The 56717-nt window shown below is 52.3% G+C and carries 65 protein-coding genes, 2 pseudogenes and 1 riboswitch (2 of these 68 cut by a window edge); of the genes and pseudogenes, 53 read left to right on the top strand and 14 right to left on the bottom strand.

Annotated features, from left to right (window positions below):
• Both OCY70_RS33095 and OCY70_RS33100 read left to right on the top strand, forming a co-directional pair.
• Positions 1–351 carry the 3' portion of an ATPase gene (locus tag OCY70_RS33095; RefSeq protein WP_213428891.1) on the top strand. The gene continues 348 nt to the left of window position 1, outside the view, so only the last 351 of its 699 coding nucleotides appear in the window; the start codon falls outside the window, past its left edge; it ends in the stop codon at positions 349–351.
• 49 nt (positions 352–400) lie between these two features.
• The gene (locus OCY70_RS33100) at positions 401–586 is read left to right on the top strand and encodes a diaminopimelate decarboxylase (protein ID WP_249725224.1); all 186 of its coding nucleotides are present in this window, start codon (positions 401–403) and stop codon (positions 584–586) included.
• Positions 587–1136: 550 nt separating this feature from the next.
• Here the strand turns inward: OCY70_RS33100 and OCY70_RS33105 are convergent.
• Both OCY70_RS33105 and OCY70_RS33110 read right to left on the bottom strand, forming a co-directional pair.
• On the bottom strand, positions 1137–1595 hold the full coding sequence (locus tag OCY70_RS33105; protein ID WP_213428887.1) for a bactofilin family protein: 459 nt from the start codon (positions 1593–1595) through the stop codon (positions 1137–1139).
• A gap of 45 nt (positions 1596–1640) precedes the next feature.
• Positions 1641–2900, bottom strand: coding sequence for a M23 family metallopeptidase (locus OCY70_RS33110; RefSeq protein WP_249725222.1), 1260 nt, complete (start codon positions 2898–2900; stop codon positions 1641–1643).
• Between the two features lie 436 nt (positions 2901–3336).
• Between OCY70_RS33110 and cls the strand changes: the two genes are divergently transcribed.
• Complete coding sequence (cls, locus tag OCY70_RS33115) at positions 3337–4764, top strand: cardiolipin synthase (protein WP_213428899.1); 1428 nt, start codon at positions 3337–3339, stop codon at positions 4762–4764.
• Between the two features lie 34 nt (positions 4765–4798).
• Here cls and ligD read toward each other — a convergent pair whose 3' ends face one another.
• The 3 genes from ligD to ku form a co-directional block, all read right to left on the bottom strand.
• Positions 4799–5719, bottom strand: a complete 921-nt coding sequence (gene ligD, locus OCY70_RS33120) for a non-homologous end-joining DNA ligase (RefSeq protein ID WP_213428885.1) — start codon at positions 5717–5719, stop codon at positions 4799–4801.
• 87 nt (positions 5720–5806) lie between these two features.
• The gene (locus OCY70_RS33125) at positions 5807–6802 is read right to left on the bottom strand and encodes an ATP-dependent DNA ligase (protein ID WP_213428883.1); all 996 of its coding nucleotides are present in this window, start codon (positions 6800–6802) and stop codon (positions 5807–5809) included.
• Positions 6802–7818 carry a non-homologous end joining protein Ku gene (gene ku, locus OCY70_RS33130; RefSeq protein ID WP_213428881.1) on the bottom strand — a complete coding sequence of 339 codons (1017 nt, stop codon included), beginning with the start codon at positions 7816–7818 and terminating at the stop codon, positions 6802–6804. Before ku ends, OCY70_RS33125 begins: the two co-directional genes overlap by 1 nt.
• A 227-nt stretch (positions 7819–8045) precedes the next feature.
• Between ku and OCY70_RS33135 the strand changes: the two genes are divergently transcribed.
• On the top strand, positions 8046–8234 hold the full coding sequence (locus tag OCY70_RS33135) for an H-type small acid-soluble spore protein (RefSeq protein WP_168182836.1): 189 nt from the start codon (positions 8046–8048) through the stop codon (positions 8232–8234).
• An 88-nt stretch (positions 8235–8322) separates the two neighbouring features.
• Here OCY70_RS33135 and OCY70_RS33140 read toward each other — a convergent pair whose 3' ends face one another.
• Complete coding sequence (locus OCY70_RS33140) at positions 8323–8880, bottom strand: HXXEE domain-containing protein (protein ID WP_213428880.1); 558 nt, start codon at positions 8878–8880, stop codon at positions 8323–8325.
• A 3-nt stretch (positions 8881–8883) separates the two neighbouring features.
• Positions 8884–9474 (bottom strand): TetR/AcrR family transcriptional regulator, encoded by a 591-nt coding sequence (locus OCY70_RS33145; RefSeq protein ID WP_213428878.1) that lies wholly within the window; start codon positions 9472–9474, stop codon positions 8884–8886.
• A gap of 299 nt (positions 9475–9773) precedes the next feature.
• On the opposite strand from OCY70_RS33145, the gene tsaE reads away from it, so the two are divergent.
• The 6 genes from tsaE to OCY70_RS33175 all read left to right on the top strand — a co-directional run bounded on the left by tsaE (position 9774) and on the right by OCY70_RS33175 (position 14797).
• On the top strand, positions 9774–10253 hold the full coding sequence (gene tsaE, locus OCY70_RS33150; RefSeq protein WP_213428875.1) for a tRNA (adenosine(37)-N6)-threonylcarbamoyltransferase complex ATPase subunit type 1 TsaE: 480 nt from the start codon (positions 9774–9776) through the stop codon (positions 10251–10253).
• Positions 10254–10257: 4 nt separating this feature from the next.
• On the top strand, positions 10258–11100 hold the full coding sequence (gene tsaB, locus OCY70_RS33155; RefSeq protein WP_249725220.1) for a tRNA (adenosine(37)-N6)-threonylcarbamoyltransferase complex dimerization subunit type 1 TsaB: 843 nt from the start codon (positions 10258–10260) through the stop codon (positions 11098–11100).
• 18 nt (positions 11101–11118) lie between these two features.
• A complete protein-coding gene (gene rimI, locus OCY70_RS33160; RefSeq protein WP_213428872.1) occupies positions 11119–11643 on the top strand; it encodes a ribosomal protein S18-alanine N-acetyltransferase in 525 nt (174 codons plus the stop codon).
• 14 nt (positions 11644–11657) lie between these two features.
• Positions 11658–12710: a tRNA (adenosine(37)-N6)-threonylcarbamoyltransferase complex transferase subunit TsaD gene (gene tsaD / locus OCY70_RS33165; protein ID WP_213428870.1), complete on the top strand. Its 1053-nt coding sequence runs from the start codon at positions 11658–11660 to the stop codon at positions 12708–12710.
• Between the two features lie 189 nt (positions 12711–12899).
• Positions 12900–13046, top strand: coding sequence for a hypothetical protein (locus OCY70_RS33170; protein ID WP_213428868.1), 147 nt, complete (start codon positions 12900–12902; stop codon positions 13044–13046).
• A gap of 461 nt (positions 13047–13507) precedes the next feature.
• Complete coding sequence (locus OCY70_RS33175) at positions 13508–14797, top strand: homocitrate synthase/isopropylmalate synthase family protein (RefSeq protein ID WP_213428866.1); 1290 nt, start codon at positions 13508–13510, stop codon at positions 14795–14797.
• Between the two features lie 690 nt (positions 14798–15487).
• Here the strand turns inward: OCY70_RS33175 and abc-f are convergent.
• Complete coding sequence (abc-f, locus tag OCY70_RS33180; protein ID WP_213428864.1) at positions 15488–17461, bottom strand: ribosomal protection-like ABC-F family protein; 1974 nt, start codon at positions 17459–17461, stop codon at positions 15488–15490.
• Between the two features lie 407 nt (positions 17462–17868).
• The gene (gene mgtE / locus OCY70_RS33185) at positions 17869–19215 is read right to left on the bottom strand and encodes a magnesium transporter (protein WP_213428862.1); all 1347 of its coding nucleotides are present in this window, start codon (positions 19213–19215) and stop codon (positions 17869–17871) included.
• Between the two features lie 368 nt (positions 19216–19583).
• A riboswitch (M-box (ykoK) riboswitch) is annotated at positions 19584–19758 on the bottom strand.
• Between the two features lie 188 nt (positions 19759–19946).
• On the opposite strand from mgtE, the gene ftsW reads away from it, so the two are divergent.
• From ftsW to groL, 8 genes are all read left to right on the top strand, one after another.
• Positions 19947–21056, top strand: a complete 1110-nt coding sequence (gene ftsW, locus OCY70_RS33190) for a putative lipid II flippase FtsW (RefSeq protein ID WP_213428860.1) — start codon at positions 19947–19949, stop codon at positions 21054–21056.
• 43 nt (positions 21057–21099) lie between these two features.
• Complete coding sequence (locus tag OCY70_RS33195) at positions 21100–22248, top strand: FtsW/RodA/SpoVE family cell cycle protein (RefSeq protein WP_261945332.1); 1149 nt, start codon at positions 21100–21102, stop codon at positions 22246–22248.
• 296 nt (positions 22249–22544) lie between these two features.
• Positions 22545–23231: a 5-formyltetrahydrofolate cyclo-ligase gene (locus tag OCY70_RS33200; RefSeq protein WP_249725218.1), complete on the top strand. Its 687-nt coding sequence runs from the start codon at positions 22545–22547 to the stop codon at positions 23229–23231.
• Between the two features lie 109 nt (positions 23232–23340).
• A complete protein-coding gene (locus OCY70_RS33205; RefSeq protein WP_213428856.1) occupies positions 23341–23832 on the top strand; it encodes a MogA/MoaB family molybdenum cofactor biosynthesis protein in 492 nt (163 codons plus the stop codon).
• Positions 23833–23945: 113 nt separating this feature from the next.
• Complete coding sequence (gene tatA / locus OCY70_RS33210) at positions 23946–24218, top strand: twin-arginine translocase TatA/TatE family subunit (protein ID WP_213428855.1); 273 nt, start codon at positions 23946–23948, stop codon at positions 24216–24218.
• Positions 24219–24287: 69 nt separating this feature from the next.
• Positions 24288–25070 (top strand): twin-arginine translocase subunit TatC, encoded by a 783-nt coding sequence (tatC, locus tag OCY70_RS33215; RefSeq protein WP_213428853.1) that lies wholly within the window; start codon positions 24288–24290, stop codon positions 25068–25070.
• A gap of 387 nt (positions 25071–25457) precedes the next feature.
• Complete coding sequence (groES, locus tag OCY70_RS33220) at positions 25458–25739, top strand: co-chaperone GroES (RefSeq protein WP_006676838.1); 282 nt, start codon at positions 25458–25460, stop codon at positions 25737–25739.
• A 119-nt stretch (positions 25740–25858) separates the two neighbouring features.
• Positions 25859–27487 (top strand): chaperonin GroEL, encoded by a 1629-nt coding sequence (gene groL, locus OCY70_RS33225; protein ID WP_213428851.1) that lies wholly within the window; start codon positions 25859–25861, stop codon positions 27485–27487.
• A gap of 55 nt (positions 27488–27542) precedes the next feature.
• Here groL and OCY70_RS33230 read toward each other — a convergent pair whose 3' ends face one another.
• The 3 genes from OCY70_RS33230 to OCY70_RS33240 are packed head-to-tail and all read right to left on the bottom strand — an operon-like array spanning position 27543 to position 29719.
• The gene (locus OCY70_RS33230) at positions 27543–28292 is read right to left on the bottom strand and encodes a site-specific integrase (protein WP_315973951.1); all 750 of its coding nucleotides are present in this window, start codon (positions 28290–28292) and stop codon (positions 27543–27545) included.
• The gene (locus OCY70_RS33235; protein WP_249725216.1) at positions 28225–28773 is read right to left on the bottom strand and encodes an Arm DNA-binding domain-containing protein; all 549 of its coding nucleotides are present in this window, start codon (positions 28771–28773) and stop codon (positions 28225–28227) included. Before OCY70_RS33235 ends, OCY70_RS33230 begins: the two co-directional genes overlap by 68 nt.
• 13 nt (positions 28774–28786) lie before the next feature.
• The gene (locus OCY70_RS33240) at positions 28787–29719 is read right to left on the bottom strand and encodes a S24 family peptidase (protein WP_213428849.1); all 933 of its coding nucleotides are present in this window, start codon (positions 29717–29719) and stop codon (positions 28787–28789) included.
• Positions 29720–29901: 182 nt separating this feature from the next.
• Between OCY70_RS33240 and OCY70_RS33245 the strand changes: the two genes are divergently transcribed.
• From OCY70_RS33245 to OCY70_RS33340, 20 genes and pseudogenes are all read left to right on the top strand, one after another.
• Positions 29902–30177, top strand: a complete 276-nt coding sequence (locus OCY70_RS33245) for a hypothetical protein (protein WP_213428847.1) — start codon at positions 29902–29904, stop codon at positions 30175–30177.
• A gap of 14 nt (positions 30178–30191) precedes the next feature.
• A complete protein-coding gene (locus OCY70_RS33250; RefSeq protein ID WP_213428844.1) occupies positions 30192–30440 on the top strand; it encodes a DNA-binding protein in 249 nt (82 codons plus the stop codon).
• Positions 30437–31225, top strand: coding sequence for a Rha family transcriptional regulator (locus OCY70_RS33255; protein ID WP_261945322.1), 789 nt, complete (start codon positions 30437–30439; stop codon positions 31223–31225). Before OCY70_RS33250 ends, OCY70_RS33255 begins: the two co-directional genes overlap by 4 nt.
• A gap of 17 nt (positions 31226–31242) precedes the next feature.
• Positions 31243–31434, top strand: a complete 192-nt coding sequence (locus OCY70_RS33260) for a hypothetical protein (RefSeq protein WP_213428841.1) — start codon at positions 31243–31245, stop codon at positions 31432–31434.
• Between the two features lie 324 nt (positions 31435–31758).
• Positions 31759–31905 carry a hypothetical protein gene (locus tag OCY70_RS33265; RefSeq protein ID WP_213428839.1) on the top strand — a complete coding sequence of 49 codons (147 nt, stop codon included), beginning with the start codon at positions 31759–31761 and terminating at the stop codon, positions 31903–31905.
• Positions 31902–32066: a hypothetical protein gene (locus OCY70_RS33270; protein ID WP_213428838.1), complete on the top strand. Its 165-nt coding sequence runs from the start codon at positions 31902–31904 to the stop codon at positions 32064–32066. Before OCY70_RS33265 ends, OCY70_RS33270 begins: the two co-directional genes overlap by 4 nt.
• Positions 32067–32562: 496 nt before the next feature.
• Positions 32563–33891, top strand: a complete 1329-nt coding sequence (locus tag OCY70_RS33275) for an ISNCY family transposase (RefSeq protein WP_261944557.1) — start codon at positions 32563–32565, stop codon at positions 33889–33891.
• 73 nt (positions 33892–33964) lie between these two features.
• Complete coding sequence (locus tag OCY70_RS33280) at positions 33965–34873, top strand: hypothetical protein (RefSeq protein ID WP_373871546.1); 909 nt, start codon at positions 33965–33967, stop codon at positions 34871–34873.
• Positions 34851–35654, top strand: a complete 804-nt coding sequence (locus OCY70_RS33285; RefSeq protein WP_315973949.1) for a PD-(D/E)XK nuclease-like domain-containing protein — start codon at positions 34851–34853, stop codon at positions 35652–35654. Before OCY70_RS33280 ends, OCY70_RS33285 begins: the two co-directional genes overlap by 23 nt.
• Positions 35651–35974: a hypothetical protein gene (locus OCY70_RS33290; protein ID WP_261944913.1), complete on the top strand. Its 324-nt coding sequence runs from the start codon at positions 35651–35653 to the stop codon at positions 35972–35974. Before OCY70_RS33285 ends, OCY70_RS33290 begins: the two co-directional genes overlap by 4 nt.
• A 5-nt stretch (positions 35975–35979) precedes the next feature.
• Positions 35980–36189: pseudogene (locus tag OCY70_RS33295) on the top strand (LexA family protein); the annotation flags it as partial.
• 19 nt (positions 36190–36208) lie between these two features.
• Positions 36209–37147: a hypothetical protein gene (locus OCY70_RS33300; RefSeq protein WP_261944914.1), complete on the top strand. Its 939-nt coding sequence runs from the start codon at positions 36209–36211 to the stop codon at positions 37145–37147.
• Between the two features lie 5 nt (positions 37148–37152).
• Positions 37153–38094, top strand: a complete 942-nt coding sequence (gene dnaI, locus OCY70_RS33305; protein ID WP_306433993.1) for a primosomal protein DnaI — start codon at positions 37153–37155, stop codon at positions 38092–38094.
• Positions 38095–38191: 97 nt separating this feature from the next.
• The gene (locus OCY70_RS33310) at positions 38192–38395 is read left to right on the top strand and encodes a hypothetical protein (protein WP_213431442.1); all 204 of its coding nucleotides are present in this window, start codon (positions 38192–38194) and stop codon (positions 38393–38395) included.
• Between the two features lie 216 nt (positions 38396–38611).
• Complete coding sequence (locus tag OCY70_RS33315; protein WP_213431441.1) at positions 38612–39187, top strand: Holliday junction resolvase RecU; 576 nt, start codon at positions 38612–38614, stop codon at positions 39185–39187.
• A gap of 99 nt (positions 39188–39286) precedes the next feature.
• Positions 39287–39910: a hypothetical protein gene (locus tag OCY70_RS33320; protein ID WP_213431289.1), complete on the top strand. Its 624-nt coding sequence runs from the start codon at positions 39287–39289 to the stop codon at positions 39908–39910.
• A 117-nt stretch (positions 39911–40027) separates the two neighbouring features.
• The gene (locus OCY70_RS33325) at positions 40028–40531 is read left to right on the top strand and encodes a hypothetical protein (RefSeq protein WP_213431290.1); all 504 of its coding nucleotides are present in this window, start codon (positions 40028–40030) and stop codon (positions 40529–40531) included.
• Between the two features lies 1 nt (position 40532).
• Positions 40533–40853 (top strand): hypothetical protein, encoded by a 321-nt coding sequence (locus tag OCY70_RS33330; protein WP_213431291.1) that lies wholly within the window; start codon positions 40533–40535, stop codon positions 40851–40853.
• Positions 40850–41170 carry a hypothetical protein gene (locus OCY70_RS33335; protein WP_261948924.1) on the top strand — a complete coding sequence of 107 codons (321 nt, stop codon included), beginning with the start codon at positions 40850–40852 and terminating at the stop codon, positions 41168–41170. Before OCY70_RS33330 ends, OCY70_RS33335 begins: the two co-directional genes overlap by 4 nt.
• Positions 41171–41272: 102 nt before the next feature.
• Positions 41273–41977, top strand: coding sequence for an ArpU family phage packaging/lysis transcriptional regulator (locus OCY70_RS33340; RefSeq protein WP_249725665.1), 705 nt, complete (start codon positions 41273–41275; stop codon positions 41975–41977).
• Between the two features lie 978 nt (positions 41978–42955).
• Here the strand turns inward: OCY70_RS33340 and OCY70_RS33345 are convergent.
• Both OCY70_RS33345 and OCY70_RS33350 read right to left on the bottom strand, forming a co-directional pair.
• Positions 42956–43370: pseudogene (locus OCY70_RS33345) on the bottom strand (type II toxin-antitoxin system HicB family antitoxin).
• A gap of 36 nt (positions 43371–43406) precedes the next feature.
• Positions 43407–43598 (bottom strand): type II toxin-antitoxin system HicA family toxin, encoded by a 192-nt coding sequence (locus tag OCY70_RS33350; RefSeq protein ID WP_390955205.1) that lies wholly within the window; start codon positions 43596–43598, stop codon positions 43407–43409.
• A gap of 647 nt (positions 43599–44245) precedes the next feature.
• Here OCY70_RS33350 and OCY70_RS33355 point away from each other — a divergent pair.
• The 15 genes from OCY70_RS33355 to OCY70_RS33425 form a co-directional block, all read left to right on the top strand.
• Positions 44246–44641 carry an HNH endonuclease signature motif containing protein gene (locus OCY70_RS33355; RefSeq protein ID WP_315973950.1) on the top strand — a complete coding sequence of 132 codons (396 nt, stop codon included), beginning with the start codon at positions 44246–44248 and terminating at the stop codon, positions 44639–44641.
• A 722-nt stretch (positions 44642–45363) separates the two neighbouring features.
• Complete coding sequence (locus OCY70_RS33360; RefSeq protein WP_261945333.1) at positions 45364–45738, top strand: phage terminase small subunit P27 family; 375 nt, start codon at positions 45364–45366, stop codon at positions 45736–45738.
• Positions 45735–47444: a terminase large subunit gene (locus OCY70_RS33365; RefSeq protein ID WP_213430759.1), complete on the top strand. Its 1710-nt coding sequence runs from the start codon at positions 45735–45737 to the stop codon at positions 47442–47444. The genes OCY70_RS33360 and OCY70_RS33365 overlap by 4 nt, the downstream gene beginning before the upstream one ends.
• An 87-nt stretch (positions 47445–47531) precedes the next feature.
• Positions 47532–48755 carry a phage portal protein gene (locus tag OCY70_RS33370; RefSeq protein ID WP_249725570.1) on the top strand — a complete coding sequence of 408 codons (1224 nt, stop codon included), beginning with the start codon at positions 47532–47534 and terminating at the stop codon, positions 48753–48755.
• A 14-nt stretch (positions 48756–48769) separates the two neighbouring features.
• Entirely contained in the window at positions 48770–49363 is a 594-nt protein-coding gene (locus OCY70_RS33375) for an HK97 family phage prohead protease (RefSeq protein WP_213430760.1), read from the top strand.
• A 45-nt stretch (positions 49364–49408) separates the two neighbouring features.
• Entirely contained in the window at positions 49409–50614 is a 1206-nt protein-coding gene (locus OCY70_RS33380) for a phage major capsid protein (protein ID WP_213430761.1), read from the top strand.
• Between the two features lie 40 nt (positions 50615–50654).
• Positions 50655–50831, top strand: coding sequence for a hypothetical protein (locus OCY70_RS33385; protein WP_213430762.1), 177 nt, complete (start codon positions 50655–50657; stop codon positions 50829–50831).
• Positions 50832–50834: 3 nt separating this feature from the next.
• The gene (locus tag OCY70_RS33390; protein ID WP_213430763.1) at positions 50835–51395 is read left to right on the top strand and encodes a phage gp6-like head-tail connector protein; all 561 of its coding nucleotides are present in this window, start codon (positions 50835–50837) and stop codon (positions 51393–51395) included.
• Positions 51395–51910: a hypothetical protein gene (locus tag OCY70_RS33395; protein ID WP_213430764.1), complete on the top strand. Its 516-nt coding sequence runs from the start codon at positions 51395–51397 to the stop codon at positions 51908–51910. The genes OCY70_RS33390 and OCY70_RS33395 overlap by 1 nt, the downstream gene beginning before the upstream one ends.
• The gene (locus OCY70_RS33400; protein WP_213430765.1) at positions 51907–52272 is read left to right on the top strand and encodes a hypothetical protein; all 366 of its coding nucleotides are present in this window, start codon (positions 51907–51909) and stop codon (positions 52270–52272) included. The genes OCY70_RS33395 and OCY70_RS33400 overlap by 4 nt, the downstream gene beginning before the upstream one ends.
• Complete coding sequence (locus OCY70_RS33405; protein WP_213430766.1) at positions 52250–52723, top strand: phage neck terminator protein; 474 nt, start codon at positions 52250–52252, stop codon at positions 52721–52723. Before OCY70_RS33400 ends, OCY70_RS33405 begins: the two co-directional genes overlap by 23 nt.
• A 5-nt stretch (positions 52724–52728) precedes the next feature.
• Positions 52729–53742, top strand: a complete 1014-nt coding sequence (locus OCY70_RS33410; protein ID WP_213430767.1) for a DUF3383 family protein — start codon at positions 52729–52731, stop codon at positions 53740–53742.
• 17 nt (positions 53743–53759) lie between these two features.
• Positions 53760–54164 (top strand): phage structural protein, encoded by a 405-nt coding sequence (locus OCY70_RS33415; RefSeq protein WP_111156569.1) that lies wholly within the window; start codon positions 53760–53762, stop codon positions 54162–54164.
• 55 nt (positions 54165–54219) lie between these two features.
• Positions 54220–54483 (top strand): hypothetical protein, encoded by a 264-nt coding sequence (locus OCY70_RS33420; RefSeq protein ID WP_213430768.1) that lies wholly within the window; start codon positions 54220–54222, stop codon positions 54481–54483.
• A 184-nt stretch (positions 54484–54667) separates the two neighbouring features.
• Positions 54668–56717 carry the 5' portion of a phage tail tape measure protein gene (locus OCY70_RS33425; protein WP_261945330.1) on the top strand. The gene runs 959 nt beyond the window's last position, so the window shows 2050 of its 3009 coding nt (coding positions 1–2050); its start codon is at positions 54668–54670; its stop codon lies off the right edge, out of view.

Raw genomic sequence — 56717 nt, forward strand, 5'->3', positions numbered from 1 at the left:
CTGCAGGCGACCGGCACCGTCCTCCTCGGCACGGCGGACGGCCAGCCGCTGGCGGCGCTCGCGGAGCTGTTCGCGCCGATGAAGCGGCCGGTACGCTATGTGCCGTACCGGGTGGCGGAGTACGCGCAGCGCTGGGCCGTGCGCGGCGGCGTTCCACTCTGGCGGGAGCGTCCCGCCGAACCGGCGGACGAACAGGCCCGCCGGATGTGGCGAAGCTGCTGCCGCCCGGAGCTGGACAGGGTGGAGCGGCTGCGCTATCCGCCCTGGCCCAAGTCGATGCCGGATGTGACCGGGCCTGCGCGGAGGAATGACCCCGGCGAGAACGCGGCATCGCGGGGGATGCCGAAATGATTCAATTCCGGACGAGGGGAGCAAGTACATGAGAGCGAAGCAGTTGCACATGACAGTGAAATGCCTGGGCTGCCAGCGCTTGCTGGCCAGTGAGGAAGCGATGCTGGTATTTCGGACGGGCTTCTGCGGCGACGATCCGGTCGGGGGGTGCGAAGAGTGCGTGGCAAAACATTCGCCGCTGAACCGGCTATGGCGTGTTCGGCTGACGGACTTGCCCTATGACTCGCTGCGGTAGCGGAGTCGAGCGGCTGCCATGTGGGGAGCGTGTGGACAGCTTGGGGAGAGCGGGTGTAAGGTTGCGATATGGGAGGGGAGTGCGAATTGTCTCTGGATGGCGGAAAATTGGGGAATATGTCTTCCAAATAGTGGACACATTTTTGAAAAAGAGATATCGTTCCCGCCATCTCTGTCCCTACTATATACAGTGTGTTCATCCGGAGATATATCTATATGTTGATATTTTTACTTGATAGGATCATAACCCCCTTATGTCCACTTTTGTATGGACATTTTCACCGGTTTGTCCGTACTGAGAGCACATAACATGTTATGTTCCCCCACCGTATGCCAACAAGCATCCGCTCTTCCACTGCGAGAGTGAAGCCGATCGTTCTTCCACCGTAAGAGTTGAATAAAAGTAATAACTGACATCATTACTATTTCGCGAACTTAAAGCAAGAGCTAAGCTAATGGCATAAGCGGATGGAAGGCGAAAATTACATAGCGGGGCCACATCATCTCTTGCTCGGGAAGAGAACGGCCCAGAAAAAAAGCAAGCGGCTTGGTTAGCCCGCTTGCTTTGCTGCGACAGCGTCCTTGTCGTCCTGCTTCGCTTCACGTTCCCGTTCGGGAGGCTCGTGGGCGGCGGCAGCGACGTTCGTTGCGGTTCCTTCCTTCGCTTCCCGATCGACCATGCTCGTGCCGTTCAGGATGCCGCCTTCCTCGACGACAAGCAGCCCCGATTCGCAATGGCCCAGCACCTGTCCGGACGAGGTGATGAGCAGCTTGCCCGTCGTCCTGATATCGCCGACGACGGTGCCCGCGACGACGACATGGCGGGCGATCAAGGTAGAGTGCGCCTCTCCGCGCTCGCCGACGGTGATTGTGCCGCTGCTGCTCAGCTCGCCCGTAAATTTGCCGTCGATGCGCACATTCGATTGCGAGTGAATGGTGCCGTTCATATCGGTGCCGTGGCCGATGAACGTATCCGTCGGCTTGATGCGTTGGGATGATCGTTGAAACATCGTAATCCCTCCTGCTTTGACAGATTTGGCTTAGATGCGTCCAGGTTATGTTCCGTAGGCTGGCGCATTTTCCGTTATCCACATCGGAAGCGGAGACAGCCTGGTGACAGATCCCGGGGAGGACGGGGAATACCCGGGACCGGTACTTCCGGGACCGAATGTCCGGGAAGTTCCAAGATTCCCCGAACTGCCGGAAACGTCAGAACCCTTCTTGACTCCGGAAATCCAGGTTCCCCCAGAACTCTCAGAACTCCCGGCAGCGCCGGAGGCGGCGGAGCTCTTCACGGGCCGTCCCTCCGCCGGGGTGTCCGCGGACGCCTTGGTCAGGAACGGAAGCGGATCAATCGGCTCGCCCCGCTGGACAATCTGGAAGTGGAGATGCGGCCCGGTGCTGCGGCCGGTCGTGCCCAGCGCGCCGATCTTCTCCCCTTTGCCGACCTTGTCGCCCACGGAGACGTGAATCCGCTGCAGATGCATATACCAGGTGTCCAATTGGTTGACATGCCGGATAATAATATAATTGCCCCGCGAAGCGTTGAATCCGGCTTCAATCACTTCTCCCTCGGCCGCTGCGAGGACGGAGTCGCCCGTCTCGCCGCCAATGTCGATGCCGGCATGGAATGCGGCATATCCGGTCAACGGATCCTTCCGGTACCCGAAGCTGGAGGTCAGGCGACGTGACTTTGTCGGCCAGACGGACGGCGTTCCCGCGATGAGTTCCTGCTTCTTCTGGGCTTGATTCAATACGTCCGGCGCATTGCGCTGTATGTAGGACAGCATGCTTTTCATCTGGACGAGATCCAGCCGCGAGCGCTCGGCCAACTCCAGCATCTGCTCCATACCGACGCCAATCTCCTCGCCGCCGACCTGCCGCTGCTCGTTCCAGACCGTGCTGCGAACAAAGCGGGCTTGCTTCTCGCCGCTTTCCTTCGATACGCCGGCATTTTCTTCTACAAAGTCTTCCAATTGCTTCTCCAGACTGCTCATGTGATTGATCCGCTGCTTGACGGTCTCGGTCTCCGATGAGAGGCGGACGATCTCATTTTGCAGCCGTTGAATCGCTTCGTCCTTGTTTTTGACCGTAACTTCAAGCGCCTCGGACTGGTTAGACAGCAAGCCCTCCAGCTCGCGGATCTCCGCCGCGGCCTTCCACTGCATGCTCAGCACCAGACCCGATATCGACAAGACGGCGGCAATCGGGACGGAGACAACGAGCATTTTCGGCACATTCATCTGCTTGACCGCTTGCTCCGCGTCGCGGATGACGAGCAGTGTCATACGGCCATTCCACCAACGCCCTTTCATCACATCACCTCAGATTCCGCATAATCCTGCAAAGTCTACCTATTGCACTCTATTCCAATGTCCCGCTATACAGAACGGATATCTGTCCGAATGAGCCGATTTTGCACGTATGATTGCGCCGAAAAATACACAATACTGGAAGGATAGGGGTGACCGGAGGGGAGCGGAAGGATGGGAGACCAGAACAGGAAGGGGACAGCCGGAGGGGCTGGAAGGATGGGAGACCAGAACAGGGCGGGGAAAGCCGGGAGGGGCTGGAAGAATGGGGCAGCCAGAGCAGGATAGGGACAGTTGAAGGGAGCGGAAGAATGGGGAAGCAGAACAGGAACGGGATGCCGAACGGGCAGAGTTGACAGGAGGTCCGCTCTGATGTAATACATGAAATAAGCCCTGCAAAGGCAACGAGGTCACGGACAGGCGGAGGTTAGAAAAATTGATGTTATGGCTGGTAGTCGCCTTGCTCATATACATATTTCAGATCTTTACCATCGTGCTGCTTGAATACAAGCAGCCTTCCAAGGCGGTCGCCTGGCTGCTGATTCTGTTCTGCTTCCCGCTGATCGGCTTCGTTATGTACTATTTTCTAGCCCAGGAATATACGGCCCGGCGGCGGGTCCGGAAAAGGGGAGGCTGGGGGCATCCCGAGAACCGGACCCGTGACATCGGCATCCAGACGGTGAACCGTCCGGACGACCTGAACAACCCGCAAATGCATAGCCAGCAACGGTTGTTCTCACTCATTTCTTCTTTGTCGGAAAGCCCGATTACGAGCTGCAACGAGACGCGGGTGTTGACGAACGGTCAAGCGACGTTCGAAGCGATGCTGACCGCCATCCGGGAAGCGAAGCATCATATCCATATGGAATTCTATATATTGCGGGACGACGGCATCGGCACCGTCTTCCAGCAGGCGCTTATCGCCAAGGCGAAGGAAGGGGTCCGCGTCCGCATCGTGGTCGACGGCGTCGGCAGCATCGAGCTGCGCCGCAAATATTTGCGGACGTTCAAGGAAGCGGGCGTGGAATTCCATTGGTTCCTGCCGGTGTGGGTTTCGTTTTTCCGCCGCCGCCTCAATTACCGCAATCATCGGAAGCTGCTTATCGTAGACGGGCGGATCGGCTTTGTCGGCGGAATGAATATCGGTGACGATTATTTGGGGTTGGACCGCAAGCTTGGCTTTTGGCGGGACACGCACTTGCAGGTCGAAGGAGATGCGGTATATGCGCTGCAGGCGATTTTCCTGCACGACTGGACGTTCGTGACCGAGCAGTCACTATCGCTTCGGGAGCTGTTCCCGCCCCATCAATGCAAGGGGAAGGAGCAGGTGAAGATGATCTCGAGCGGGCCGGACGCAAGCTGGGATGCGATTCAGGAGCTGTTCTTCGGCGTGCTCAGTTCTGCGCGGGAGCGGGTCTGGATCATTACGCCTTACTTCGTTCCCGATGCCAGCGTGCGGCTCGCGCTCAAGACGGCCGCCGTCAGCGGGATCGATGTCCGCATCATTATTCCGGGCAAGTCGGATTCCCGCCTCGTCGATTGGGCATCCCTCTCTTACGTGGAGGAGCTGCTGCAGGTGGGCGTCCGCTTCTATCAGTATCAGAAAGGCTTCGCGCACGCCAAAACCTTCCTCATGGACCGCACCCTGGGATGCGTGGGAACGGCGAATCTGGATATGCGAAGCTTTTTCAGCAACTTCGAAGTCAACGCGGTGCTGTTCGAAGCTTCGGCGGTCGATCGGCTGGAGGAAGATTTTTTGCGCGATTTCGAGGACAGCGTAGAGCTCGATTACAACCAATTCGTGACCCGTTCCCGCGGACAGCGCGCCGCCGAAGCGGTCATGCGGCTGCTGTCGCCTCTGCTCTAACTCCTTTCGCTAGCTTGCTAGGTACGTACGGAGGTTAGCCTTTTCGTGACCGGATGGCTTGAATCTGGCTGGAGAAGGCCTCCAGAATCGGCTCGATTGCGAGCGGCTCGGCTTCGCGGATCAGATCGCCGACCTTGGCAAGCCGATCGGCCGCATTGAGCAGATGGTAATCGCGGGGCTTCGGATTGCGCTTCACCTCATCCCAGGTGAGCGGCATCGAGACCGAAGCGTACGGTGTCGCCCGCGGCGTGTAGGGCGCTGCGATTGTCCGGGAGGCATCATGCTGCATGTAATCGATATAAATGCGGGTGCCCCGGTTCTTCTTCAGCCGCTCAATCGTGAACAGCTGCGGGTGAAGCTCGCACAGGTAAATAGCGAGCATCTCGCCCAGCTCGCGGAGCTGCATGAAGGTCGGGCCGCGCTTGATCGGCACGATAAGCTGCACGCCGGTGGCGCCGGATGTTTTCGGGATCGTCCGGATCCCGATCCGCTCCATCGCCTCTCCCACGATCCAGGCGGCCTCCATAATGCGCTCTTCCTCCCGAACGGACGGATCCAGGTCGATAATCCACTCGGCCGGGAGCGGGTCGCCGATCCGGTGCAGCGAGGGATGGAACTCGATGCAGGCCAGATTGGCCAGCCACAGCAGCGTAGGCACATTTTGGAGGACGATATAGCGGATATCCCCGGACATCGCGGTCTCGACGAAGGAGGGGGCTCCAGGCGGCACGTTTTTCTGGTAAAAAAATTCCCCGGGAACGCCATGCGGATACCGGATCGTCGTCAGGAAGCGGTCGCGGCACGCCGCCAGCAAATAAGGGCTCAGCCGTATCATTTCCCGGATATAGTCCGTCTTCGTTATGCCCGCCTCCGGCCACAACAGCTTGTTCGGATTCGTGATTTGGATTTCATGCCCTTCTACCATTAAGGACGCGGGCGGTTCTTTGCTGGCCATAGTCCCACCTTCCTGTTGCTTCATTCCGATTCTCGTAAGCTCGTCTTCTGACGTTTTCCTTCTAACGCGAACCTGGCGCTTCTCCCGTTATTTCAGCAGCGGCAGCGTATCAATGCGCGGATGGCGGAGCTGCCCGGTCGGCGTATATTCCAGGGCCAAGGCCCGGCACGGAATCGGCACACTCATCCAGACGATCGGCTCCCGGCGGAGCGCCGGAATCGGTCCTCCGGGCGGGCTTGCAGCCGGATAACGCCCCGCCCAGCCTTCCAGCAGCTGCCGGCGGGTCTCATCGAGTCCGATGGACGCCTTGCCGATATAGCGTCCTTCCAAGTCAGTAAGGACGACGCTGGCCGGACGGCCCTTATTGATCATATAGCCCACCGTCAAGGCTTCGACGAGAAGATCCTTTTTATGCTTGAACCAGTCCTGATGACGCTTGCCCTCCTGGTAAGGGGAGCTTCGCCTTTTGCTGACGACGCCTTCCCAGCCGTGCTGCTCCACCCATTCCCATAATTGAGCGCCATCCTCGAAAATATCCGCCACGAAGCAGGCGGGATGCTTTTCGGGGAACAACTCCAGCAGCAAGCGGTGCCGCTCCTCATAGGGCAGCCGCCTCACATTCCGCTCTCCGATGCCGAGCACGTCGAAGAGAACGTAGACGGCGGGAAGGGCGCCGTCGGGCCGCTGGCGCATCCGCTCCCGTTGGAGCGCCAACGGGAAAGAAGGCCGTCCCAGCTTCGGATCGAAGACGACGACCTCCCCGTCGAGCAGCATCGTCCGGCCGCGAAGTTCCGGCCGCGCTTCCATCATGGCCGTCACGTCCGCATAGATGGACGTCTTCTCCAGCATCCGCTTGGAGAACAGCCGCACCCGGCCCTGAACGCATACGGCGAGCATTCTGACGCCGTCCCATTTCAGTTGATGCAGCCATTCCTCGCCTGCGGGGATGCGGTCGCTTCGAAGCGGAGACATCGGCGCCGCAGGAAGCGCCAGAGAAGAAGGGAGCGCCTCGGAGAAGACCGCGGCGTTCCGTTCCTCCCGCTCCGGCCGCTGTCCCGAGTCTTCCATAGGCGGCCGCGGCATTATGACTCCGTCCGCGCCCGCTTGCGCCGCGTGCCGCCCGTGGCGGCCGGCTCCTCGCCGTCATTGGCCGCCTTCTGCGCGCCGGCTTCCGCCTTGCGGGACGTCTTCTTGCGCCGCGGTGCGGCTTCCTCGGCAGCCGTATCGGCCGCTGCCGCAGGAGCGGCCTTTTTGCGCCGCTTCGGTTCCGCCGCTGCTGCCGGAGCCGCTGCCGCCGCCGGACCCGGATCGGCGCCGATTGGCCGCGGCCCCTTCATCGCCTCGATGCTGGCCTGCAGCGCCGCCATCAGGTCTACGACATTGGCGGCCGGCTGGGCGGCCGGAGCGGTGCGGACTTCTTCGCCCGCGATCTTTTGCCCGATCCGCTCCAGCAAGCGCTGGCGGTATTCATCCGTGTACTGCTCCGGCTCGAAGGCGGTCGACAGCTGGCCGATAAGCAGCTTCGCCATCTCCAGCTCCTTCGGATTGACCTCCACATGCTCCGGAATATTCGGTACCTGCGCGACCGCCCGAATCTCATCCGGATAGAACATCGTCTCCATGACGAGGCAATTTTCGATGACGCGGATGGCCGCGAGACTGCTCTTGGCCCGGATGGTCACCTTGGCGATGCCGATCTTGCCTGTCTGCACCAAGGCCTCGCGCAACAGCTGATAGGCGTTGTTCCCGGCCTGATCGGGAGATAAATAATACGTCTTCTGATAATAAATCGGATCAATTTCGGCCAGGTCGACGAAATCAAGAATCGAGATCGCCCGGCTTGCATCATCCTGCAGCTGCTCCAGCTCGTCTTTGCCGAACAGGACAAATTTCCCTTTTTCATACTCATAGCCCTTCACGATCTCGTCCCAGCCGACTTCTTCCTTGCAGACCGGGCAGGAGCGGACATAGGAGAGCGGGCTGCCGCATTCCTTGTGTATCATTCGCATCGAGATGTCTTTGTCTTCGGTTGCGGTATGCATTTTGACGGGGACATGGACCAAGCCGAAGCTGATTGCCCCTTTCCAGACCGTATGCATCAATTCTCCTCCTTGCGCCTGTTCACTCATTCGCCCGCACATCGCCGTGCGGCATCTGTATCACCATATTCATGGAGTTCCTGCCTGTATGTCATTGTTCAAAATACGACTTTTTGGACAACCTCTATAGGTAAGTATGCGATAGTTCGCTATCTTCTACGCATGCATGAAAAAGCCGCCTTTGCGTCACGTTAAGGCTTAGATGCAGCGGAAGGGAGGTTTTGAACATGGATGCACATCGCGCGAAGCATATTTTGGAAATGAAGGACACCGTCCCTGTCCAGCTCGACGGCGAGCAGCCGGTCTGGATTGAGAGCGTGGATGTCGCCAATGGAATGGCGACGGTGCAAGTGGGGAACAACCCGCTCAATACAGAGACGGTATCGGTTGACCGATTGAAGGAGCCGAACCAATAGGCGAACGGCAGGAGTTGGGCCTTCCTCCTCAAGCACGGGAGCGGGAGCCAGGGGAAGGCGCGTTGTCAGCATCGGCCTTCCCGTTTTGTCATTTGCCCGCAGTTCTGAATTGGCTGCGCCAGCGGGACATAAGGAGGAAGACGGCAGGGAGCAGCACGATGGCGGCGAGACCGTCCCACAGCAGCCGTTCCGGCGCGATCACGCGATCCGCGAACAGGCGGAAGAACGCATAACCGGAGTAGGGCAGGACGAGCAGGACGGCGGTGATGACGCCGGGCGTTACGCTGCGGGTATAGACGGACAGTCCGATATGGGTGAATACATGCAGGAAGAAGATAAGGAGCAGTATCAGATACAGGTCGTACAAGGAAAACATCACGGCCGCCAGCGTTGCCGCGACGACGACGAGAAAGACCCAGAATACATCGCCCGCGAAATCCCGCGTCGTCATTTGCAGGCTGCTCGCGGCAAAGCGGCGGACAACAGGGGACATCTGCGCCAGAATGCGGTCGCCGTGACGGCGAAGCCAGGACTCCACATAGAGGATTTCCTCGAAATCATGGAACATGAACACGATAGGAAACAGCCACATGACCGTGACCGCGTCAAGATGAGCGGCTATCCAGCCGCTGATTGCATCGTTCATCGGTTACCCCTCCTTCCCCGGATGAAGCAGCATGCCTTGAAGGAACAAGCCTGCGGTATGAGCGCCCAGCTCCTCCGGCGTTCTCTCTCCCGTCTCTGCATAGCGGTAGACGAGTCTCTCTATCGCGGCGACGATCGATTCGGCCGCGAGCTCCGGATCGATGTCCGGCTTGACGATGCCAAGCGATTGATTATGAAGCATATTGGCGACGATCTGGCGAACGATGCGTTCCCGTACCTGCTCGCTGTCGTCGGAGATTTGCAGCGCGATCTTCGTCAGCTGCGGCTGTTCCCCGAACAGACGGAACAAGTCGGTTAGCGCCGAGACGATATACTTCTCCACCTCCGAAGCGGGGAGATGCTTCACCTCGGAACCGGCGTTGCCCAGGCGCAGGAGCTGCTCATTGAACTGCTGCAGAAGCTGGGCGGCAAGATCGTCCTTGCTTTTGAAATACAGATAAAATGCGGCTTGAGTTAACCCCGCCCCGGCGACAATGTCGCTGACCTTCGTGCCGCGCACCCCCTTGGCGGCAAATAGTTTCTCGGCCGATTCCATCAGCTTGCGCTTGCTCTCCTGCGCGGTGTTCCGTGCCATAAGCCAACCTCCTCGTTACTAACTAATTAGTTAGTAATATCGTATCATTCGAGTCCTGCAGTGTAAAGGGGGACGACGATAGAAAATCCAAGGCTCAGCTTCAGTTTATCGCGGCCGGAAATACGGTTGTTGATATAAAGCATACGGGGCGGAAAGAAGGGATATAGGCTTCCGGGGCACGGGCCTTCGCCAGCAGCGGGAGGCTCGCTGCTGGCCGCCCTGCGCTTGTGAGGAGTGCCGGCATTTTTGTGTTATAATGAGGTGTCAGTAACTAACAGTTGAATGTCGTGGAGGGAATTATGAACCAATCAGCGGAATTCGCCTTTTACTCCGCGAGCGAAGCGGATACGGAACGGCTGGCCGCGAAGCTGGCCGAACGCTGTCAGCCCGGCACGGTCATCGCGCTCGATGGGGATCTCGGGGCGGGCAAGACCCGCTTCTCGCAGGCGGTCGCGCGCGCGCTCGGCATCGAGGGGATCGTCAACAGTCCGACGTTTACGATAATTAAGGAATATGACAGCGGCCGGCTGCCGCTCTATCATATGGATGTGTACCGCATCTCGATGGCGGAAGCGGATGAGTTGGGGCTGGATGAGTACTTGTATGGCGACGGCGTGTCGCTGGTCGAGTGGTCAAGCCTGATCACGCCGCTCCTGCCGCCGCGTTATTTGCATCTTTTTATGCAGACAGAAGGCGAGACGGAGCGGATCATTCGCTTGACCGCCTATGGGGAGCCTTATGTAAGCTGGATTAATGAACTTAAACGGATGGGAGTCTGACATCGTGGATCAACAGGATCATAACAGAACGCGGGTGCTGGCCCTGGATACGTCGACGTCCGCTCTGACCGCCGCCCTGCTCGAAGGGGGCGCGCTCGTGGACGAGCGCCATTCCCAGGCCGAGCGCAATCATTCGATCAAGCTGCTGCCGACGCTGCAGTCGCTGATGGCGGATAACGGGTGGAGCGGGAAGTCGACGGATCTCGTCGCCGTCGGTGTCGGCCCCGGATCGTATACGGGCGTGCGCATCGCGGTCACGGCCGGGAAGACGATGGCCTGGGCATGGGACAAGCCGGTCATCGGCGTATCCAGTCTGGAGGCCTTGGCGCTCTCCGGCCTGCAGCAGGCCGAGCAGGACGGCGCGGCAGCGGGCCGCGTTGGGCGCATCCTCGTCTACCCGCTGATGGATGCGAGAAGGGGCCAGGTCTATACGGCTCCCTTCGCCTGCAACGGAAGCGGGGCCGAGGCCCTGACGGACGGCGTGGAGCGGCATGGCGATGACGGGATTCGCCTGTTCTCGCTGGTCGCCGAGGAGGCGTCCCGGGCGCTGGAAGCGGATGCGGATGCGGAAGGCGCGGATCATCCGCATGCGGCCGCAGCCGTGTGGTTCGTCGGCGACACCGGAGCGCAGCAGGAAGCGCTGGATGGCCTGCAGACGCAATGGGGAGAGCGGATTCGCGTCATCCCGTGCGGAATGGAGGCGCGCTGGATCGGCCGTCTCGGGCTGCGCGCCTATGCCGCAGGCAGGCGAACGGATACCCATCGGCTCGAACCGAACTATACGCAGTTGGCGGAAGCGGAAGCGAAGCTGCTGGCGAAGGAACGGGCGGACCGGAGGCAGCAGTAATAGAAGGGAGCATGTCAGATGGGACAACGGCCTGAATACGATGAGGATGGACGGGAAGCATCCGGCGGAGTGGAGTTCCGTCCGATGCGGCTTGAGGATATTCCCGGCGTGCTGGAGGTGGAGCACGCTTCGTTCACGGTGCCGTGGACGATGGATGCGTTCCGGAATGAATTGACGCAGAACCATTTTGCCAAATATACGGTGATGCTTCATGGCGATCGCATTATCGGCTATTCCGGCATGTGGACGGTGGTGGATGAAGCTCATATTACCAATATCGCCGTTCATCCCGATTTCCGGGGGCAGAAGCTCGGGGAGCGCTTGCTGCGGGAGATGGTCGTTCAGGCGCTGGCCTACGGCATGGAGGCGATGACGCTGGAGGTTCGGGTGTCGAATCATATCGCCCAGCGGCTCTATGCAAAGTTCGGCTTTCAGGGAGCGGGCGTGCGCAAAGGATATTATTCAGATAACAAGGAAGATGCGCTAATTATGTGGACCGACCTGAAAGCGTTGGCCGCCTCTTCCTCTCAACAAGCGGAATAAAGCAGGTGACATTCGTGAATATACCAAGTTCTCATACCAATCCGGCGGAAGCGGACGTCATACTCGCGATCGAGACAAGCTGCGACGAGACGTCTGTCGCTATCGTTCGCGGGGGACGCGAAGTGCTGGCGAATCAAGTGTCGAGCCAGATCGACGTCCACCAGCGCTTCGGCGGAGTCGTGCCGGAGATCGCTTCGCGCAAGCATGTGGAGATGATTACCGTCATGCTGGAAGAAGCGGTCAAGCAGGCAGGCATTGCCCTGTCTGACATTACGGCCGTCGCGGTCACGCAGGGGCCGGGGCTTGTCGGTTCGCTGCTCGTCGGCATCGTGGCGGCGAAGTCGCTGGCGATGGCTTTGGACGTGCCGCTCATCGGGACGCATCATATCGCCGGGCATATTTATGCGAACCGGCTCGTGCAGGAGCTGGCTTATCCCTGCATGGCGCTCGTCGTCAGCGGCGGGCATACGGAGCTGGTTCATCTGGAGCGGGAGGGCGTGTTCCGCGTCATCGGAAGCACGCGCGACGACGCGGTCGGCGAGGCTTACGACAAGGTCGCCCGCGCGGTCGGCTTCCCGTATCCGGGCGGTCCGCATATCGACCGCCTCGCCGTGGACGCGGACGACGCGATCACGCTGCCGCGCGCCTGGCTGGAGCCTGATTCCTATGATTTCAGCTTCAGCGGACTGAAGTCCGCCGTGCTGAACGTCGTCAATCAGGCGAAGATGCGGGGCGAGCCGCCGATGTATGCGGCCGTCGCCCGCGGGTTCCAGGAATCCGTCATCGACGTGTTGACGGAGAAAGCGATGCGCGCCGTGAAGGAATACGGCGCGGCCCAATTGCTGCTGTGCGGCGGCGTGGCCGCCAACCGCGGGCTGCGAGCGGCGCTGGCCGCACGCTGCGAGGCCGAAGGCGTGCCGCTCTTGATTCCGCCGTTCGAATATTGCACGGACAATGCGGCGATGATCGCGGCCGCGGCGCATCTCAAGTGGAAGCACGGGCAGTTTACGCCGCTTGATTTCCAGGCGCAGCCGCTGTTCTCGCTCGAGGCGTGGTCGGTGGAATAGCTGCCCATCGCTTCCGGACGCTTTTTCAAATTAGGTATTGACTCGTATGTACCGGGACAATATAATAGTCATCAAACCTCAATCCTTCCATGGAATGGGAATATCGGTTGACACGCAATGAACAGGAGCAGTAGAGGATAACGGTCGAACCAGAGAGCTGCGGGACGGTGCGACGCAGCGGCGGTTGCCTTGAACTCGCCTGGGAGCGGAACGGCGGAATGCCGGCTTGGGATGCGGACGGAAGCGGACGCCGATCCCTCAAGCGCGGCGGTATGCCGTTACGGAGCCCCCGTCAGCGGGCGCGCGCATCGCCATGATCCGGATCCGGCGGTGTGACGCATAAGCGGATGAACGCTTCATCTTGAGCGCGAAGATGAAGGTCGTCAACTAGAGTGGTACCACGGCATCTACCTGTCGTCTCTAACGAGATGACAGGTTTTTTTGTTATCAACGAGTATGCATATAGCGAACGCGCAGAACGGGAGCAGTAAGACACGGAAGCCGATCAGAGAGCTGCGGGGTGGTGCGACGCAGCGGCGGAACGTCTGAACTCGCCCGGGAGTGGAGCGGCTGAACAGGCTCATGGCATCGGAAGGATGCCGAAGGGCAGTAGGCGGCTACGGTACCTGACCGTTATCAGGCCGAGGGGGAGGATCCTGCGATTGCGGATGATCTTCCAACGAGAGTCGTACCGCGGCAGAGCAGAGCTTGTCGTCTCTTTAGAGACGGCAGGCTTTTTTTATTTTTGAGAAGATGGATTATTTTCAGAAAAAGAAGGATTAATGGGAGGAATCGCGATGGGTACTCATACAGAAGGTAATGCGGTGCTGGCAGGAGCTGCGCCAGATCAGGAGAAGCGGATGATTCAGATTTTCGACACGACGCTGCGGGACGGCGAGCAGGCCCCGGGTGCGGCCTTGACGCTGCCTCAGAAGCTGGAGCTGGCGGAGCAGCTCGTCCGGCTGGGTGTCGACGTGATCGAGCCGGGCTTCCCGATCTCGAGTCCGGGAGAATTCGAAGCGGTGCAGCGCATCTCCCCGGAGGAATACGGGGCGCTGTTCCGCAAGGTGCGCCAGGGAGCGCGCGGAGCCGAACAGGCGGTGTTCAGCGCCCACTGCCATAATGACCTGGGGCTGGCGGTCGCGAACAGCCTGGCGGCGATTCAAGCGGGCGCGACCCAGATCGAGGTGACGGTCAACGGGGTCGGCGAGCGGACGGGGAACTGCGCGCTGGAGGAATTGATCATGGCGCTCGATACGCGCGGCGATGCCCTGCGGGCCGCGACCCGCATCCGGCCGGAATATTTGTACGAGACGTCGCGCGCGGTCAGCCGGATGATGCATTTCCCGATTGCCTACAACAAGCCGGTGGTCGGCCGCAACGCCTTCCAGCATGAGTCCGGCATCCATCAGGACGGCCTGATCAAGAACCGCAACACGTATGAGAATATGGATCCGGTGAAGCTGGGCATCCCGCATCATATGATTATTCTGGGCAAGCATTCGGGCCGGCACGCGCTTAAGCACCGCGCGGAGCAGTATGGCGTCCATCTCAATGCTGACCAGTTGAACGAAGTGTATGACCGCTTCAAGCGCGTGGGCGATGCGCAGAAGGTCGTGACGGACGATCAGCTGCTGCAATGCATCGGCGAGACGGTGAACGAGCAGCTGGAGCCGTTGAGCCTGCTTGATGTTGAAGTGGTGGCGGGCAATGACCGCAAGCGGGCTGCGTCCGTGACGGTGCAGGAGCAGGCGACCGGCAAGAAGCAGACGTATGCGGGGGTGGGCAGCGGACCGATTGAAGCGGTTATCCGCGCCTTGTCGCAAGCTGTCCGGGAGCCAATCCGGTTCGAGGATCTGGAGCTGCACTCGCTCTCCTCCGGGGAGGAAGCGTCTGGGGAAGCGGTCGTGACGGTATCGCTTCGTGATCAGGTATATCAGGGAAGCGCGACGCATCAGGACATCGTGCTGGCCCCGGCTCAAGCCTATATGGCCGCCTGCAATCGGGCGCTTCGCGGCGCCGCTGCTCATGGAGGTCCGGCGGAAGAGCCGGAGCTCGTGTCCGCCCGGCGTCACGATGCATTCTGAGGCGGATGTGGACAAAGTTATCCACATATCCTGTTGAAAATGGGGATAAAACGCTTACTCCCCTCTGGGACCAAGGTCTGGATCCAGGTGAAAAAGAGGATAGATTTTTCAGGATATGCCCTATAAGTTGTGGATAATGTGGATAAAACAGTGGATAATGCTGGGGATTCCACGAAAACCATTGGTATGACAGCGAAAAAATCGACATGAAGCTGGAGTCGACAGCCGACCGTCCCGTCGCGAGCTGTGCATAAGTTGTGATTTATGTGTGCGTGATCATTCCCGGACTTCATCGTATGAAAACGGGAGGCCGCCGCACAGCTCGCGGGGAAAGGATGTAATGAGCATGAAACCCGCTAATGATTTCAACAGCGGATTGGGTTTGGAAGAAGGAGGGAATGTTTCAATGGAAAAAACCAATGAACGGGTAAGCGGTGCAGGATAAATTGGAGGAGCTTGGCTTCGCCAATCGGGTAGCCGTCTTTCCGCTTACGCCGCAGGAGCTGATCGGGATGACGAGCGGCCGGGTGATGCCGATGTTTAGAAGGCCAGGGGAGTTCCTTCCCGGGCACAATGAAGGGCTGCCCTGCGGGTCCGATCCGACCCTGGGCAGCCCTTTACGGTTTGGACAGGCTGGCATGCAGACGACTGAGCCTCTATTTCTGAGCTTTCTAGGCTCTACTCTACTCTCTAGGCTTCCATCAGCAGCTCCCATTCGGCGTATATCGCGTTCAACGCTTCCTTGTCTTCATCGAGCTGCGCCTGGATCGCTTGGACGCGGACATAGTCGTTATACACGTCCGGTTCGGCAAGCTCCAGCTCGCGCTCGGCGATCTTCGCTTCCAGCTCGGCAATCTGTGTCTCCAATTGCTCGAGCTTCCGCTGGCGGGCACGCTCCTCGCGCTTGGCCTGCTTGTCGGCCTCATAGGCCTCCGCCGCGCTCAGGCCCGCATCGGCCGCGCTGTCCGCCGCGGCGCCGCCCTGGAACGCGGCCGGCTTGCTTGGCGCCGCCGGCTGCTGGGAAGCGTGAATCGCCGCGTCTTCGGCAAGCTCCTGCTTTTTGGCCATATAGTCGTCATAATTGCCGAGATACGGGTGCGTTCCGTCCGCATCCAGCTCAATGATGCGCTCCGCCATCTTGTTCAGGAAGTAGCGGTCATGGGAGATGAACAGCAACGTGCCTTCATAGTCGTACAGCGCCGATTCCAGCACTTCCTTGCTGAACAGATCGAGGTGGTTGGTCGGCTCGTCGAGAATCAGCACGTTCGCCTGCTGCAGCATCAGCTTGGCCAGGGCGACACGCGCCTTTTCCCCGCCGCTCAGGGAAGCGACCTTCTTCGTCACATCATCTCCGCTGAACAGGAAGTTCCCCAATACGGTCCGTATCCGCACCTCTTCCAGATGCGGATAGGCGCTCCATACCTCTTCGAGCACGGTATGGTTCGGGTTCAGCGTCGATTGCTCTTGATCATAGTAGCCGATCGAGACGTTGGTGCCCCAGCGGGCGCTTCCGCCGCGAAGGGGATGCTTGCCGATCAGCACCTTCAGCAAGGTCGACTTGCCGATTCCGTTCGGACCGATAAGAGCGACCATCTCTCCGCGCTTCAGATCGAATTCCGCATGGCGGAACAATGGCTCCGCGCCGTCATAGCCCGCGGACAGATCCTGCACCTGCAGCACGTCCTTGCCGCTCTGCCGCGCCGTCTCGAAGCGGAAATGCGCCTTCTTCAGCTCGCCGGCCGGCTTCTCCAGCCGATCCATCTTCTCCAGCGTCTTGCGCCGGCTCTGCGCCCGCTTCGTCGTCGACGCGCGCACGAGGTTGCGCTGGACGAAATCCTCCAGCCGGGCGATCTCGTCCTGCTGCTTCTCGTATAACTTCATTTGCTGCTCGTACTCGGCGGCTTTTAATTCCATATATTTCGTATAATTGCCGGTGTAGCGCTTCGCCTGATGCCGTTCGATCTCGATAATGGTGGTGACCATCGCATCCAGGAAATAACGGTCGTGGGACACGACCAGCACCGCTCCCGGATAGGAGCGGAGATAATTCTCGAGCCATGTCAGCGTATGGATGTCCAAATGGTTCGTCGGCTCGTCCAGCAGCAGCAGATCGGGCTGCTGCAGCAGAATGCGGGCCAAGGCCAGCCGGGTCTTCTGGCCGCCGCTCAGCGTATGAATGGGCGTGCCCGGATCCATCTGGCCGAAGCCCATCACGTGAAGAACGCTCCGCACCCGCGTCTCCATCTCGTAGCCGCCCTGCATGCGGAACCATTCCGAGCGCTCGGCGTATCTGCGCATCACCGCTTCATGGCGGGCGGCGTCGGCGGCGGTCTCCGGATCGGCAATCTCATGCTCGAGCTGTCTCAGATCCTGTTCCGCTTCCACTAAGGGGGCGAATACGAGCATCATCTCGTCCCAGATGGAGCGGTCGGATTGCAGTCCGCTGTTCTGAGCCAAGTAACCGATGCGTGTTTCTTTGGCTTTATAAATGGTCCCGCTGTCCGGGGACATCTCTCCGGCGATGAGCTGCAGGAGCGTCGATTTGCCGGCTCCGTTGACGCCGACCAGCCCAATCCGCTCGCGCTCCAGAATCTGCAGCGTAATATTCGACAATACGGGAGTTATCCCGTAACTCTTGCTCATGCCGTTCACTTGAAGCAGCATAGGGGTATCTCCTCCGTTAATAACAAGCTATTCTCTCGTATCACGATCCGAAAATAATGAAATGATACCATAGCCCGTGATGACATCCTTTCAATCTGTTGCTGTGCCATGGGGCTTGGCGGTCAGGCCGCGGGAATCGGGGATTCCGTATCGGTCTGGCCCATTTTCTATTCTCGCCGATCGCGGGAAATTTGTCTAATCAATCCGGCCGTGAACCGATGGATATCGCCGCGGACGATTCGATTCATTCATGATTGGGCTAGCGGCTCCGGAGCCGGCCGGCGGCAACGGGAGGTTCAGGCGCACGCCGAGAGCCCCATCCCGGTTGAGGTTGGGGCTCTCCATTGGCAGTCATAAGCGCTATTCGTGATGGCGAGTAAGCCGATGCAGGATTGGATCGGTCCCAATCACAGGTTCAGCATCAGCTTCGCCAAAGTGAAGTAGATGATCAGTCCGGTGCCGTCCACCAGGGTGGTGATGAACGGGCCGGAGACGACGGCCGGATCGACTCTGAGCTTGTGCAGGACCAGAGGCAGCACAGCCGCGATGAGGGAGGCCCAGATCACGATGAAAATCGCCGTCAAGGCTACAACGCTTCCGATATCAAAGCCTACTCCGAGCAGTTGGGCGCGAAGAAACGTGGCTGCGCCCATACAGAGTCCGAGAACTAAACCGGTCGACACCTCTTTGCGAACGACTCTGAATATATCCTTCGGCTTCACTTCCCCGAGCGCCAGAGCTCGAACAAGAGTCGTTACGGTCTGGGTTCCCGTATTGCCGCCCGTCCCGACCAGCAATGGGATAAAGAATGCGAGCGCGATGACTTCCGAGAGCGTGTCTTCAAAGTAGCGCAGCACATTCCCCGTATAGGCTTCGGCTATGAATAGGACAAGCAGCCATGCGATTCGCTTGCGAAATAGCTTCCAGAAGGAATTTTTAAAATACGGCACTTCCAAAGGCTGGCTTCCGCCCATTTTCTGAAAATCTTCCGTCGCTTCTTCATGGATAACGTCAATTAAATCATCGACCGTGATAATCCCGATCATTCGCTGCTCCTCGCTAACGACGGGAAGAGCCACCAGATCATAATTGGATAATATCGTCGCAACCTCCCCCTGGTTCATCCGGGCAGACACCGACACGAAATCCTTGAGCATGATTTCCTCCAGCTTGGCGTCGGCCTTGGCGAGGATCGCTTGCTTGAGGGACACGATCCCGACCAGCTTGCCGTTATTGTCCAGCACATAAAAGTACGAAACCATTTCCGCGTCTTGCCCGACTTTTCGGACATGCTGCAGCGTATGCTCCACCGTCCAATAATTCCGGACCGCAATATAATCTACCGTAGCCAGGCTCCCTGCCGATTCTGGCGGGTATTGCATCAGAGCGCTGATTTTCTCCCGGTAATCGGCAGGCAGAAGCTCCAATAAAGTTCCGGCTTGGTGAGGATGGATAGCCAGCAGCAGATCGACGACTTTATCGCTGGACATCTCATTCAGCATGGAAGCGGCTGTCTCCTTGGTTCCGCGGTCCAAGATTCGATACTGCAATTCGGGATCGGCATATTCCAAAATTTCTGCCCCGAGGGCAACCGGAAGCTTGGCAATAAATTGAATTTGTTCGCTTTCCTCAAGCTCCATTAGCATCTCAGCTAAATCATAAGGCTGGAACCGGGCGAGGAAATCATTGAGGGCCTCCTGCTTTTGCTCGGCCAGTTTATCTTTCAAGTCTTGAATCATCGATTTTTGAACCATGTTTATTCCTCCTATCGAAAACATCCTTCCACGTATTGTTGCTTACTTTCGATTCGTTAAACAGACACAAAAAAGCTCTCCCTGCACATAGGAAGAGCTTGTAGTTCCTGTTCTCCATTACACTCACTGTTTGCATCTCTGCATACTTAAATACACCTGCCCCGATACCGGGCAGCGTGAAAAGTGCAGTATGAATGACAGTTAAGGGTAAAGAGAACCTCGTTCTCCCTCTTCACAAGATTATGAACTTGATGAGATGACGGAATACTGGAACTACTATCCATTGAGTGTTCTCCCCCCTTTGCAGAATAAAATAAAAACCCTCCAGGAGTCCTAGAGGGTTCAATGAATGCACGCAAATATAACATTCCCGCGCCCCCTAGTTGAGTTTTAGCACTATGCAACGTAAAGAGAAGCCTTCTTCTCTTAGCCACGTTAAGAAAAGCCTTAATCCGGCAATTCCTGTTCTACCCATGGGCATCTTTCGATATTTCTGGGCAGTGGCCTATGTTTGCATAGGAGCCTCACCTAACAAGGTCTTTATGACATTTTAAACCTTAACCCGGCCGTTTGATTTTGTCAACCCCTTCAGGGAACAACTTTAACCTTTTCATAACCTCTTTTGGGGGAGGAGTCAATACACTGGAGTAGTGTGACGGAAACAGCGAGGGGTATCGTTGTCAATATCGTTTTAACGTTTTCATTTTGAAGGATGCACGAGGTGAGTTCATTTGAAGCAAACGATCAAAGGCCGTCCGGATTTTTTGCTCCTTTTTGTGACCTTGCTGCTAGTTATGTTCGGATTGGCGATGATATACAGCGCAAGCTCGGCCGTGGTCAGCCTGAAATATGAGAATCCGTCCTATTATGCGTCGAAGCAAATGTTGTTCGCTCTCATTGGTCTTGTCGCTATGTTTGTGTTCATGAATATTCCGTTTCGTACATGGAGCAAGGCCGCACCCTTCTTGTTGTTGTTCTCGATCGTTCTGCTTGTGCTCGTTCCTTATTTCGGCGTCAAGGTGAATGGCGCAACCCGATGGTTCAATGTGGGCGGGATGCGGTTCCAACCGACGGAATTCGCCAAGCTGTCCTTAATCATCTATTTGTCGCATTTGATCAGCAAAAAAGAGGAACGGATTCGCGTGTTCGCCGTGGGATTGCTGCCCATTCTGCTGGTCATTGGCGTCATGCTGGTGCTGATTATGCTGCAGCCGGATTTTGGCTCGGTGATGATCATTTCGATTCTATCGATGACCATCATTATTATCGGCGGGGCGAATATGCGTCATATCGCGATCCTGAGCGGGGGATTCGGGGTGCTGCTGGTCATTCTTGCCTTCAGCCGCAGCTACCGCTACCAGCGGATTATGTCGTTTTTGAATCCGTTCGATGATCCGGAAGGATCCGGCTATCAATTGATTCAGTCTTTGATCGCGCTGGCTCACGGGGGGATGACGGGAACGGGTTACGGCCAGAGCGTGCAGAAGCTTTTCTATTTGCCGGAAGCGCACACCGATTTTATTTTTGCCGTCATCGCCGAGGAATTCGGTTTTGCGGGCGGGGTATTGCTTTTATTTTGTTTTTTTCTTTTCTTCTGGCGGGGCCTTATGGCAGCGCTTCGCAGCGATGAGCCCTTCGGGATTATGCTCGGAACAGGCATTATCACGATGATATTTGCCCAGTTCGCGTTGAACCTGGGGGCGGTAACCGGGGCGATGCCGATTAAGGGCGTACCGCTTCCGTTCATCAGCTATGGAGGCTCTTCTCTTTTGCTATGTATGGCCAGCGCCGGCATACTGTTGAATATTTCCCGCGACAATGATCGGAGACAGCGCGAGTAAGCATGCCTTCTTACCCAATCTGCGAACTAGAGGTACTCACATGATGTTTTATATTCGCAAGCTAAAAAAATTGGACAAGCCGACGCTCCTGGTGCTGCTTGGCCTGATGATTCTCGGGACGGTTGCCGTAGATGAAGCTACTTCCGGCACGAATCTGGATGGGCTGTACAAGTACAGCATAGGCTTTTTTGTACTTTTCCTTCTTCCCATGCTGCTGATATCGCTGCTTGACTACTCTATTTTTACAGGCGCCGCAGCTTATATTTTATATGGCATCGGGCTTGCTCTGCTTCTCTTCGTGATGTTCACCGGAGAAAATATTAACGGAGCGGTACGCTGGATAAGAGTCGGAGGCTTCCAGCTTCAGCCCTCTGAATTGGTTAAAATCGCTACCGTGCTTGTCACCTGCAATCTGCTGCAAAAGCGATCCGGGAACAAGCTCCGGTTCATTCGGGATTTGCTGCCGATAGGCGCCGTGTTCTTCTTACCGGCTTTCATTGTGATGAAGCAGCCGGATTTGGGCACCGCGCTCGTGTTCGTCGCCGTCCTGCCCGTCATGCTGTGGATGGGGAATATTCACGTCCTGCATATGCTGCTGCTGCTCGCGTCGATGGCCTTGCCGGTCGGGGGCGTCTGCTGGCTGTATTTTTCGAATTACGATATCCTGGCCAACCTGTTGAAGCCCCATCAATTATCAAGAATCGAGACGTTTCTTGAACCCGGCCTCGATCCTGATAAATCGTGGCATGTCAATAACGCGATGAATGCGATCGGATCGGGTCAAATGAGCGGAAATTCCGGCTTCTATGTTGATCGCGGTTACATTCCGTACGCATACTCGGATTCCATCTACGTGGTCATAGGCGAGAAATTCGGATTTATCGGCTCCTCGGTTCTGCTGCTTTTATTTTATTTGCTTATTTTCCGCATGCTGTTTATCGCCCGGGAGAGCCGTGATCTGGCGGGCTCCTATCTCGTTGTCGGCCTGGCCGGCATGCTGCTGTTTCAAATCTTCGTCAACATCGGCATGCATATCGGCCTGATGCCGTTGACCGGCATATCGCTTCCGTTCATCAGTTACGGGGGCAGCTCCTTGCTGGCGAATATGCTGTCCATCGGGCTGGTGCTGAGCGTCCATGTTCATAAGGACGACATCGCCATGGCGGCAGATACCGGCGGCAATATGAGATAAATAAGGGCGTGCTTGCTTAGGAGGAATTGAACATTGCGGGTCATCCCTCTGCGCGCTGCGCAGGGGGTTTTCGAATTGGTTCAGATTATGGTGATATCTGCGTGTATGAATCGCGGAGAACGCGCGGCATGGCGTTTGCACGCAAAAATGGGCCGGATGGTGGCGCTAACGGGGGAAGGATGGTAAACTAAGGTTGAAAATAATGAAAAATGAATGAAAATTGAGTACATCTCATATAGATTGCCCTGCGGAATTCCGATACAACTTCAGGGCCGATATAGAAAGGGGCGGTAACGTTGACGGCAGCGGAGGAGAAGCGAATGCTTCGTCTGCAATATAAGGCGCGCAGGCAGGCGGTCGGCCCGCAGGAGCGGGAGTCCAGCAGCGAAGCCGTATGCCGGCGGGCTTACCCATTCATGAAAGCGCTGCGAGAGCGGCATGGACGTCCCTTGCATTTGTGCGCCTATTTTCCGTTCGGCAATGAGCTGGATATTACCGCCTTGCTGCTTGATTGCCGGAAGCGGGGCGATGCCGTCTATCTTCCGCGCACGGACGCGGCTTCGCGGACGATGTCGCTGCATCCGTGGACAGAGCATACGGTATTCACGAGCGGCACCTTCGGCCTGCAGGAGCCGGGGCCCGAGACGGAGCGGCTGGATCCGGAGCATTGGGACAAGCTGGACGCGATTTTCGTTCCCGGTATCGCCTATGATCGGCAGGGCGGACGGCTGGGGCTGGGCGCAGGTTATTATGACCGGTTCTGGCATGCTTATCTGGAGGCGCTGGACCGTGCGCCGCTTGAGCGCAGACGCGCCGATCGCGCCGTGCGGCTGGGCTGCATCTATTCGTGGCAGCTGGCGGAGCGCGTGCCGATGGAAGCGCATGATATCGCCGTCGATTGGCTGATTACCGAGGATGAGATCATCGCTTGCGCAGCCGATGCAGAGCTGCCGCTAACCGGGAGGAACGGCGGCCGCGAGTAAGTGCCGAGAGGATGAGATCGCATGCGGCAGAAGGATGGACGTCCTTCCTGCGCGTGCCAATATATTGAAGAAGGCCGGTTGTGCCGGCTAGGCGGGAGGAGGAGCCCTGATGCGCTGGAAAGTAGCAATATTGACGGCGAGCGACAAAGGATCCCGGGGAGAGCGCGAGGATACGAGCGCCCAGGTCATTCGGGAACTCGTCGAAGAAGAACTCCATGGTGAGATTGTGGAATACCGGATTGTGCCGGATGAGATGAATGAGATTTCCGCATCGCTCATCGAGATGGCCGATTATTTTCAGGCCAACTTGATTATTACGACAGGCGGTATCGGGATGGCGGAGCGGGACGTGACGCCGGAGGCGACGCTCAAGGTCGTCGATCGGCTCGTGCCGGGCATGGCGGAAGCGATGCGCTTCGCCTCGATGCAGAAGCAGCGCCGGGCGATGCTGAACCGCGGCGTGTGCGGGGTGAGGGGACAGACGCTCATCATCAATCTGCCCGGAGATCCGAAAGGCGTGCATGAGAATCTGCTGCCGATTATGGATCAGATTCCGCATGCGCTTGCCGTGCTGAACGGGGAGCACAAGGGCGCGGAATAGAACCCTTCATAATATTGTTACAGATTATTTGGTATATTACGGATGGCGCATATGATATGATGTAGATCACAAGCACTCTATTATAGGATCTGCAGAAAGGAGATATTTTCGCTATGTTCAACGGCATTGGCGTCTCGGGAATACTTCTGCTCTTGGTCATTGCGCTATTATTGTTCGGACCGAATAAGCTGCCTGAATTGGGACGGGCCTTCGGCCGCACCCTGCGGGAATTCAAGGAAGGCGCGCGCGATATTATGGGGGATGAGCCAAGCGCGAAGCCTGCCCGCCAAGAAATTCAGACGGTTGACGTCGAACCGGCTGGCCAGGAGCTGGCCAAGGCGTCCGGCGAAGCGAACAGCGCCAATCAGCGCCGCCTCCCTGAGTAACCAGACGTTGTCTGTCATGTTCAGCGGGGCGGTCCCGCTTTTACCATGGAAGGAACAGGTTGGTGAGGCATGTCGAAGGTAACGGAAGAACAAATGACACTGATCGAGCATATTACGGAGCTTCGCAAACGTGTCGTCTATATCATCATCGTCCTCGTCATTGGCTTGGTGGCAGGATTCCTCGCCGCTGATCCGATTTACGAATATTTGCGCAATACGGAGCCGGCCAATCAGATGCCGCTTCACGGCTTCTCGCTATGGGACGGGATCGGGATATATATGAAGTTCGCCTTCATTATTGCATTGGCTGTGACGCTTCCGTTTGCGATGTACCAGCTGTGGGCTTTCGTCAGCCCCGGCCTCCGGGAAATAGAACGGCGTGCTGCTCTCCGGTACGTCCCTTTTGTATTTGTGCTGTTTTTGCTAGGGCTGTCCTTCGCCTATTTCGTCGTCTTTCCGATGGCGTTCTCTTTCACGTCGGGCATTAACAAGCATATGAACTTGACCGAGACGTACGGCATCACGCAGTATTTTTCGTTCATGCTCAATCTGCTGGTCCCGATCTCGCTGCTCTTCGAGCTGCCGATCGTCATTATGTTCCTGACCCGGATCCGGCTGCTGAACCCGCTGAGATTGCGGAAAATGCGGCGGGTGGCGTACTTTGTCCTGATCTTGCTCGGCACGATGCTGTCGCCCCCGGATATTGTCTCGGACTTGCTCGTGGCGATACCGCTCCTCATTTTATATGAGATCAGCGTGTTCATGTCCTCGATCGTCTACCGGAAGCAGCTGCTGGAGCAGGAGGCATGGGAGAAGGAATTCGGAGAAGGCGCCGATACGACGGCGGTCTAATCATGAAGTCCGTTATGCAGGTGTAACAGGTTCGCATGGAGCGTTCATCTTGTTGTGCCTGCATTTTTTTGTGCCCGGCGGATGAATGCGGGCTCTTGCGCGCTGCGGGGTCAATCCGCGAACAGGATGGAATGTTATGAGCCTTTTTGGATAAAATGGGTAAGGTGTGCTCGAGGAGCGCCGGATCGGAAAAATAATTTTTTCACGCGAAACCCTCTTGCAATGTAAACCCAAAATCAGTATCATAGGAATTGGTTATTAGCACTAAGCATCGTCGAGTGCTAACACCGGGCGAATGCTTCGTTTTTGAGGATTCTACCGCTGCCTGTCCCAGGCGCCGGAGAATTCTTCACCTTATAAACTCTTGTTCAAAGGAGGCTATTTTTCATGATCAAACCATTAGGTGAGCGCGTATTGATCGAACCAATCGCGAAGGAAGAAACTACAGCTTTCGGTATCGTTCTGCCGGATACGGCGAAGGAGAAGCCGCAAGAAGGCAAGGTGATCGCGGTAGGTAACGGGGTATGGAAAGACGGTCAACGTGTGCCGCTCGATCTGAAAGAAGGAGACCGCGTTATTTTCTCCAAATATGCCGGTACTGAAGTGAAGTATGAAGGCAAAGAGTATTTGATTATGAAAGAAAGCGACGTTCACGCTGTTATCGGGTAATCGGCCCGGCGGAACAGCCTTACCGACATAAGTACGATCGAGTCTTTCGGAATGGAAGACTCCCAGACGGACATATATGCACGCCGTATCATTCTGAATGAATTGAGGAGGGTTTCACGATGGCAAAAGAAATCAAGTTCTCGGAAGACGCACGCCGTTCCATGCTTCGCGGGGTTGACGCTCTGGCTAACGCGGTGAAAGTAACACTTGGACCGAAAGGCCGCAACGTCGTATTGGAGAAGAAATTCGGTGCTCCGCTTATCACGAACGACGGTGTGACGATAGCGAAGGAAATCGAACTGGAAGACGCTTTTGAAAACATGGGCGCTCAACTGGTGAAAGAAGTAGCTACAAAAACAAACGATGTTGCCGGTGACGGTACGACAACCGCTACGGTTCTGGCTCAAGCGATGATTCGCGAAGGCTTGAAGAACGTTACGGCTGGCGCGAATCCGATGGTCGTTCGCAAAGGGATCGAGAAAGCAGTGAAAGCTGCAGTCGAAGATCTGAAGAAAATTGCGAAGCCAATCGAGAACAAGCAAAGCATCGCTCAAGTTGCTGCCATCTCGGCCGATGACGAAGAAGTCGGCGCATTGATCGCAGAAGCAATGGAGAAAGTCGGCAATGACGGCGTAATTACTGTCGAGGAATCCAAAGGCTTCAACACGGAGCTTGAAGTTGTAGAAGGTATGCAATTCGACCGTGGTTATGTATCTCCATACATGATCACGGATACCGACAAGATGGAAGCTATCCTCGATAACGCATATATCTTGATCACAGACAAGAAGGTTTCCAACATTCAAGAAATCCTTCCTGTTCTTGAGAAAGTCGTTCAACAAGGCAAGCAGCTCCTGATCATCGCTGAAGATGTGGAAGGCGAAGCTCAAGCAACCTTGATCGTGAATAAGCTTCGCGGCACATTCACTTGCGTAGCCGTTAAGGCTCCAGGCTTCGGCGATCGCCGCAAAGCAATGCTGCAAGATATCGCTGCATTGACTGGCGGTCAAGTGATCACGGAAGAACTCGGACTTGAATTGAAATCGACTACGATCGAGCAATTGGGTACTGCACGTCAAATCCGTGTTACGAAAGAAAATACCATCATCGTTGATGGTGCTGGCGCAAAAGAAGATATCAATGCTCGCATCAAGCAAATCCGTACACAGCTCGAAGAAACGACTTCCGAGTTCGACAAAGAGAAACTGCAAGAGCGTCTGGCTAAATTGGCAGGCGGCGTAGCGGTTATCAAAGTCGGCGCTGCGACGGAAACCGAATTGAAAGAGCGCAAGCTCCGCATCGAAGACGCGTTGAACGCGACTCGCGCAGCCGTGGAAGAAGGCATCGTTGCCGGCGGCGGTACGGCATTGATGAATGTATACCAATCGGTAGCGGCCGTTCAATCTACTGGCGACGAATTGACTGGTGTCAACATCGTTCTTCGCGCGCTGGAAGCTCCGGTTCGCGCGATTGCGGACAACGCAGGTAAAGAAGGCTCCATCATCGTTGAGCGCCTGAAGAAAGAAGCGACAGGTATTGGCTACAACGCCGCAACAGACGAGTGGGTCAACATGATCGAAGCGGGTATCGTCGACCCTGCGAAGGTTACTCGTTCCGCACTGCAGAACGCAGCTTCCGTAGCGGCTATGTTCTTGACGACCGAAGCGGTTGTCGCTGACAAGCCGGAACCAGAAAAGCCAGCAATGCCTGACATGGGCGGAATGGGCGGCATGGGCGGAATGATGTAATAAGACTAGGAACCCTTGGTGCAACAAGGGTTCCGCGTCTGTTAACTTCATTTTGTTAACATTTTGTTAACTCTGAGTCCGTTTTTTTAGAGGCTCTCATTAGTTCGCCGAACTTTTGAGAAGCCTCTATTCTTTTTGGTTTGGTTATGTGTAGGTAAATTTTTCGTGTAATGTCGTCGTCTGCATGCCCAAGTCTTTGCATGATCTGCTCGAGACTGACTCCGGCTTCCGTGAGCAACGAAGTGTGAGTGTGTCGTAATGAATGTGGAGTAAGTTCCTGATTCAGTTCGGCTAATCTCAAGAGGCGCTTCATTCTAAGTTGGATCATTTTTACTACTTCAGGGTATCCTGCGTACTGGCCTAACTTGGCAAAAACAAAACCGCGGTCATGGTAAGTATTCGGTCTTTTCGCCTTTTCAATTTGTTGCATTGTTAGAAGGTTCCTAAAACCCTCGATTATTTCGGGCTCCACATGAATTTCCCTTATCGACGAAGTGGTTTTAGGTGTGTTCAGGATATATTTACTGTAATTATTGTTAGGGTTGTATAACGTCTTAGTTATTCGAATTTTATGTTCCTCGAAATCAATATCAGTTTCTTTAAGCGCACAAAGTTCGCCTACTCGAATCCCTGTGTAAGCGAGCGTCGTAAAAATTTCATAGTCCCGATCCAGGCCGTGAATTTGGGCTGTATTGAGGAAATGGATGAGTTCTTCTTTTTCTAAGTAATTAGGAAGGTCATTGTTCTCTTCTAGTTCCTCGACAGTTTTTACATCCTTGGGGTATATAGGCAGATTCGGTCGGATCGATTTTCACGGCCCCGATCTTAACTCCATACTCAAAAATCATCCCGGCGGTTGAGTGAATGCCGGACAGCGTATTCTCGCCCAGCCCTCTCTTTTTTACTCCTCCATGTTCTTTTAGTGAGTTCAGCGCTGCTTGATAATCGCCAGGCGTTATTTCGCTAGCAATCACTTTTGCAAAACAGGTTAAAAGGTTATCCCTCTCGTTGCTTCTTATCCTTATCGTCCCATCCTTTTTCGGTTTACCGTGCTTGCTATAATGCTTCAACCATTGCTCAGATAACTCTTCAAATGTCATCTTGGTTTCTTTTACATACGTTCCACGATTCACTTCAGCTAATATTTCGGCTGCAGCGGCCTGGGCGTCTTTTTTAGTTTTGAATCCACCTCTACCTAACTGATTTCTCTCGCCTGTTTTCGGGTCCTTCCCGATGTCGATCATAAATGACCATGTCTTCCCGCGCTTGTAATAACTTCCTTTCAAAGTTGAACACTCCCTATAGTGATGGTCTAAAATGTCCGGCATAGACGCCGCATATTATCAATTCATTCGGACTCACCTCCACAGACTGATAAGCGTTGTTTTCGGGAGAAAGTGTGAATTTAGGAGAACCTTCGGACCAACTGATCCTCTTTAAACTCCCTTCTTCGCTGTTAATAATTGCGGCCACAATTTGACCGTTAAACTCTGCCCATGAGGCTTTACGCATAAATACAATGTCTCCGTTTTCAATTCCAGCATTAATCATCGAGTCACCTTTAACCCTTAACGCGTAGTCTGGTTGCTGAACATTCAAAAAGGGGAAATTGATGAATTCCTCAATTTCCTCATTGGCCAATATCCCATCTCCAACACAGATAGAACCAATAAGTGGAATCGGCTTAACATTTTTGCATTGTTTATAATACTCCTTTAATCTTGGAGAATAACTCATGATGATTTTATTTAGTTCTTCAGCAATGTTTTTCTTTGCTTCGAGGTTATAGTCATTTCGTCTGTACAAATTAATGAATTCATCCAAATTAGCGTTTTCATACAGAGCGAGAATGTCATTTGGTGCAAACATTGTGAGCAACTTTTTATGTATGTCATTATCCATGTTGATATACATAAAGCATGTCTCCAACATATCAATTATTTTGGCGTCCAATTCCTCGCCTTCATTCATGAGATTTACCAAATAATCCTCATGTTCTTCTTTCAGACCCTCGAAGTAATTTGCCGCTTTCATTAATTCCCCATATGTAACATCTTTCAACTGTTTAGAAATTTTCAACAAAGTATCAGGAGTGGGTATCTGAGAATTATTTTCAATTCTGGTCAATGTGGCGGGTGATACGCCAGTGACTTCCGAAAGTTCCTTCTTTGTTTTATACCCGTTCCGAATCCTCGCGTCCTTAATAAAATCGCCGATCTTCATTTCGTTCATTTTTCTTCAAAATTCTCCCTTCATCTAATGGCTGAAAATATCATAACACAATCATTACGTGTACGCAATTATTATCTCAGAATCTATTGCGCGCCCGGAATTGCTGTAATATAATTGAATTGCGAGGACAAAATAAAATAAAATAAATTGCGAGATCGCAATTTTGGGGGGGGAGGATGCTCATGAAAAAGTATGTGGTTCGTCTGAAAGTTAAAGAGTTAATGAAGGCGCAAATTGATAAGGATATTGCTACTGATAAGGAATTGGCTGACTTGTTGAATGTGAATGTTACGCAGGTGTGGAGAAATAAGCTGCCAATAAGTGATGAAAGGTACAACACGCCCGGAAATCAATTTATCGCCGGGGTAATGGAAGTATTTGGAGGGAAGTTTGACGATTATTTTTATATAGAAGAAGTTGACGATCCTCGGAAGACAAAAAAACGCACTTCTGCTTAGAAAGGGTGGGAGTCATGGCTAAAGAAAAAATTATTCATTGGGATAAGATGCCTGATGAAATGTCGGCACAAAACATTGCGGATATTTTCTCCATTGACAGACGTCGAGTCTATGAATTGTTTGACTTGTCGCCAGAAATGGGTGGAATCCCAAATTACAGCATCGGCACAACAAGACGGGCTGATAAGGAAGACGTGAAACAATGGAGAGATAATCTAAAGAACCAGAAAGTACGCTCTCATGAGAAAGGAGAATCAGCATGAACAGAGATCAGATTAATTCAACGATGCAAGGATGGATGGATACGCAGCGCAAGAAAGAGATCGTATTCATCGAAAATGGACGAGCAGTAACAGACAGCTTAACGGTAGCGGAAGTGTTCGGTAAAGAACACGCCAGAGTAATGCGGGACATTCGTGAATTGCAATGTAGCGACAATTTCCGGGTCGGCAATTTCGCCGAGTCAACGTACACGAACGCACAAGGTCGAGATATGCCAAGGTATTTGATTAACGAGAAAGGATTTACGCTCCTGGCAATGGGATATACCGGACAAAAAGCGATGGAGTTTAAGGAACGATACATTGCCGAATTCGAACGGATGCGGCAGCAGCTTCAAGGGGGCGTGAACATCGGGCAACTTAGTCCTCAACTCCAATTACTAATCAATATGGAGCAGGGCATGAAGCAACTGGAGGCCCGGCAGCAGTCCACGGAGCAGACGATCACAACGATTAAGGAAACATTCCTGCAGCGTGACGATGATTGGAGAAAATCAATTAACAGCATGTTGAACGCAGCAGCGCGCCGGCTGAATGAAAATTACCGGGACTTGCGCTCCCTCAGTTACGACACGCTGGAACTGCGTGGGAAATGCGACTTGAAGCGCCGCCTTGCCAACCTCCGCGACCGTCTGGCGGATTCAGGCGCCACAAAAACACGGATCAACGATACGAACCGGTTAGATGTCATCGAGTCGGACCAGCGCCTGAAAGAAATCTACACCACCATAGTAAAGGAATTAAGCATTGGTTCTATAGCCAATTAAGAAAGGGGAATGAACAATTGAAAGCCAAAATTATCGTTTTGGTGAGTGGCGATGTATACGAGGATGTTGAAATAAACGAAGTTAGAAAAGGTGTCCTGCCGAAGGAGATGGATTCTATGGTTGAACTTTCATTCGGCAAGACAAGAATTTACATCAATGCTGCCATGATCGTCTCTTTAGAGCCTGATGTACAGGTAAAGGCCTTGTAGTTACTTCTTTTTAGTCTGAGATAGAGCACTCCCCGCGACTTTCTTTGAAGCTGCGCTCTATCTATTGTCGCGTAAGATTTTGGAGGCAGTAGAAGCTACTTTTTTCGATGTTTGCTTCTTGTTAGGCATAGTATCACCTCCCTTCAATGGTGTCTGGACAACTCTATTTTAGCGGGGAAGGTTGAGAGATTACAGCCAAAATAAGGAAAGGGGGATGAACATGTTAAAGGGTGGAAAGCGCAAAGGAAACAAATTGTACGTCAAGCACGGCGATAAATGGATCGAAATCCTGGAGGCCGCAAGGATTATGGAGGGTGATGACAAGTGAAAACAGATGAGAGCCCATGGATCGCCGCGGCGTGTGATGCGGATCGGAATACGTGCCAGCTTACTCGGTATCTCGTGTTCGGGACGGTAGGCGGGGCGCAGGCGTGGTACGAAGCATTAAGAGAGGAGGTAGAGGAGGCATGACGCAGCAACTGGAAGCGCGGATTGAACAAGCAATCGAGGAATACACGCCGCTCTACGATCGGTATTTAGACGAGCCTGACGAAACGATTAGAGCGGAGCTGAAGGCTCAAATGGTGGCGATTGGGCGGAAGTATGGGTTCGATGGTGGGTTAGCATCATGAGGCCGGAATGCGGATGCGGGTGGCCGGCTGAATATCTAGTGTACAAACACCGGGAACCGCATTGCTTGGATTGTTTGCTAGAAGCGCTTGAGTGCTCAGGGTTTGATGTCATCGTAAGTAAACCAGTGGATTGGGGTGAATGGTATGAGACTCGCGGTGAGAATCAAAGCGGTGGACGATAAGGACGCACAAATGTGCTTGACACAAGTCGGGGGGAGCATTGTTTTCCCGGACGGGAAGCCGCCACAATTTCAATTTCCAACAAAGGAACTTCACGCTGAATACTGCCGGTTGCTTCGAGAGAAGCGACAAAAGTAAATTAGCCGCGGGGTAGGAGCCGCAGCTAATCGAAAACTCAAACGAATACAATTACGTGCATTATATCACAAATTCAGGAGGGATCAAGCATGAGTTTCGATGATTGTTGTTCTTCTGTGATAATGTCACCCTATAACTGTTCTGAGATAATGTCACTATGGGACAGGAGATATTGACATTGACGAAAGCAGAAATGAAGAAGGTACTCGTTGTGGAGAAAATCATAGATGGGCGGATGACCAATAGGGAGGGAGCGGCAGCGCTGGGTTTATCAGAACGCCAAGTCATTCGGCTAAAGAAGAAATACCAATCCGGAAAAGGAGCACAAGAACTTATACACAAGAATCGGGGGAAACAGCCTCATCACGCCCTTCCCAATGAAGTGAAGGAACGAATCGTTGAGCTGTACACAGCCAAGTATTACGGAAGCAATTGCTGCCACTTCGCAGAGCTTCTTGAGGAGCATGAATCGTTGACACTGAGCGCTTCCAGCGTGAGACGTATCCTTCTGGCTAGTGGGCTCAAGCAAGCCAAGCAGCGGCGTCGCAGTAAAGCCCATCCGCCACGGGAACGCAAACCGCAAGCCGGCATGCTGTGGCAGATTGACGCAACTCCTTATGCATGGTTGGAGGATCGGGCTTCATCCTTTACGCTGCATGCTGCGATTGACGATGCAACAGGTACCGTTGTCGGTGCCGTCTTTCGTCCGAACGAATGCCGGGAGGCCTACTCTCTAGTCATGCAGCAAGGGATAGAAAAATACGGGGTTCCCCTTGGGCTTTACAGTGATCGGCATACGATTTTCCGGTCGCCTAACGAAAAGCTGACGCTCGAGCAAGAGCTCGCTGGGGAGACCAAACCGCTCTCCCACTTCGGCAAAGCGATGGCTGACTTGCATATTGAGCACATCAAGGCAATTACACCGCAAGCCAAGGGACGGGTAGAACGCCTCTGGCAAACATTTCAGGATCGCTTGGTGATCGAACTGCGGCTTCTTGGCATCAAGACGCTGGAAGAGGCGAACGCGGCTCTGCCCAGCCTATTGCAGAAGCACAATCACAAATTTGCCATAGAGCCAAAAATGACCGATTCGGCTTACCTGAAGCTTGATCCGTCTATCGATTTAAATCATGTGTTCACGCTTCGCAATTATCGGCAACTCGGGACCGGAAACACCCTCTCGTACAACGGAAAGTGCTATACCCTTGCCCAGCCTGCTTCCCTTCGTCTGGATGCAAAAACGACGGTTGAAGTGCGGGAGACGTTAACAGGGGATGTATTGTTGTGGCACCAAGGCCAGCCCTGGGCACTCAAAGAAACTCAGAAGCCACAGCGCAAGACGTCTGGATCAAAAAAGGCGAGTTCTGCGTCGCCACGCAAACCCGCCCAGAATCATCCGTGGAAAACCACGTATGATAACACTAAAAATAAGCGTACCACAAAAAACAGTTCGTTCCAAGATGCAATGTATTCGCAACATAATAGCTATGCAGAGGTCACCTGGTAAGGCTGACCTCTGATCACACAAGTGACATTTTCATAGCACAGTTAAAGTGACATTTTCACAGACGATTGACAGCATGAGTTTCGATGATACGCAACAAATGGACTATTCCAATTACATGCTGCCGACCGAGGCGCCGCCGCTACCGTCAGTTACGGCTCAGTTGGCTACCACGCGGCAAACGGAAGAGGTTAAGGCCGCGATCTTCATGGCGAAGCAGTTCCCGCGGGATCAACAGTTTGCTTATAACCGAATTATGACGGCATGCCAGCGCAAGAAGTTGGCCGAAGAGGCTGAATATGAGTTTCCGCGCGGAGGAAGCAAGGTAAGTGGTCCATCAATCCGGCTCGCAGAGGTTCTGGCCCAGAACTGGGGCAACATCGACTACGGCTTGATTGAGTTGGAGCAGCGGCCGGGAGAATCCAAGGTGATGGCCTATGCATGGGACATTGAGACAAACACGCGTCGACAGATGACGTTTACAGCGCGGCACGAGACAAAAAAGAAGGGTAGCATCAGTAAGCTAAATGATCCTCGTGATATCTACGAACTGGTAGCTAACCTGGGGGCGCGGCGAATGCGCGCGTGTATAATGGGTGTAATTCCGGGCGATATCGTTGACGCTGCGCTCGAACAGTGCCGGCAGACACTTAAAAACGGTTACTCGGAACCTTTGACCGACCGGTTGCGGAAGGCATTCCAGCAATTCCAAGAAAAATACGGAGTCAGCAAAGAGATGATCGAGGAGTATATCGGATGCGACCAAGAAGCTTTTACCGAGAATGACTATCTGCGTTTAAGGAACGTCTGGAAGGCTCTCAGAGACGGCATGGCGAAGCGAGAGGACTATTTCACTATCAAGCCCGTTGTGCAGCCTACAAAGGCCGAGGAAGAGTTCCTGAAGCAGCAGGAAGCGAAGGCAGATAAGAAGGTCAAGAAGGATAAGGCTGGAGGCGAAGCCGATGCTGCAGCTGAACAGCAGTAACTATTATTCGGCAGAAGCGAATTGGGAGTATATGAGCAATAGTCAGTATAAGGACTTCCGGGCATGTGAAGCAATGGCAATGGCGAAGTTGGAAGGTTGGCAGGAGCCTCCTTCTGACGCCCTCCTATTAGGCTCATATGTGCATGCCTATTTCGAGGGGGCAGAGGCATTTGAGTCATTTAAGGTTGCTACTCCAGAACTGATATCTAGTAAGGGTCCGACTAAGGGGAAATTGAAATGTCAGTACCGGGACGCTGAGGCCATGATATCGGCACTTGAGAACGATCCTTTATGCATGTTCCTGCTTCAAGGTCAGAAGGAAGTAATTATGTCGGCAGAGTTCACTGGAACATGGTGGAAAATCAAAATGGACAACTATGCTCCCGACCGACTGCGCTTTAGCGACATCAAGACAGTACAAAACATCAGCAAGGAGACGTGGGACCCAGAGAACGGCTATGTATCATTTGTCGAGGCGCAGGGTTATGTGACGCAGATGGCTTTGTACGCAGAGATAGAGCGGCGAAAACTCGGGCGGGACGGCTGGATAGAACCGTACATCGTGGCCGTGTCTAAAGAGGACCCACCGGACAAGGCGGCGATCAGTATTAACGCCTATGATATACAGCGGGCGTTGGATGAGGTTGAAAGGTACATGCCGCGGATCCTAACGGTAAAGTCCGGCCAAGAAGAACCAGAACGTTGTGAGCGCTGCAGGTATTGTCGGGGAACGAAGGTGTTGAACCGGATCATCCACTATTCGGAGTTGATTGCGAGATGACACTATCATTCAATCCGGTGCCGAAGCCGGGGAAGAGCAAGCGCATGAAACTAACGCAGAAGCAGATGGGCGATATAAGCCCGTCTGTGGATGCGGAACTAAAGGAACGGAGCAAGGGCATATGTGAAATTTGTGAGAAGGCATGGGCAACAGAGAGGGCGCACCTGACCGGACGGAAACAGCTTGATTGGAAAACCAAGGTTACGGATCTGCTGCATCTTTGCACAGACTGTCACCGGTGGCTGGACGGCACACAAGAAGGCATACGGTTCAGACGATTGGTAGCGCACATAATCAATACGGTATTAGGGAGAAGGTGAAATACATGCGGGGTCAGATTAGTCCTAAACGACAAGCAATTTTTGAGTTTATTAAAGAACATGTACTTGCAAAAGGGTATCCACCAACAGTGCGAGAGATTGGGCAAAAGGTGGGACTTGCATCCACAAGCACAGTGCAACGTCATATTGATGCCTTAGAAGCACAAGGGAAGATCAGACGCAAGCCAAACAGTCCTCGAACAATAGAAATTATTTTATAAGCAGGTGGGTGGTATGCAAGGCTGGATAAAACTTCATAGAAAGATCCGATACAATGCCATTTTTAACAATCATCAATTGTATCGGCTATGGACAATCTGCTTGCTTACGGCAACCCATAAACGGCGCGAGCAGATTGTCGGGAATCAGACAGTTTTGCTCGAGCCAGGACAATTTGTAACCGGTAGATTTGAGCTTCATTCGGAGTATAACAGCGGTCTAAAGAAGAAGGATCAAGTTTCAGAATATACCGTTTGGAGATGGCTGATGTCGCTCGAAAAAGGCGGATTTTTGAGCATCAAAACGAGCAACAAATTTAGCGTCGTAACCATTGATAACTGGGCACTTTATCAAGGTTCAGACAACGATGATGAGCAACAAAACGAGCAGCAAGTGAGCAACAAACGAGCAACAAATGAGCAACAAATGAGCACAAACAAGAATGTAAAGAATAAAGAGAATGAAAAGAATGATGAGAAAGATAGTTGTTGTTCGGATGATATCGAATCAATCTTTGGACTGAATGAAAAACAGGATCCCGTTCCTGATACTTCAGATACGGACTCTGAACCAATGATTTCAGTTCACGAATATCGACAGAAGGTTGCTTATAAGTATCTTAGTCGCAGAGGCAAAGGCTTCTACCTTACGAAGATAGACGAGGATGAGGTAGATAGTTACATTGTCGAACGCATACCGTTACGAGTAGTGCTGCAAGGCATAGATTATTCCTTTGACAACTTCAAGCCAAAGCACAACCGCGATGAGATTAAAAGCTTGAAATACTGTTCCCCAGTCATATTTTCTCTTTACGCCCAGCAAGGTACCGTTCCCGCTGCAGAGGCGTCGGGTGCCGTCCCGGAGGTGGATGCCGTTCCGCCCGGAGAGAAAGGCAAGGAGAACGTAATAGATTTGCTTGAGCAACTCAAGAAAATGCGAGGTGATACCGGTTGAAAGATATGGGCGCGGTCTTAGGTGAAGCTAAGGTAATCCCGCCGAATTACAAAGAACGTCTGGCGCGTATGGAAGCAGAACTTGAGCATCACCCGGATATAGTTGCGCTCAAGGAAAAGTTTCCTGATTGCGACCTAAAGAAGAGCAAGAAAAGCGAGCTATATAACTATACCCGTAATTGTGATAATTGCCGGGCTTGTACGGGGCTGGATACCTGCCAAAACGAGTTTCCTGGGCATAGGTTGGTGCCAGATTCGGATCCGCCGTACCTGGAACTGCTCAACTTCCGGCTGCTGCCGTGCCATTTACAACAGGCTTTAAACAAGCAGCAGAAAATAAAACACATGATTAAAAGCCATCATATGCCAGCATCAATAACAGAATCATCGTTTGAACAATTGGACGTCGATCCGCAGCGGCAGGCAGCCATAACAGAATGTATGAAATACTGCTTGGATTTTAAAGAGGGTGAAACGGTCAAAGGCCTGTATCTTTACGGGGGCATGGGGATCGGGAAAACGAAAATCATTGGAGCAGTCGCCCATGAGTTGGCTAACCGTAGTGTAGCGGTCGCAATGGTGTATGTCCCGGATTTTCTGGAAGAAGTGAAAGGTGCTATATCGACCAATACAGTCAGCGAGAAGTTGGATGCAATACGAGATGTGGATGTACTGATACTGGACGACATTGGGGCCGAGCCGTTGACGACTTGGACAAGGGATGAAGTGTTAGGGCCAGTACTGCAGCGGCGTATGGAGCAAAAGCCTACGCTATATACTTCGAACCTCACAATGACCGAGCTGGAAAGGCACCTTAGCAACGTGAAGGACTTCGACAAGATGGAACCGCAGCAGCACAAGAAGAAGGCGGCACGGATTATGGAACGGATCGAACCGTGGGTAAAGTTGATTCATGTAAACGGACGGAATAGGAGGAGAAATCCATGAAAACTTGCACTATTTGCGGCGGTAGTAAGGTGGTTATCAAGCGCATAGGGGCAATGACGCAGTTCGGACCGTGCCCCAATTGCAAAGAGGGTTCGAGATGATAGACGGATTCGCGTACAAGTCAGGAAAGAAGCCTGTGCCTCGCAGAGATCCCGAGAGGGACGACAGAGACCGGAAGGCGAGTGACGTTGTAGAGCGGCAAATGACGCCAGAGGAACGGGAGCGGATGGAAAAGATCGGCCCATACCGGGATCGCGATGGTCAGAAGCGCCGGCCCAGCCCGTATCCGGGAAGGTGGTAGAGATGGCATATATCGCATGTGACGACATGGATTTTATGTGGGAACAAAGGGATCTTGAAGTATTCCGGCAGATGTGGAAAGAAGGCTTTTGTGTAACGGATATTGCCCGTGCGTTCGCCCGGGATGCAGACGAAATAGGGCTATTGGTAATGGACCAGAAACGGAAAGGACATATCAGAAACCGCCCAGGAGGAGCATTAGGGAGGAGGATGCCAGATGGAATACGGTAACCGCGGTATGGCGTTTGAAGAGTTAATTGAATATTCTAATCGGTTGTATGAGAGTCAGGGGCTTGCTGTAATCAACAAGCGGCCGACTCCGGTCAAGGTAACCCGCAGCCAGGGGAGCCGGGTAATATCAGGGTTTTTCGAAAAGCAATCAACGGTTGACTTTGACGGCGTATATCGAGGGCGGGCGATAGTGTTCGAGGCGAAATCTACCAAAAATCCTACTAGATTTGACTTGTGCAAGCTTCCCGATCATCAATACGAACATTTGGAAAAGTGTCATAAGAATGGGGCCGTAGCCTTTGTACTTGTCAGTTTTGAAAAACAGAAGAAAGAATATCTACTCCCATACACGGCGCTACGGCCATACTGGACGGAATACAAGAAGCCTGTCGGCAAGCGTAGCATGAGTATTTTGGATTTCGACGTCCATGCGTATGAGGTGGATGCAGGGCGGGTGCCGCTGGATTACCTTGCAGTTGTGGATCAAGTGTGGGAAACATCAATACAGCGTGAGGCGAACGGAACGACCTATTCTAGCGATTATAAAATTAATCTAGTGTAAATCATCATCCAGACATCAAAGAGGCTCTACGAGGCCGTAGAGCGCGCATACGCACATGCATCGAATCGAACATATATTCGTGAAAAGGTGGGGTATTGAATGAGTCGGATAAAAGTAAATGTTCAAAACGGAGCAGCCAGCGGACAGATTGAAATGGAGGACGCGAGCCATGAGCACAAGTCGGCCCTGATTCGCGGGTTCATGCGAATATTCAGCAGCCTAGTGCCAGGGCGAGCGGCCGGGGGAGCGGAGCCAACAACATCAAAGGCGAAGGCAGTCCGGCGGGAACCTGATGTTCTGCTGCAAAAGGCAGAGGCGAAGCCGAGGACAGCGCCGGTTCTAAGGAGCGAACCACAAGAGCCGGCCGGGGATTCGATAGAAGTCAGCAAGCCGCCTCTGCTTCATTCGGAACGCACGCTTAGTGTTTCGATTGGGGAAGCTGTAGCGGCTCCAGCAGACGAGCCAGAATGGTGGAAGACCGGGATCAAGTATAAGAACGGGGTGCCGCACTACCGCTGCCGGTACTGGTGTAAAAATCCGAATTGCCGGGATAAGGGAAGTGATTATATCCGTGGGGGCGAGATAGAGATCCGCTGTCGCAAGTGCGGTCAAAAATTGGCTGTACGGCTTGCTACGGGCGAATATCAGGATATTAAGACGCTGCTCCCGGAGCGGGATCAATGGGGGAACTTCTATATTGCTGATCGCCTAGTGAATGGATAAATTACTCACCACAATTTTGTGGGCAGTGGCGGGGAGGGTTATATTTCGCCCTCCTTGTCAAAACGACGTGAATTATTCCTGAAATATTCTTGAGTCAAAAGGACGGAGGGAAAGCCAATGGCTAGGGTAGTAGTACCGAAGCAATATAAATGCACACACTGCGGATTTATCAGCAATAAAACCAAGTCGATCAAATTACCAGGGATCACATTTGCAGTTTGTTTTAAGTGTCGGGGCCGATTGACAGAAAACCCAGAGTGGCGGGAGTGGTACCGTGAGTATCACGAACGCGAACGGATAAAGAGGCAACAAGCCGTTGAACCAAAAGAGTGCGAAGGATGCGGAGAGAAGCGGCCGGCAGAAGAAATGAAATCCTTAGAAGGTTTGGACCTGTGCGATCATTGTCAAAAGATGGAGCAGAAAAGTAAACAGTTCGCCTCGTTGGAGGAAGAAGAAGGCCGCATAACTGATGAAATCATGGAACTTGAATCGGACTTGAATTGGGCACAAGAACGAGTGGATGAGATAAAGGCCAGAATCACGGAGGCCCGAAAGAGATACGATGAGAACGAGCTTAGAATGACGAATTTTGATTGGGCTATTGAGGGGAAGGGTGAATAAGATGGGCGCAACAGGAGAGTTAAATTTAGTGCGGATGAGCGGTGAAATGCGGTTTTCCTCGATGACGGATAAGGTCGCACTTGATGATTTGCAATACTCTGCTTTGAAGATGTCCGCTTGGCTACAAATGCTGAACAACGGCATGAAACCAGTCTCGTGGGCGAAACCCAACCGCAGAGGCACCCGCGTTAAATGGGAGTCAATCAATAGTCGTGAAGAAGAAAATTGGTCATTTGATGAATTGGAAGGCTTCGTGAATGCGATTAAAAAGCGATTCGGGGCCGACATAGAGTTGATACGGGAGGAAGTGAAACGGACATGAAAGTAGAGTTTGATTTTAATCTTCTCCGTTGGATCATCGGATACTGGATGCTTGGGTTCGGCGCAAGACGACAACATGCATTTTATATTGGCCCGTTCGCTTTATGCCTTACCGCAGGAGGTACAGGGATGAGTAATGGACCTGTCTATAAGAATAGTGAAGTTATCGGCAATTACTCAGACTATTGGTTGCTGGCTATAAAGCAGATGAAGGAACATGGAGCTATAGATACACAACAACAAAGATCGCTGAACAGGAAGGTAAAGAACTGGTGGTATGACAAGATGAAAGAATTGGAGGGCCTAAGGGATGTATGAATGGTTGAAGTGGCCTTTGATTATTCTGGCCATTGCATTCCTGACGAATGGATTCAACTTCGTAACAATCAATAAACATTACCATGGGAAGGAAGAGGATAAATGAACGAGATGAAAAATGATCGTGTCATTACGTCCGCCATTCCAGAAATGGGACATGGCCCGATCACATACGAGACTCAAGAAGGCGGGACAAAGCAGTTACGTGACAATGTTTCTCGCCTGTGGTGTGCATGCGGCAAACCTGCAACAAAGTATACGTTTGGGAACCAGTCTCCGCATGATTTTCAATGCATGGAATGTGCGGGCGGAGAGGAGATAAAGATTAAAAGTGGGCCGAATAGGGAGCGGGAAGGAACGGAAAAGGGGAGCATGGGACAACTCGCTATGTTCACTCTTGATGAAAATGAGACTTGGAGAAGAGTAGAGGAACGGTTGGAGTCGGCAATGCTCTATAAGCGGTTTGGCTTTATTCGTCGCGAGGCCAAGGTAACGGCCACATACAGCGACATGCCGCGAAGCAACACCAATGTAACAAGCGACCAGACAGGCGACCTATCCACATACAACGTAGACCGGGAGGAAAAGCTGCAGCGGGAGTACGAGCAAGTTATGCGGGCCGTAGGGCAGTTGTCAGACACACAACGTGAAATCATAGAACAGCGTTATCTGACCGATGAGGGAGTAACGGACATTAACGTATATGTCGAAATGGGAATGCCAGAGCGGAGCTATTACCTCGCCAAGTCCAAAGCAATGCACCGGCTTGCTTTCGCGCTTCGGTTGGAAGTCTATAAGGAGCCGTAAAAAATCATTGCAGACTTTTTGCAGATATTTTGCAGATATCTTGCAGTTCATTAGGAGAAAAAGCCTGTATGATTGTATTATGGCAGTAGCGTAAAGGCGCTGCCCGTGCGGACGTGCGCGAGGTTAAAACAAGGGTGCCCAAATTGATGATGTCCATTAAACGGACAGCATCTTTTGAAGGAGCTTTGTTCTCGGAGTCCGCCGGGCCGTGTACTCCATAGTATTGCGGTATGCAAAGGCTGGCCGACTGAGACCCCCATAATCAGCGGTGATCAGTAAGCCCTACATTATCGAGCCACAACAAAGAGGCCGCAGCGGAAACGCCGATATGTAGGCATGGAAGGGATAACCTAATCCGTCAATCTGACGGTTGTGGAAGGATTGGGCAATCCTGGTCGGTATGTACCCGCTCTGGTGGTTGCTTGATGGAGCGGGATATGCCTCAAATCAAAGTGCTAACTCTTTCATTCTTGGTTATACTGATACTATCTAGTAATCAGAGGTGAGATCATGCCGGGGATGACAGAGCAAGAGCTAATGGCACGCTATAAAGACCATGTAACAAATAAGGAGTACACGTTGGCCCATTTCTAAAGATGGGGAGCCTTGCGAGATTGCAGGCAAGATTATAGAGGATTCTAATCAATGTGGACGGCGCTCTAATGGCTGTAACCAGCATGGGATTATTTCAACTAATTCCGGATGAAGAAATGACAATGATGTACGTGAGGAATGATCCTAGATTCGTTTGCGGTGTCAGATGAAATAATAGTAAATCTCGGAAACGTAACTAAGGTTGAAAGTGACTCAAGACGTATCTGGATGCACGACCAATCAGTCGTTGGTGATGAGTCGTACTGGACAGACTTCATAAGCAAATACGACTTGTTCCAGCAAGGGAAAGTAAGCGGCTGAATATAGTAATGAATTAAGCACCTGAGAGGGTGTTTTTTTTGTTGCAATCAAAAGGACTCCTCATTAAGAGAAGTCCTTAACACCAAGTTTCTCCTTCAATGCATCTTGAAGTGTCTGGGAGAAGTTGATCCCTTCCTCGGCAGCAGCATCGTTTAGCCATTTTGGAATTGTGAGTGTCTTATTAATGGCCTTGTTGCGGATACGCTCGCGGACGAAATCGGTATTCACTTGGATAAGAGACACAAATGTACCGGCTGCTAATTGGATAGAGTCCGGCTTCGATGGCTGCGGGATATCGTCTTCATCCTCTTCCATCAAGTAAAGGTGTCCACCAAGGGCATCCTTCGCCATATGCAAGGCTTCGTCGAGGGTATCACCTTCGGTAATGCAGCCCGGCAAGTCAGGGAAACGTCACGGTATATCCGCCTTCGTCTGGCTCGCCTGGGCGGAACACAGCGGGATAAATGTACTTACTCATATATGATTAACCTCCTTGGGAGAGGCAGGGCTTAAATCAGCCCCCGCCTGCCTCGAAGATGCTTTTTGTCGTTCTCCGTTTTAGATCTTTCTTGGGATGAGGTACAGAAACCTTTCCCTTTTTGGTTGGATGGACAAAGTGCCAGTGGTCACCTTCTGTATTCTTATGTACCCAACCATCTGATTTTAGGATTTTGATTATTTCTCTTGATGAGTACGCTTTTATCAAGGTTGACCATGTTTACCTCCTTTCTGATTATATTATAACACATGTTATTACACGTGTAAAGAATAAAACAAATGTTTTTACACGTGTTGTCGTGGTGGAAGCGGGAACCGTGTTTTTGTCGTGCGATCGCCACATATAAGTAGACGGTGATTTTCACCCCATACAAAAGCCACTTATATATGAGAATACGTTTTACAAGCATTACATGATTCCGTGGTCGCTGATTATTCAGCGGCTTTTTATTATGCATAGAAAGGAATGGGAGTATGAAGTTTCTTAAATGGCTTGTACGAGTAACAGCATATCGAGAAACGGAACCACCAAGGAACCGGGGTGAACGCAGACATGGCAGAGAGACATGACAGGCTGCAGCGTTGTGTCAAAATAACACACGCTTGCGGACACACGAAGTACCGTACTGAGATATTCAGGGGAGAAGATGAAGAGAAGCAGAAGATCCGATTCTTTGAAAAGCTGAACTGTCCTGATTGTGCATCGGAGCGGGAACAGCCAGACAAGTGTCGGCGCTGCGCGTGGGGCAAGTGGGATGGAGTGGCACAAACATGCCTGATACCGCTGAGATGTTGGAGGGATTGAAGATGCCGCCCAAGCCTAAGCGACCCTGCAGCAAGCCGGGGTGCCCGGAGTTGACGACAGAACGCTGCTGCGAGAAGCACAAGGCAGCAGCTTCACAAGCGATGCCAAGCCGCTCATATGCCAAACTATACGGACGGCGCTGGCGAAAATACCGGGAACAGTACCTCGCCCTGCATCCGCTATGTGTATGTGATGAATGCAAAGGGAAAGAGGTTCCTTTGGCTGCTGATGTAGTGGACCATATTAAACCACACAAGGGCAATTACAACTTGTTCTGGGACCCAGAGAACCACCAACCAATGAACAAGCGATGTCATGATAGGAAGACGGCAAAGAGGACGGAGGTTTCGGTCATGGACTATACAACGATTGCTATTAAGGTTTCGATTGTGATCCTTATATTAATCAATGCTCGCTATTTGGAAAAAACAAATAGATGCCCGTAATTATGGGCGGGCAGCTAGAATAACAGCGATCACAGCCTTGCTCATAGCATCATACGCGCTTTGAATGGAGCTTCTTTATTCGAGGGGATGGAGGGATTAGGGGTTGAGTTCGGGATCCTTGTTATATAAGTGCAGGCAGTGCGGCGTTGTTGAAAAGAATGTACATGTACCTGATGTCATGATTGCGTTGGTGAACATAACGATGGGTGAGCCACTACCTAAAGAATGGGGTGGTAGTGTTGGCTTAATAGGGATGCATTCATGTAGTGATGGAAGGATAGGGGTTACTGACTTGATAGGAGCTACTGAAAGCGGGAGGAAAGCAGACGAGCGTTATAGGAAGGAGGGACATTGTGAAACAAAAACTCACGACTCACTATTGCTTGGATAAGGATTGTGGTTACGTCGAACGAAGTCACAAGGTACGAGATGGCTTGAGGTGTCCTAGGTGTGGGGGACCAACCGCGATTGATACAGTCCGTCGTGGTTCCGATGACGCCCCCCTAGGGTCAAAAACGTGAGGCTATGAGGCGTTGAGCGCTGCCCCCTCAAGCGCACGAAAATTTCCTGAAATCAAATTTAGGGTACGCAAGGAGGTGACGTGACGATGGGGAGGAATCCGAAACCGCTGCATTTGATAAAAGGACATCTGACGAAAAAGCAGAAGTTTGAGCGACAGGACAAGGAACAGAAAATAAGCAGCCGCTTAAGAAGGGAATCGCATCCGAGCGCCTGCTTGGCTGAATGATAAGGCAAAAAAAATGTTCCGAGACTTGGTAAAGCAGCTTGAAGAAACCGAATTGCTGACGAATTTAGATGTAAATGGACTTGCTCAATATTGTGACTTACATGCCCGAATGCTGGAGCTTCGAACCGAAGTGGAGGAAAAGGGATATACGTTAGTAAATGAAAATTCGCGCGGAGGTATAACCTACGTCACGAATCCGGCGCTAACGGCCTTGAATTCTACCATCAAGCTACTCCAAGCATATGAAAGTAAGTTCGGTTTAACCGTTTATGACAGAACAAAAATAGCTCTTAAAGACGAGAAGCCCAAAGAATCTGATCCGGTGACGGATCGTTTCGGTGATATATGATTCTTGATGAGCTAGTTTCGTATTCCGAGCAAGTCATAAGCGGTGAAATAGTAGCGTGCAAGAAGCATAAACAGGCGTGTAGGCGGTTCCTGCGCGACCTTGAACGACAAGATACAGGCGATTTTCCCTATGTCTTTGTCGAAGAGTACGCGGAGCGTTTTTTGGACTGGATGCGGCTTTTCAAACACCGTAAAGGCGCGTTAGCAAGGCAGCATATTGAACCGCATATCATACAGAAGTTTGTATTCGGAAATATCTACGGTTGGGTGCATCGCGATACTGGATATCGGCGGTTTAATAAAGCCTACTGGCAGGTAGCGCGAAAAAATGCCAAGTCGCAGTCACTGGCCTGCGTTGGATCATATGAAACCATCGCCTTCGGGGAATATGCCTCCGAGGTTTATTGTGCTGCCACGAAAAAGAAGCAATCCAAGATTGTTTGGAACGAAGCTGCCGCAATGCTAAAAGGTTGCTCTGAACTCATTAGACGAGGAACCATCAAGATAGCTAACGGGCAGATCCAGCACCTTAAATCAGAATCCTTTATGGAAGCTCTCTCGAAAGAGGATGGCAAAGAAGGTGACGGGACAAACGTACAATGTGGGATTGTGGATGAATATCACCTACACAAAACCACGGAGTTTTACGACGTCTTAGCATCCGGTATGATAGCCCGCGAAGAGCCGTTACTCATGATTATCACGACCGCGGGACGAAATCTGAACCATCCATGTTATCGAATAGAGTACAACTTTGTATCAAAGCTGCTCGATCCAAATGTTGACCTAGAAAATGACGAATACTTTGCTATGGTCAATGAGTTGGACGAAGATGACGACATTACCGATGAACGCAACTGGATTAAAGCAAACCCTATTGTCGCAAGCTACCCGGCTGGACTCAAGATGCTGCGAAGCGAGTTGAAAATGGCGCTGGCAGATCCTGAAAAGATGGTCGCGTTCAAAATTAAGAACATGAACGTATGGGTAGACGCCAAACTATCCGGCTACATGGACATGGGCAAGTGGAAAGCATGCGGTACCACGAAGGACAATCCGATGCCGGACACTAACGGACTAGATGCGGTTGTTGGAATCGATTTGTCACGTACAACTGACCTAACCAGTTGCAGCTTTGACATAGAATTGCCGGACGGACGTCTAGCCGTCTTTAGTCACTCATTTATTCCAGAGGAAAAGCTGGCTGAACGTAAACAGTCGGACAAGATGCCATATGACCTATGGATAAAGGAAGGGTGGCTAACGGTGACGCCTGGCGCGGTAGTTGATTATGACTTTGTAATGGCCTATATCCCACAAGAAGCAGAGCGGCGAGGCTGGAACATCAAAGAAATATGTTATGACCCATACAATGCAACGCAATTCTCTACGGCAATGGCAAACGCAGGATTTGTAATGATCGAGATTAGGCAGGGCATTAAAACGCTGAACGCTCCGACCAAAAATTTCAGGGAGCGCGTCTACATGGGGCAGGTCATTCATGAAAACGATCCTGTACTTGGTTGGGCGATGGCAAACGCAATTGTTAAAGTGGATGCACAGGATAATATAATGCTGGACAAAGCAAAGAGTGTTGAACGTATCGACCCGGCAGCCGCATTAATAAATGCACATGTCAGAGTATACATTTCGGGTAACGAGCAAGATTTGAACAAGCATGTATTAAGTGAAGATTTCTCGTTCTAGGGAGGGGGTGAAGAATTGCGGCGAAATAGATTCTTTCGTATGGGCTGGTTTCAATTCCTTCACAGACGTTCAGAAGATACATCGGACTTGAAGAATCCCAAGTCATGGTTTTTGGACCTGTTTGGGGGAAAGAAAACGGCCAGCGGCGAGCGTGTCACCAGCGAATCGGCCCTAATGAATAGTAATGTTTATACCTGTGCAAGCATCCTGGGCGGTGATATCGGCAAACTTCCGATCCATGTCTACCGGAAAAAGAAGGGCGGGCGCGAAAAGGATAGCAGTCACCCCGTCGCTGAACTGCTTGGCAGCAGGCCCAACCCATACATGACGGCTTACATCTTCAAGGAACTAATGATGGTACATGTTGTGGCCTGGGGAAATGGATATGCCAACATTGAGTGGCATACAAGCGGCCCATATAATGGCATGCCCAAGGCGTTGTGGCCCCTTAACCCGTCGAAAACTGATGTTCACGTTGATCCCCAAACCGGACAAGTATGGTACATTACAACCTTGCCGAATGGAGAAACGAGAAAGTTGCCGCATTGGGATGTACTGCATTTCAAGTCGATCAGTAAGTCGGGGCTCAAGGGGATCACTCCAATACAAGTCATCCGGGAGGAAATTGGTGTACAGCAAGCACAGAAAAAATTCATCGGCAGCTTTTACAGCAGCGGGACAACGACGAGGGGCATTCTCAAAACTCCGAAGCCGCTTGATAAGCCTGCCCGGGAAGTTGTTCGAGACGAATGGCAGAAGGCGAATTCCGGGCTGACTAATGCTCATCGTATTGCGATATTGGATGCAGGCTTCGACTATCAAAGCTTAGGTATGCCATTGGCGGATGCTCAATTCATTGAGACGGCCCAATTAGGGATAAAAGAGGTTGCCAAGATATATAAGGTGCCGCCTTACAAATTAGGGATTACGGACACTAAATATAGCAATATGGAAAACCTCTCCCTGGAGTATGTAAAAAGCACTCTCCAGCCTATCTTTGCGAATTGGGAGCAGGAAATTGACTGGAAGCTATTCACTGGTACAGAACGGCGGGTTTATTATACGAAGTTCAACGTAACCAGTGAGCTGCGAGGCGATTCGAAGAGTCGGGCAGAATTTTATAAGAACATGATCCAGATCGGGCCTTATTCAATAAATAAGGTGCTGGAATTGGAAGATGAAGACGGCATCGGCCCTATAGGCGACAAGCATTATATGAGTTTGAACTACACAACACTTGATATTTTAGAACAGTACCAGCTCATGAAAGCAGGAATAAAGAACAGCGAAGATACAGAGGGGGGGAGGTGAAGATGGTGAGGACGATGGAAAAGGAACGCCGGATGCTGACGAACAAGGTTGAATTAAGAGCAGATAATGAAGAATCAGCTCCGCGAATCGTTGGATACGGGTTGCGGTTCAATGTTTGGTCGCAGGACCTTGGCGGATTTGTCGAACGGATAGATCCCAAGGCCATTAATGAGGCAGACATGTCCGACGTCCGCTGTCTGATTGACCATGAGAGCGGCAAAGTCCTCGGGCGAACAACATCCGGCACCTTGAGACTGGCCGTTGATGACTTCGGGCTGCGATATGAGGTTGATCCGCCAGATACAACATACGCAAGCGACCTTATCAAGGTGATGAAGCGGGGCGATATCAACCAGTCAAGCTTCGCATTCAGGATCGACTATGAGAATGACGGTGACGAGTGGATTTATGACGAAAAATCAGGATTGTACAATCGAACCATTCGTAAAATAAAACGTGTTTTTGATGTTAGTGTCGTCACATACGCGGCTTATGTGCAAGCTGAATCGCTAGTATCCAACCGCAGTTTGGAATGTTACCAAAATGAGCTACGCAGGAAACAAGAACAAGAAAAGTTACTTCTTGAAATCGACCTTTTGGGGATCTAAAGGGCCGATTTTTTTATACCCAAAATCAGAAAGCGAGGAATTGAAATGGACGAAAAAGAACGCGAGTTACGCCAGAAACTGGCGGCAAAGTTGGATGAAGCCCGCAACCTGACGAATGGCGGGAAGTTGGAGGAAGCCCGGGCTGCTGCGGATGCCGCCAAAGAACTACGAAAGCAAATTGACCTACATGAAGAGTTGCGAGCAACAGACACCGGCGGAAAAACTACACCTATCGATGAACCAAAAGCCGATGATGAGCGATCTTTCGATATTAAAAAAGAGTATCGCAGCGCATTCCAGAAGTACATCAAGTACGGGAAAGACGCAGAGCTGACGGATGATGAACAACGAGCGCTGAAGGAAATGAAAACTCAAGCTCGCTCGATGTCGGAAGGTGAGAAGGCAAGTGGGGGCATTCTCGTACCGGAAGATATTTCGTTCGATATTATCAAGCAGAAAAAGACGAAGCGATCCGTTCGTAATCTAGTTGGAGTCAAGACAGTGGGCACTCTTTCGGGTAGCCGGCCGAAGCGTCGCGGCACAGACATGCGTATGAAGAAGGTTGGAGAAAAGACCAAAATTGACGAAATGGACACGCCGCAATACAGTGAGATTAACTATAAGGTTCGTAAGTATGCCGGTATTTTTGAGGTGACGAACGAACTTATGGCCGATAGTGCTGTAAGCATTGATGAGGAGTTGCGGGACTGGTACAGCGAGATTTCACTTAACACCGAAAACGCCGAAGTTTTCTACGGCCCAGGCGGTGAGGACGACTGCGAAGGCATCTTCACTTCGACGCAATATCGTACACTGAAATGCCCTGCAGAGGTTGACGTGAAAACACTCCGCAAGCTTAAAAACATGGTCGATGCTTCGTATCGTGCAGGTGCTAAGTTTGTAATGAACACGTCGGCCACCGAGACGCTTGCAGACATTAAGTATTCGGATGGTAAAAGTGTCCTTGTGCCTGATCCAACGAAGGCGGATGTATTTACGCTGTTCGGCTTCCAGGTTGAGATCTTTGACGACATCAAGAATGAAAACGGAAAGACAAAGATTGCATTCGGCAATTTCGAGGTCGGCTACTATTTCTTCGATAGAAAGTCGTTAGAAGCTAAGACGACGGACGTGGGCGGCGATGCATTTGAAAATGACACAACACTTACCCGCGTGATTCAGCGATTCGACGGAAAGCCGGCAAACGAGGATGCAATTGTTATCTTGACCGATGTACCAGTCAGCGAATAAATAAGGGGAGGGCTTGCCCTCCCGGAAAGGGGCAATCATCATGGGGTACATGACCAAAAACTATTCAACCGGCGATATTTTATATATAGGCGGGGAACTGGCGATAACCAAGGACGGCAAGATAACTAAAGATGGAAAGGCTATTGAATTGGTTGATAAATCCTATGTGGATCAGGAAATCAAAAAGCTTAGGGAAGAGCTTGGCAAAGGGGGATAAGCCATGCTTTGCACCTTGGAACGATTTAAGAGCCATATGGGCGATGTAGCCAATGACGATGAATTGCTATTATATTTGATGGTCGCCAGTCAAGGCATAGAAAATTACTGCCGGCGCTCCTTTCGTAAACAGGCCTACACGGAGATCCTGAGTGGGTATGACAGTTCCCCGTATATCAATTTGCGAAACTATCCCATTCACAAGGTGGAGTCCATAACCTCTCGCGGCGGTGATATTACCGATTACGAAAGTGTCGGTGATGGAAGGTTGTATCGGTCATATGGATGGCCTAGCGGCGAGCACAATCTGTCCGTTACCTATATTGGTGGGTATGTATTGCCTGGAGATGCTAAGGAAGAGGAACCGCGAACATTGCCTGAAACGTTGGAGCTTGCTTGTATGATGTATGCTCAGTCGCTTCATGAACGTCAATTCATCCCGGTCGGTATCCAGAAAGAGCAGTTAGGGGAAATGTCCGTTACCTATGCTCAACAACAGACGGAAAAGGACATGCCGCCTGTAGTAACTGCGCTTATCTCCCCATATGTTGGGCGGTGGTACTGATGCGAATCCGACTCAAGGTAAAAGAGGACAAGAAGCAATTTCGAAAGCATAAGCAGCAAGCGGAAAGACTCTCGCGATCCCGTGCCGAGGTTGGTTGGATAGGCGACCGCGAACAGGTGCTCAAGGCGATATTTAACGAGTACGGCGCTAACATACCGGTAACCGACAAAATGAGAAAAAAACTACTTACCATGGGTGTTCATCTACGCGATGACACCCATTTCATTTCTATTCCTGAGCGGCCGTTTTTACGTGCGGGATATGACGCATACGAAGGGGCGCTTGCGAGGCTTATGCAGTCTCTTGTCGGGCAAGCTTTGGCCGGCACAATCACGCCAGAGCGGGCTTTGGAGCGGGCAGCAAAGGAACTCAAAAAGCACATTCAGGCGCACATTGAAAAAGGATCCTTCGTGCCCAATTCGGAGTTAACGCAAAAGCTGAAGGGCGGGAATCATCCTCTGATAGACGAAAAGAAGCTGATGGACACGTTGGAATACGAGGTGCATATGCAATGAATCCAAGGCAGTTTGAAGGGCTGTTACGTCGCTTTTCGAAGCCTTTTCAGGTGATTGTGAAGACGGAGTGGCACTTGGATCAATCCACGGGGGATTGGATTCCCGGCGGTGAGTCGGAAACGGTCACGGACTACGGGGCAATTGTGGCCCTTCCGCAACGCACCGTGATCCAATCAGGGGGCATGTACACCGAAGAGGATAGACACCTGTATACGAAGCGCGAGCTCCCCTTACAAACGGAGGTGCTACATGGAGGGCTCAAGTACAAAGTGCATGATAAAAACGATTACGCCGAGTATACGGCGATCAATCGTTACGTGCTGAAGCGGGTGAGTTTATTTGATAGACCATCAACAGATTAAAACCGCCTTCGTGGGGCCGCTGCGTAACTATCTTGGGGTGACGGTTCAAATGCAGGATCAGGCGGTGCCGCAACCTCCATACCCATTCATCGGATTCACTTTCGTTGCGCCATACGTTGATCAGTCGCCATATGGTGTTCATTCAATCCGCGAGGATAGGCACAGGATCGAAAAACTGGCTAGGGTAACCATCTCCATTACCTGCTATGCAAAGTCGAGTCAAGACGGTTACCGGATATCAGGACAGGCTCGGGACTGGTTTCAGGGTATCGGGCGCAACCTGCTAAAGGATGCAGGCATTGTCGTCGTCAAGTTGGAAGCAACGACAGCGCGTGACACGCTGCTTACTTATGATTACGAGCGCAGGATAGGCTTCGATGTGCATCTGCGAATGGTGGATGTAATCGAATATGACGAAGACATGATCGAAAAAATCAAAATGAAGGAGTGAGGCGGATGAGCGCACTGAAGGATGTAACGGTTACTATTGACCTTGTCCAGCCGATTGGGCGGCTGGGCTTTGGTACGCCGTTGATTTATGGCGCCAAGGCGAAGGGGCATGATTTCAAGTATTATTACGAGTTGGATGCGGTCCTGAAGGACTTCCAGGAGACTTCCCCGGAATATCTGGCCGCAAAGTCGATCTTTGCTCAGGGTGACAAGCGGCCGGATAAAATCGCAATTGCATGCCGAGATACGGCAAACGAAGAAGAACAGTATTTTGCAGACCACCTCGCCAAGCTGCTCGATAAAGATTGGTATTTTCTGATATGTACCAGCAACGCCCGGGAAGAGGTGTTGAAGATCGCAGATGTCATCGAATTGGATGGCTCGAAGATGTTTTTCACCCGGACGGACAATATCGAGGACGCCAAGGCGATCCAGGCGGCAGCCATGGAGCGGACCGTTGTATTCTATCACAACTGCGCCAATGCCTACCCGGAGGCCGGATGGATTGGCGCAGTTGCGGCGGCTCCCGTTGGTTCCGTGACATGGAAGTTTAAAGAGATCAAAGGATTGAGCCCTCTTGAAATTTCAGCCACGGAGCTTCAAGAAATCCACGACGCCGGAGCCGTGGCATATGTTCGAAAGGCCGGGCGTGGCGGGACAAGTGAGGGCAAGACATCCACGGGGGTATACATTGATATCATCCACGCCAAGGATTACGTGAAATTTAATATGGAGTATCAGCTACAGCAGTTGCTCAACAATACGCCGAAAATCCCATTCACGGACGCGGGCATTGCTCTTATTGAAGGACAATGCACAAGCGTACTGAAGGATGCTTTCAACAACGGGATCATCGCGGCGGACGAGAATGGATTGCCATTGTATTCGGTGTATTTTAAAAAGCGCGAAGAGATCCCGGCGGACATTCGGGCAACGCGGGAATACAACGAGGGTTCTTTTGAGTTTGAACTGGCCGGAGCGGTACACAGTGTGAAAATAAAAGGCTCTATCAAATTTTAAGGGTGAGGTGAGGATAGATGGCAGCATCAACGAATTATGATGCAATGGATGTCACAGTCACGGTCGATGGGACATTTATTACCGGCTTTGCCGAGGGGTCTATGGTTGAAGGCGAGAAGGACGAGGACAACTTCGCGGCATCGGTTGGAGCACAGGGAGATGTGGTTGTGTCCGAAGTGAACAACCCACTAGGGACCATTACGATTACACTTCAGCAAACTTCTCCTTCAGTGTCATTCCTCAACCAGTTGGCTAATGCCAAGAAAATGGTGCCCGTGTGGGTGATATATAACGGCGCACCGAAGGAGAAGTTTGGCGGCAGCCGGGCGCGAGTAAAGAAACCGGCCACGGCTAGCTATTCCAACGAGGCAGAGGATCGGGAGTTTGAACTGCAGGTGTTTGACTATACGGTTGAAAGCTAGTCGCCAATGAAGGGCGGCTTTTTTTATTCCACTATAACTAAGGAGAATGATTCAAATGTCAAAGAAACAGACAACGGTTGAAATTCAAGGCGTAGAGTATACCTTCCAGCATCCAGGTGTCCGGGAGTCCGTCCGCTTGCGGGACCGATCCAAAAATAAGAGTGGGCAACTCGTCGAGGAAAAATATTATCAAGAATTGATGACGCACGTCATTGTGCAGCCAAAGGTGAATTGGGATTACTTTGACGAGCACCCAGATGTATTTGACGATGTAATGCTGGCAGCAGTTGAATTTTTGAACCCGCCCAGCGACAAGTAGTGCGGAATATAAACAACGCGCCAAGGAGAATTGGGCCTTCTGGCGCGTTGTTTTGTCTGATGGTGGTATTACGTATTCCGACGCATGCGAAATGGATTGGGACGATCTTAATGAGGCAAACGCTGCACTCGATATCCTACATGCCCAGAGCCAGAGAAACAAACAAAAATAAGGGGGCGGTCGCATGTCACTCCGCAAATTAACAGTAGATGTCGGATACAACATAAGTACCAGCCCTCTTGAAACGCTGGATAAGCGCCTGAACAAGCTTTCCGGCACAAACTCCAAAGTGTTTGAGCGGATGGAGTCGAGCATGGGGCGGGCCGGAAAGGCGATGCAAGGAGTTTCGCAAAAATCGGGAGCAATGGCCTCCGCTGTATCGAAGTCACAAGGCATCACAGCCCAGGCTGCGAAAGCGGCTGATAAGGCTGCAGCAGCGAATGAACGATTGACGAAGGCCGCTGACCGGCTGCAGAAGGCAAATGACGCGGCAGCCAAGGCGACCGAGAGGGCAAGAGCTGCAACAGCAAAAGCTGCTGAGGTCGCAGCGGTATCTACCAGCTCGCAAGAGAAGGTTACCAAAGCGATACAAAGAGCACAGGCGGCCAACGAAAAGGCTACGGCTGCCGCTGTGCGTGCCCAAAAAGCGGATGAAAAATGGCGTATTGCACAGGAACAGGCTGCAGCCGCAGGCAATAGGGTTAGGCAAGCATCTAACAGCGTCACGCAGGCGGTAGACAGGCAAAGCAAAGCCGCCCAGCGGGCAGCAAAGGAAATGGACCAGCTCCGAAAAAAATACGGAGATTTCTCCAACGGCTCTTTGAAGGCGCTGGATCAGATTGACCAGGCGTCCGGCAGCATCCGTTCTGCCGGCGTAGCCATGGGGGCCGCAGGCGGCGTTCTCGCGGCAGGAATTGGTTCATCAATCAAGCTTGCAGCAGACTTTGAATCGTCAATGTCGAGGGTTGGTGCATTGTCCGGTGCTTCGGTCGAGGAAATGCAGCGACTTACTGATACTGCCAAAAGGCTTGGCGCTGAAACAGTATTCACCGCAAGTCAAGCCGCTGAGGGTATGCAGTTTTTGGCGATGGCGGATTTTAAGACAAATGACATGATTGCGGCCATGCCAGGGCTACTTGATACAGCGGCAGCGGGGCAGATTGATTTAGCCCGTGCGGCAGATATCACATCGAACATTCTAACGGGTTTTGGTATCGAGGCAAAGGATACGGCAAAAGTGGCTGACATACTGACAGCAACTTTCACTGGGTCCAACACTGACATGAACATGCTTGGCGATACGATGAAATATGTTGCCCCTATAGCGCGTGCATCCGGGCGCTCGCTAGAAGAGATGGCTTCGGCAACCGCGATGCTCGGCAATGCAGGTATACAAGGAAGTGAAGCGGGCACGGCATTGCGTGCAATAATGATCCGGTTGGCTAAACCAACTGCCGAAGCAAATAAGGTCCTTAAAGAACAGTTGGAAATTGAAACTGAACGGGAAGGCAGAGTACTTTCTCTTTCTGAGGTAGTGGGACAGTTCGTCGAGAAGACAGAGGGTTTAACGGAGGCCCAGAGAGTGGCTGCTGTATCAACGGTAGTCGGCACAGAGGCCGCTAGTGCATTTTTGGCGTTGATGGATACCGGGCAACCAGCTTTAGAGGGCTTTACAGACAGGCTCGAAGAGAGTGGCGGTATTGCAAAAACCATAGCAGATAAACAACTAGACAACCTAAACGGGGCTATGGAGAAGGTAAACTCAGCTATGGAAGGCGCAAGGCTTTCTATTGGGGAAACGTTTATCCCTATTTTAACAAGTGTAGCAGTTTTCGTAAACAAATTAGTTGACCGCTTTAATAGCCTCCCTGAAGGTTTGAAACAAGGAATAGCCATATTCACGGCGATAGCTGGTGCGGTTCTGTTGCTTGGTGGAGCCTTGACGGTCCTTGTCTCATTCCTGCCTAATGTGGTGGCAGGATTTAAACTGCTATCGTCGGTCGGCCCTCTCATCATGGGAATATCGGGGCCGATGCTGATAGTCATTGCAGTTATAGCTGCAGTCGCCGCGGCTGCATATCTCATCATCAAGTATTGGGAGCCTATATCGGCCTTTTTCAAGAGATTGTGGGCGGCAACGGTTCGGGTATTTACAGCAACATGGAATGCTATTGTTGGCTTCCTGGTCGATACGTGGAATGCGATAAAGACCACGGCGGTCAACCTGTGGAATG

Origin of the sequence: Paenibacillus melissococcoides, assembly GCA_944800085.1 — a bacterium.
Lineage (GTDB): Bacteria > Bacillota > Bacilli > Paenibacillales > Paenibacillaceae > Paenibacillus_B > Paenibacillus_B melissococcoides.

Bases quoted from the DNA above. Each gene is read 5' to 3' on its own strand.
- OCY70_RS33100 (WP_249725224.1), top strand. From the start codon at position 401: ATGACAGTGAAATGCCTGGGCTGCCAGCGCTTGCTGGCCAGTGAGGAA.
- OCY70_RS33105 (WP_213428887.1), bottom strand. From the start codon at position 1,595: ATGTTTCAACGATCATCCCAACGCATCAAGCCGACGGATACGTTCATC.
- OCY70_RS33110 (WP_249725222.1), bottom strand. From the start codon at position 2,900: ATGAAAGGGCGTTGGTGGAATGGCCGTATGACACTGCTCGTCATCCGC.
- cls (WP_213428899.1), top strand. From the start codon at position 3,337: ATGTTATGGCTGGTAGTCGCCTTGCTCATATACATATTTCAGATCTTT.
- ligD (WP_213428885.1), bottom strand. From the start codon at position 5,719: ATGGCCAGCAAAGAACCGCCCGCGTCCTTAATGGTAGAAGGGCATGAA.
- OCY70_RS33125 (WP_213428883.1), bottom strand. From the start codon at position 6,802: ATGCCGCGGCCGCCTATGGAAGACTCGGGACAGCGGCCGGAGCGGGAG.
- ku (WP_213428881.1), bottom strand. From the start codon at position 7,818: ATGCATACGGTCTGGAAAGGGGCAATCAGCTTCGGCTTGGTCCATGTC.
- OCY70_RS33135 (WP_168182836.1), top strand. From the start codon at position 8,046: ATGGATGCACATCGCGCGAAGCATATTTTGGAAATGAAGGACACCGTC.
- OCY70_RS33140 (WP_213428880.1), bottom strand. From the start codon at position 8,880: ATGAACGATGCAATCAGCGGCTGGATAGCCGCTCATCTTGACGCGGTC.
- OCY70_RS33145 (WP_213428878.1), bottom strand. From the start codon at position 9,474: ATGGCACGGAACACCGCGCAGGAGAGCAAGCGCAAGCTGATGGAATCG.
- tsaE (WP_213428875.1), top strand. From the start codon at position 9,774: ATGAACCAATCAGCGGAATTCGCCTTTTACTCCGCGAGCGAAGCGGAT.
- rimI (WP_213428872.1), top strand. From the start codon at position 11,119: ATGGGACAACGGCCTGAATACGATGAGGATGGACGGGAAGCATCCGGC.
- OCY70_RS33175 (WP_213428866.1), top strand. From the start codon at position 13,508: ATGGGTACTCATACAGAAGGTAATGCGGTGCTGGCAGGAGCTGCGCCA.
- abc-f (WP_213428864.1), bottom strand. From the start codon at position 17,461: ATGCTGCTTCAAGTGAACGGCATGAGCAAGAGTTACGGGATAACTCCC.
- mgtE (WP_213428862.1), bottom strand. From the start codon at position 19,215: ATGGTTCAAAAATCGATGATTCAAGACTTGAAAGATAAACTGGCCGAG.
- OCY70_RS33195 (WP_261945332.1), top strand. From the start codon at position 21,100: ATGTTTTATATTCGCAAGCTAAAAAAATTGGACAAGCCGACGCTCCTG.
- OCY70_RS33205 (WP_213428856.1), top strand. From the start codon at position 23,341: ATGCGCTGGAAAGTAGCAATATTGACGGCGAGCGACAAAGGATCCCGG.
- tatA (WP_213428855.1), top strand. From the start codon at position 23,946: ATGTTCAACGGCATTGGCGTCTCGGGAATACTTCTGCTCTTGGTCATT.
- tatC (WP_213428853.1), top strand. From the start codon at position 24,288: ATGTCGAAGGTAACGGAAGAACAAATGACACTGATCGAGCATATTACG.
- groES (WP_006676838.1), top strand. From the start codon at position 25,458: ATGATCAAACCATTAGGTGAGCGCGTATTGATCGAACCAATCGCGAAG.
- groL (WP_213428851.1), top strand. From the start codon at position 25,859: ATGGCAAAAGAAATCAAGTTCTCGGAAGACGCACGCCGTTCCATGCTT.
- OCY70_RS33240 (WP_213428849.1), bottom strand. From the start codon at position 29,719: ATGAACGAAATGAAGATCGGCGATTTTATTAAGGACGCGAGGATTCGG.
- OCY70_RS33245 (WP_213428847.1), top strand. From the start codon at position 29,902: ATGAAAAAGTATGTGGTTCGTCTGAAAGTTAAAGAGTTAATGAAGGCG.
- OCY70_RS33250 (WP_213428844.1), top strand. From the start codon at position 30,192: ATGGCTAAAGAAAAAATTATTCATTGGGATAAGATGCCTGATGAAATG.
- OCY70_RS33255 (WP_261945322.1), top strand. From the start codon at position 30,437: ATGAACAGAGATCAGATTAATTCAACGATGCAAGGATGGATGGATACG.
- OCY70_RS33270 (WP_213428838.1), top strand. From the start codon at position 31,902: ATGACGCAGCAACTGGAAGCGCGGATTGAACAAGCAATCGAGGAATAC.
- OCY70_RS33280 (WP_373871546.1), top strand. From the start codon at position 33,965: ATGAGTTTCGATGATACGCAACAAATGGACTATTCCAATTACATGCTG.
- OCY70_RS33285 (WP_315973949.1), top strand. From the start codon at position 34,851: ATGCTGCAGCTGAACAGCAGTAACTATTATTCGGCAGAAGCGAATTGG.
- OCY70_RS33290 (WP_261944913.1), top strand. From the start codon at position 35,651: ATGACACTATCATTCAATCCGGTGCCGAAGCCGGGGAAGAGCAAGCGC.
- OCY70_RS33300 (WP_261944914.1), top strand. From the start codon at position 36,209: ATGCAAGGCTGGATAAAACTTCATAGAAAGATCCGATACAATGCCATT.
- dnaI (WP_306433993.1), top strand. From the start codon at position 37,153: ATGGGCGCGGTCTTAGGTGAAGCTAAGGTAATCCCGCCGAATTACAAA.
- OCY70_RS33310 (WP_213431442.1), top strand. From the start codon at position 38,192: ATGATAGACGGATTCGCGTACAAGTCAGGAAAGAAGCCTGTGCCTCGC.
- OCY70_RS33315 (WP_213431441.1), top strand. From the start codon at position 38,612: ATGGAATACGGTAACCGCGGTATGGCGTTTGAAGAGTTAATTGAATAT.
- OCY70_RS33320 (WP_213431289.1), top strand. From the start codon at position 39,287: ATGAGTCGGATAAAAGTAAATGTTCAAAACGGAGCAGCCAGCGGACAG.
- OCY70_RS33325 (WP_213431290.1), top strand. From the start codon at position 40,028: ATGGCTAGGGTAGTAGTACCGAAGCAATATAAATGCACACACTGCGGA.
- OCY70_RS33330 (WP_213431291.1), top strand. From the start codon at position 40,533: ATGGGCGCAACAGGAGAGTTAAATTTAGTGCGGATGAGCGGTGAAATG.
- OCY70_RS33335 (WP_261948924.1), top strand. From the start codon at position 40,850: ATGAAAGTAGAGTTTGATTTTAATCTTCTCCGTTGGATCATCGGATAC.
- OCY70_RS33340 (WP_249725665.1), top strand. From the start codon at position 41,273: ATGAACGAGATGAAAAATGATCGTGTCATTACGTCCGCCATTCCAGAA.
- OCY70_RS33365 (WP_213430759.1), top strand. From the start codon at position 45,735: ATGATTCTTGATGAGCTAGTTTCGTATTCCGAGCAAGTCATAAGCGGT.
- OCY70_RS33375 (WP_213430760.1), top strand. From the start codon at position 48,770: ATGGAAAAGGAACGCCGGATGCTGACGAACAAGGTTGAATTAAGAGCA.
- OCY70_RS33380 (WP_213430761.1), top strand. From the start codon at position 49,409: ATGGACGAAAAAGAACGCGAGTTACGCCAGAAACTGGCGGCAAAGTTG.
- OCY70_RS33385 (WP_213430762.1), top strand. From the start codon at position 50,655: ATGGGGTACATGACCAAAAACTATTCAACCGGCGATATTTTATATATA.
- OCY70_RS33390 (WP_213430763.1), top strand. From the start codon at position 50,835: ATGCTTTGCACCTTGGAACGATTTAAGAGCCATATGGGCGATGTAGCC.
- OCY70_RS33395 (WP_213430764.1), top strand. From the start codon at position 51,395: ATGCGAATCCGACTCAAGGTAAAAGAGGACAAGAAGCAATTTCGAAAG.
- OCY70_RS33400 (WP_213430765.1), top strand. From the start codon at position 51,907: ATGAATCCAAGGCAGTTTGAAGGGCTGTTACGTCGCTTTTCGAAGCCT.
- OCY70_RS33410 (WP_213430767.1), top strand. From the start codon at position 52,729: ATGAGCGCACTGAAGGATGTAACGGTTACTATTGACCTTGTCCAGCCG.
- OCY70_RS33415 (WP_111156569.1), top strand. From the start codon at position 53,760: ATGGCAGCATCAACGAATTATGATGCAATGGATGTCACAGTCACGGTC.
- OCY70_RS33420 (WP_213430768.1), top strand. From the start codon at position 54,220: ATGTCAAAGAAACAGACAACGGTTGAAATTCAAGGCGTAGAGTATACC.